The 57,671-nt window shown below is 68.0% G+C and carries 26 protein-coding genes (2 of these 26 running past the window's edge); 15 read left to right on the top strand and 11 right to left on the bottom strand.

What is annotated here, in order from left to right:
* The 7 genes from P7L68_RS21280 to P7L68_RS21310 form a co-directional block, all read left to right on the top strand.
* Positions 1–253, top strand: partial view of a helix-turn-helix domain-containing protein gene (locus tag P7L68_RS21280; RefSeq protein WP_372001461.1) — the final stretch only. 383 nt of this gene lie to the left of the window's left edge; only the last 253 of its 636 coding nucleotides appear in the window; the start codon falls outside the window, past its left edge; its stop codon occupies positions 251–253.
* Between the two features lie 619 nt (positions 254–872).
* The gene (locus tag P7L68_RS21285) at positions 873–1,646 is read left to right on the top strand and encodes an ABC transporter ATP-binding protein (RefSeq protein WP_372001462.1); all 774 of its coding nucleotides are present in this window, start codon (positions 873–875) and stop codon (positions 1,644–1,646) included.
* Entirely contained in the window at positions 1,639–2,577 is a 939-nt protein-coding gene (locus P7L68_RS21290) for an ABC transporter permease (protein WP_372001463.1), read from the top strand. Before P7L68_RS21285 ends, P7L68_RS21290 begins: the two co-directional genes overlap by 8 nt.
* Positions 2,578–2,645: 68 nt before the next feature.
* Positions 2,646–3,725, top strand: a complete 1,080-nt coding sequence (locus P7L68_RS21295; protein ID WP_372006908.1) for an ABC transporter permease — start codon at positions 2,646–2,648, stop codon at positions 3,723–3,725.
* A gap of 170 nt (positions 3,726–3,895) precedes the next feature.
* Positions 3,896–4,909, top strand: a complete 1,014-nt coding sequence (locus P7L68_RS21300) for an ABC transporter substrate-binding protein (RefSeq protein WP_372001465.1) — start codon at positions 3,896–3,898, stop codon at positions 4,907–4,909.
* A gap of 133 nt (positions 4,910–5,042) precedes the next feature.
* On the top strand, positions 5,043–6,626 hold the full coding sequence (locus tag P7L68_RS21305; protein ID WP_372001467.1) for a putative bifunctional diguanylate cyclase/phosphodiesterase: 1,584 nt from the start codon (positions 5,043–5,045) through the stop codon (positions 6,624–6,626).
* 18 nt (positions 6,627–6,644) lie between these two features.
* Positions 6,645–7,145 carry a GAF domain-containing protein gene (locus tag P7L68_RS21310; RefSeq protein WP_372001469.1) on the top strand — a complete coding sequence of 167 codons (501 nt, stop codon included), beginning with the start codon at positions 6,645–6,647 and terminating at the stop codon, positions 7,143–7,145.
* 53 nt (positions 7,146–7,198) lie between these two features.
* Here the strand turns inward: P7L68_RS21310 and P7L68_RS21315 are convergent, their stop codons facing one another.
* The 5 genes from P7L68_RS21315 to P7L68_RS21335 form a co-directional block, all read right to left on the bottom strand.
* On the bottom strand, positions 7,199–8,851 hold the full coding sequence (locus tag P7L68_RS21315) for an OFA family MFS transporter (protein WP_372001471.1): 1,653 nt from the start codon (positions 8,849–8,851) through the stop codon (positions 7,199–7,201).
* A 258-nt stretch (positions 8,852–9,109) separates the two neighbouring features.
* Positions 9,110–10,030 carry a LysR family transcriptional regulator gene (locus P7L68_RS21320; RefSeq protein ID WP_372001473.1) on the bottom strand — a complete coding sequence of 307 codons (921 nt, stop codon included), beginning with the start codon at positions 10,028–10,030 and terminating at the stop codon, positions 9,110–9,112.
* A 104-nt stretch (positions 10,031–10,134) separates the two neighbouring features.
* Entirely contained in the window at positions 10,135–11,568 is a 1,434-nt protein-coding gene (locus tag P7L68_RS21325; RefSeq protein WP_372001476.1) for a DHA2 family efflux MFS transporter permease subunit, read from the bottom strand.
* Positions 11,565–12,107: a MarR family transcriptional regulator gene (locus P7L68_RS21330; RefSeq protein ID WP_372001478.1), complete on the bottom strand. Its 543-nt coding sequence runs from the start codon at positions 12,105–12,107 to the stop codon at positions 11,565–11,567. The genes P7L68_RS21325 and P7L68_RS21330 overlap by 4 nt, the downstream gene beginning before the upstream one ends.
* Positions 12,108–12,225: 118 nt before the next feature.
* Positions 12,226–13,131 (bottom strand): IclR family transcriptional regulator, encoded by a 906-nt coding sequence (locus P7L68_RS21335; RefSeq protein ID WP_372001480.1) that lies wholly within the window; start codon positions 13,129–13,131, stop codon positions 12,226–12,228.
* A gap of 465 nt (positions 13,132–13,596) precedes the next feature.
* On the opposite strand from P7L68_RS21335, the gene P7L68_RS21340 reads away from it, so the two are divergent.
* Both P7L68_RS21340 and P7L68_RS21345 read left to right on the top strand, forming a co-directional pair.
* Positions 13,597–14,580, top strand: a complete 984-nt coding sequence (locus P7L68_RS21340; RefSeq protein ID WP_372006909.1) for a thiamine pyrophosphate-dependent dehydrogenase E1 component subunit alpha — start codon at positions 13,597–13,599, stop codon at positions 14,578–14,580.
* A complete protein-coding gene (locus P7L68_RS21345; protein WP_372001482.1) occupies positions 14,577–15,548 on the top strand; it encodes an alpha-ketoacid dehydrogenase subunit beta in 972 nt (323 codons plus the stop codon). Before P7L68_RS21340 ends, P7L68_RS21345 begins: the two co-directional genes overlap by 4 nt.
* 267 nt (positions 15,549–15,815) lie before the next feature.
* On the opposite strand, the gene P7L68_RS21350 is transcribed toward P7L68_RS21345, so the two are convergent.
* Both P7L68_RS21350 and P7L68_RS21355 read right to left on the bottom strand, forming a co-directional pair.
* Positions 15,816–17,366 (bottom strand): TolC family protein, encoded by a 1,551-nt coding sequence (locus P7L68_RS21350; RefSeq protein ID WP_372001484.1) that lies wholly within the window; start codon positions 17,364–17,366, stop codon positions 15,816–15,818.
* A gap of 124 nt (positions 17,367–17,490) precedes the next feature.
* The gene (locus P7L68_RS21355; protein WP_372001486.1) at positions 17,491–47,226 is read right to left on the bottom strand and encodes a cadherin-like domain-containing protein; all 29,736 of its coding nucleotides are present in this window, start codon (positions 47,224–47,226) and stop codon (positions 17,491–17,493) included.
* Between the two features lie 477 nt (positions 47,227–47,703).
* Here P7L68_RS21355 and P7L68_RS21360 point away from each other — a divergent pair, with 477 nt between their 5' ends.
* From P7L68_RS21360 to P7L68_RS21380, 5 genes are all read left to right on the top strand, one after another.
* Positions 47,704–48,027: a hypothetical protein gene (locus tag P7L68_RS21360; protein WP_372001488.1), complete on the top strand. Its 324-nt coding sequence runs from the start codon at positions 47,704–47,706 to the stop codon at positions 48,025–48,027.
* A gap of 175 nt (positions 48,028–48,202) precedes the next feature.
* Positions 48,203–48,796 (top strand): phage tail protein, encoded by a 594-nt coding sequence (locus P7L68_RS21365; RefSeq protein ID WP_372001490.1) that lies wholly within the window; start codon positions 48,203–48,205, stop codon positions 48,794–48,796.
* 100 nt (positions 48,797–48,896) lie between these two features.
* The gene (locus P7L68_RS21370; RefSeq protein ID WP_372001492.1) at positions 48,897–49,490 is read left to right on the top strand and encodes a phage tail protein; all 594 of its coding nucleotides are present in this window, start codon (positions 48,897–48,899) and stop codon (positions 49,488–49,490) included.
* A gap of 32 nt (positions 49,491–49,522) precedes the next feature.
* Positions 49,523–50,122 carry a phage tail protein gene (locus tag P7L68_RS21375; RefSeq protein WP_372001493.1) on the top strand — a complete coding sequence of 200 codons (600 nt, stop codon included), beginning with the start codon at positions 49,523–49,525 and terminating at the stop codon, positions 50,120–50,122.
* 138 nt (positions 50,123–50,260) lie between these two features.
* Positions 50,261–50,899, top strand: a complete 639-nt coding sequence (locus tag P7L68_RS21380) for a phage tail protein (protein ID WP_372006911.1) — start codon at positions 50,261–50,263, stop codon at positions 50,897–50,899.
* Positions 50,900–51,624: 725 nt separating this feature from the next.
* On the opposite strand, the gene P7L68_RS21385 is transcribed toward P7L68_RS21380, so the two are convergent.
* The 4 genes from P7L68_RS21385 to P7L68_RS21400 all read right to left on the bottom strand — a co-directional run bounded on the left by P7L68_RS21385 (position 51,625) and on the right by P7L68_RS21400 (position 57,334).
* The gene (locus tag P7L68_RS21385) at positions 51,625–53,823 is read right to left on the bottom strand and encodes a site-2 protease family protein (RefSeq protein WP_372001495.1); all 2,199 of its coding nucleotides are present in this window, start codon (positions 53,821–53,823) and stop codon (positions 51,625–51,627) included.
* Positions 53,824–53,826: 3 nt separating this feature from the next.
* The gene (locus P7L68_RS21390) at positions 53,827–55,374 is read right to left on the bottom strand and encodes an efflux RND transporter periplasmic adaptor subunit (RefSeq protein ID WP_372001497.1); all 1,548 of its coding nucleotides are present in this window, start codon (positions 55,372–55,374) and stop codon (positions 53,827–53,829) included.
* Positions 55,371–56,297 (bottom strand): efflux RND transporter periplasmic adaptor subunit, encoded by a 927-nt coding sequence (locus P7L68_RS21395; RefSeq protein WP_372001498.1) that lies wholly within the window; start codon positions 56,295–56,297, stop codon positions 55,371–55,373. The genes P7L68_RS21390 and P7L68_RS21395 overlap by 4 nt, the downstream gene beginning before the upstream one ends.
* A 143-nt stretch (positions 56,298–56,440) precedes the next feature.
* Entirely contained in the window at positions 56,441–57,334 is an 894-nt protein-coding gene (locus P7L68_RS21400; RefSeq protein WP_372006912.1) for a cytochrome c, read from the bottom strand.
* A gap of 263 nt (positions 57,335–57,597) precedes the next feature.
* Between P7L68_RS21400 and P7L68_RS21405 the strand changes: the two genes are divergently transcribed.
* A protein-coding gene (locus P7L68_RS21405) for a DMT family transporter (RefSeq protein ID WP_372001500.1) crosses the window boundary here: on the top strand, positions 57,598–57,671 show its 5' portion. 862 nt of this gene lie beyond the right edge of the window; 74 of the gene's 936 nt are visible here — the first part of the coding sequence; its start codon is at positions 57,598–57,600; the stop codon falls past the right edge of the window.

The raw sequence follows: 57,671 nt of genomic DNA on the forward strand, positions 1-57,671 counted from the left end.
TCGCCTGGCCGAAATCCTGGATGTCCCGCCCTCGGCGCTGCTCGACCGGCTGGATGACGGGCCCAAGGTGCTTCGCCGCAACCGGATCAGCCGCGGCATGATCGAGGCCAGCACCCGGCTTGCCTCGATTTCGGATGCCACCGCGCGTCGGGCGATCACCGATCTGATTGCCGCGCTGAGCAGCGCCGCCGCCGAAAGCGTCGAGCCTGCCGATGACGATGTGGACCTCGACCAGGCAGGTGCCATGCACTGATCCCGCCCGCCCGCATATCCCGGCCAGGGGCCGCACCGGTGACCGTCGGTGCGGCCCCGGTCGTTTTGGGCCGGCGTTTTGGGCCCCGGTGTTTCAGATCCAGGCGTTACGGCACACATATCCGGCTTCCCCCTCGCCTCCCCGCGATGTGCGGGTTACGATCCGAAACGGGAGGAGCGGCAAGCCGGTCGCGATACATGCACAACAATTATGCATGATCGGCTTCTTGTCCAAAATTTGCGCAAAACTGTCATGACCGTGCCGGCACGGCCGTGGCCGTCGCCTTGGGGAAAGCACCCTGAAACCTATCCGATCGGTCAGGTAAAAACCTCTTGCGGACAATGGGTTGAACCCCGATCGTAAAATAAGGTGCGCCCTTGGCCCGGGGATTGCACCGGCAGAGACAAAGAGTGGCGGGCGGCAGCGGAGGGAGACCGCTGCCGACATCGCCGCGGGCCAGCTCGTGAGGCCGAGACGCATGGCAGGACCGATGACCATCGACAGGACGCGCGATGACAGGCGCGCGCACCGGCCGGCCCCGGACGGGGCCGGACCGGCGGGGGAACGACCGATCGGGAAGACGGGGGGACGGGGTGCCGGGATGACGGGGGAGACGGGTATGGCGGCAGTGTCCGCACGCGGATTGTCGCTGGTCTACCAGACCGCCGATCAGCCGGTTCATGCACTCAGCGACGTCGATATCGACATCCGCCCGGGGGATTTCGTCTCGCTGATCGGCCCGTCGGGCTGCGGCAAGACCACGCTGCTCAGGGTGATCGCCGATCTGGAACAGCCGACCGGCGGCAGCATCACCGTCACCGGCCGCACGCCCGACGAGGCGCGCCGCGCCCATGCCTATGGCTATGTCTTTCAGGCGCCGGCGCTGATGCCCTGGCGCACGGTGGAACGCAACGTCATGCTGCCGCTGGAGCTTTCGGGCCGACCAAAGGCCGAGCGCCAGGCGGTCGCGCGCGAAAAGCTGGCCCTGGTGGGGCTGGACGGTTTCGCCCGCAAATACCCCTGGCAGCTGTCGGGTGGCATGCAGCAGCGGGCCTCCATCGCCCGCGCACTGTCGTTTGCGCCCGAACTGCTGCTGATGGACGAACCCTTCGGTGCGCTCGACGAGATCACCCGCGACCATCTGAACCTGGCGCTGAACGCGCTCTGGCGGAAGACCGGCCTGACCTGCGTCTTCGTGACCCATTCGATTTCCGAGGCGGTGTTCCTGTCGAACCGGATCATCGTGATGAGCCCGCGCCCGGGTCGCATCCTGGAAGAGATCGTCTGCGACCTGCCGGCGGAGCGTACGCTGGAGATGCGGGAAAGCGCCGAATTCCAGCGGGTCGCGGCCCTGGTCAGGGCTGGCCTCGCCCAGGGTCACTCCTATGACTGAGCTTGCAGCCGGACCCGTCCCGGGCCCGCGCACCGGCCGCATCGGCCGCGCGCTGGCCGAACGGGGCGCCGACATCCTGCCGGTGACGACGGTCGCCCTGCTGGTGATCGTGATCTGGTATGCGGCGGCCCTTCTGCTCAACGCCCCGCAGGCGATCGAACAGCTGGCCCGCAAGGGGGTGACCGACCCTGCCATCGCGGAGCTGATGGCCGAGGCCTTCGCCCAGCGCCGGCCGGTTCTGCCGACCCCCGATCAGGTGGTGGTGGAAATCGTCACCTCCTCGACCGAACGGCCGGTCGGCAATGTCCGCAACCTGATCACCCATGTGATCGCCACCGCGCAATCCACCCTCGCCGGCTTCGTGCTCGGCTCGATCCTGGGCCTCGGCCTCGCCATCGGCATGGCTGCGCTCCGGCCGCTGGAGCGCGGCGTACTGCCCTGGATCGTCGCCTCACAGACCGTGCCGATCCTGGCGATCGCACCGATGGTGGTGGTTGTACTGGGCAATCTGGGCTTCACCGGCCTTCTGCCCAAGGCGGTGATCTCGATGTATCTGTGCTTCTTCCCCGTGGCGATCGGCATGACCAAGGGGCTGCGCTCGGCCGATCCGCTGCATATGGACCTGATGCATTCCTATAACGCCACGCCGTTCCAGGTCTTTCTGAAGCTGCGCCTGCCGGCCGCCCTGCCCTATCTCTTCGCCAGTCTGAAGGTTGCGATCGCCGCCGCCCTGGTCGGCGCAATTGTGGGCGAACTGCCGACCGGCGGCCAGGCGGGGCTCGGCACCCGGCTGCTCGCCGGCTCCTATTACGGCCAGACCACCCAGATCTGGGCGGCGCTGATCGCGGCCTCGCTGCTCTCGGCCCTGCTGGTCCAGGCGGTGGCGCTGGCGGAACGCATCGTCGTGCGCCAGAGCGGAGGTGCGCGATGACCGCAGCCTCTGCACGGACAGCGCCGCTCCAGCCCGTCTCCCGCGGCCTGGATGCCGTCTGGGGCCTGATGGGACTTGTTGCCCTGCTGCTGCCGCTCTCAACCGCAGGCGGTGTCTGGATCGCCAATGCCGATCTGACCGTGCTTATGATGATCGCCGGCATCCTGCTCTTCGCACAGGCCGGGATCCGGCCACGGCAGAGCCGGATGCGGGGACCGCTGGTGCTGGCGGGGGCAGCCCTCGTCGCCATCGCCACGATCGCCGCCCTGCGCAGCGGCACCGTCGGTTTCGGCGAGGGGGCGGCCGGCTATACCCTGGCGGGGCTCGCCGCCATGGCGGCGGCCTTCCGCGGCATCGCCCTGGTCGCGCGCCTGCCCGAAACCTCGCTGCCGGTCCGTCTGCTGCCGCCGGCAGCCCTGGGCCTGACGCTGCTTTATGCCTGGGAGGGCGGCTGCCTGGGCTTTGGCGTGCCGGCGGTGCTGCTGCCGCCGCCCTCGGCGATCGGGGCCGCCTTTGCCGCCAATCTGCCGGTGCTGTGGCAGGATTTCGTCCAGACCGTGTGGAAGGGGGCGCTGCGGGGCTATCTGATCGGCTGCACGGCCGGCATCCTGCTGGGCGTGGCGGCCGATCGCGTCGCCTTCCTCCGCCGCGGCCTGCTCCCGGTCGCCAATCTGATGAGCGCCGCACCGATCGTCGGTGTCGCACCGATCATGGTGATGTGGTTCGGCTTCGACTGGCCGTCCAAGGCGGCGGTGGTGGTGGTGACGACACTGTTCCCGATGCTGGTGAACACGCTGGCCGGGCTTTCCGCCACATCCAGGCAGGAGCTGGACCTGATGCGCTCCTATGCCGCATCCCATACCACCACGCTTCTGGTCGCCCGGCTGCCGAACGCATTGCCCTTCCTGTTCAACGGGCTGAAGATCAGTGCGACGCTGGCCCTGATCGCGGCCATCGTGGCGGAATTCTTCGGCACGCCCGTGGTCGGCATGGGCTTCAGGATCAGCACCGAGGTCGCGCGGATGAATGTGGACGTGGTCTGGGCGACGATCCTGGTGGCGGCCATTGCCGGCTCCGGCACCTATGCCGCGCTGTCGTTCATCGAACGGCGCGTGACCTTCTGGCATCCCGCGATGCGCGGGCGCTGACGGCGCCCGGCCTGCACATGCGGAGACGGCGTCCCGGGCGGGACCATCGGAGGCTTCGGCCCGCCCGCGGATGATTTTGAGGGGAGACCCCGCAACCCGCCGCCGCCCCACAACGGGGACAAACCCCGCCGGCGGCCGGTTCGGGGCAGATGATGACGAGGGAGACGAGAATGAGGACGCTCAAGACCCTCCTGACCGGTTCGGTCGCCGGGCTTGCCCTGGCACTGGCCGCGACGGGCCCCGGCCTTGCCGCCGATGCGCTGACCCTGCAGCTGAAATGGGTCACCCAGGCGCAGTTCGCCGGCTATTACGTGGCGAAGGAAAAGGGCTTCTACGACGAAGCCGGGCTCGACGTGACCATCAAGGCCGGCGGTCCCGACATCAACCCGTCGCAGGTGATCGCCGGCGGCGGTGCCGATGTCGTGGTCGACTGGATGCCCTCGGCGCTGGCGACGCGTGAGAAGGGCGTGCCGCTGGTCAACATCGCCCAGATCTTCCAGCAGTCGGGCATGATGCTGACCTGCCGCAAGGACAGCGGCATCAAGACCCCGGCCGATTTCAAGGGCCATACCCTGGGCGTCTGGTTCGGCGGCAACGAGTATCCCTTCCTGTCGTGGATGTCGACGCTGGGCTACAAGACCGAAGGTCCGGATGCCGACATCACCGTGCTGAAGCAGGGCTTCAACGTCGACCCGATCCTGCAGAAGCAGGCCTCCTGCGTGTCGACCATGACCTATAACGAATACTGGCAGATCCTGGATGCCGGCGTGCCGGCCGACGAGCTGATCACCTTCAAGTATCAGGATCAGGGCGTCGCCACGCTGGAAGACGGCCTCTATACCCTGGAGAAGAGCCTTCAGGATCCGGCCATGGTCGACAAGCTCGGCCGCTTCGTGAAGGCCAGCGTCAAGGGCTGGGAGTATGCCGCAGCTCACCAGGACGAGGCGGTGGAGATCGTGCTCGACAACGACACCACCGGCGCCCAGACCGAAGAACACCAGACCCGGATGATGCAGGAAGTCGCCAAGCTGCTCGACGGCTCGAAGAAGGGCATGGGCTATCTGGCGCCGGATGACTTCCAGCGCACGGTGAAGGTGCTGCTGGGGGCGAAGTCGGCCCCGGTCATCACCAAGGATCCGGGCCAGGCCGCCTGGACCCATGCGGTCTACGACAAGGCCATGTGACGTGATCTGAGCGATCACCTGGAAACACTTGCGTCCTCTCACGCCGCCGCCCAGGATCGCAGGATCCGGGCGGCGGTTGCATTCCGGGCCATGCAAACCCGCCTGCCCCGGCGATCGCAAGGAGGACAATTGTATGTCGACGTCGCGGCCGCGCCGCTTCCTGCGCCGCCTGTCCCGCCGCCTCCGCCTCAGGGAGGCCGGCATCATCGCCGTGGTCATGATCGTCGCCGGCTACATCGCCGTGGCCTTCGACCTGTTCGAGGCGAGCCTGCACGCGGCCGACACCGCCACCGCGATGCTGGAACTCGACGAGGCGCTGGCGCTGGGGGTGTTGCTTGCCCTGATCATGCTGGGCGTGGCGCTGCGCCAGTACCGCGACCAGAGCCGCGAGATCGCGCGCCGGCGCGAGGCCGAAACCGAGGCCCGCCGCCTGGCCTATCAGGATCCGCTGACCGGCCTTGCCAATCGCCGGCGGTTCGAGGAGCGGCTTGCGGCCGCAATCGCCGCCCCGCCGGCGGCAGGGGCGGCCCATGGCCTGTTCCTGCTCGACCTGAACGGCTTCAAGCAGGTCAACGACGTCTACGGCCACGGCACCGGCGACGAGGTGCTGATGGTGGTCGCCAACCGGCTGATGGGGGCGGTGCGCGACAGCGATCTGGTGGCCAGGCTCGGCGGCGACGAATTCGCGGTTCTCGCCCCGCATCTGATGGGGCCGGAAGGGGCGACCAGTGTGGCGCTGCGCCTGACCCGCGCCTTCGCCGACCCGATCACCAGCGGCCGCGGCCGTCATGATGTCGGCACCGGCATCGGCATTGCGCTGCTGCCCCAGGATGCGGGCGATCCGGTCGAGGCGCTGAGGCGGGCCGATGTGGCGCTCTACCGGGCAAAGACCGAGCGTCGCACCGCCTTCCGCTTCTTCGAGACCCAGATGGACGATGCGGTCCGGCTGCGCGAGGCGCTGGAGATCGACCTCAGGGCGGCCGTGGCCAGGGGCGGGTTCGACCTGCTCTACCAGCCCTCGATCGAACTCGACACCGGCCGGGTGAGCGGGTTCGAGGCGGTGATCAGCTGGCAGCACCCCGTCCATGGCGACATTCCGCCGGAACGTTTCCTGCCGATCGCCGAAGATACCGGGCTGATCCACGGCCTCGGCCGCTGGATGCTGGAACAGGCCGCCCGCACCGCAGCCGGCTGGCCGGCGGATGTGACGCTGTCGGTCGACCTGCTGCCCGGCCAGGTAAAGGATCCGGCCTTTGCCGCCGATGCCATCCGCATCCTGGCCGAAGCCGGCCTTGAGGCCGGTCGGGTGGAGTTCGACATCGCCGAGAGCACGCTGGTGGGCGATCCCGATACCGTGCGCGCCCTGGTCGGCGATCTCAGATCCGCCGGCGCCCGGGTGGCGCTGGCCAATTTCGGCACCGGCTATTCCAGCCTCTATCATCTGCGCGATCTGGAACTCGACCGGGTCAAGATCGACCGCAGCTTCATTCAGCGGATCGACGAGGCGGAAACCGCCCGGCTGGTCCAGGCGCTCGCCGGGCTGGGCGAAGGGCTCGGCCTCGATGTCGGTGCCGAAGGGCTGGGTGCGGGAACCGGCATTGCCGCCGACCGGCTGATGGCGAGCGGCATCCGCAACGCCTCCACCCGGGGGCGAAGCGTGACGGCAGCCGAAAGCCTGGGCATGATCGGCGTCCCAGCCATTCCGCCCATGCCCTGACAGCCGGAGTCCGCGCCCATGTTCGACGCCGCCCCCATCGACACCGACACAACGCCCAAGCCCGAGCTGTACCGCCTGCTCGCCCGCCAGCTTGAAGCCCTGATCGCGGGAGAGCGCGACCCGGTGGCCAATGCCGCCAACATGTCGGCGCTGATCTGGATGTCGCTGCCCGGGCTCAACTGGGCCGGCTTCTACTTTCTGAAAAGCCCGGACGAGCTGGTGCTGGGCCCCTTCCAGGGCCGGCCCGCCTGCGTGCGCATCGCCCGCGGCCGCGGCGTCTGCGGCACGGCGGTCGCGGAGGCCCGCACCCAGCTGGTCGAAGACGTCCACGCCTTCCCCGGCCACATCGCCTGCGATGCCGCCTCGGCCTCGGAAATCGTGGTCCCGCTGATCCGCGACGGCCGGATCCTGGGCGTGCTCGACCTGGACAGCCCCCACCCCGCCCGCTTCGACACCGAGGACCAGGCCGGCCTGGAACGCCTGGCCGCGATCTGGGTGGCGGGGAGCGATTGCGCCTGATCGGATGATCACCGCCGGGGGAGACGGCTGTGACCATCTCCCCCGGCAATGCGTCACCGGAACAGCACCAGCGCCTTGTCGAGGGTGATCCACACCCCCCAGAGGATCGGCAGGCCGACGGCGGCCCAGGCGAGGGCGGCGCGGGTGTCGATGCCGCCACGGCCGATGCCGAACGAGCCTTCATGCGCCGCATCCACCGGGCGGAGCTTCGCCTGGATCTCGGCCAGTTCCGCCTTGCCGATGAACCAGCGCTCGGCCAGCGGCCGGATGGCCAGATTGCACAGGAAGCCTGCAGCCAGCATCACCGCCAGCACGATCATGATCGTATCGTAGATCTGGGGCCGCGGTACGCCGGCGGCGATCTGCGCATCGCGCATATAGGCCACCACCAGCGGCCCCAGAATGCCGGCGGTCGACCAGGCGGTGAGCAGGCGGCCGTGGATGGCGCCGACGAACTGGGTGCCGAAGATGTCGGCCAGATAGGCCGGAATGGTCGCGAAGCCGCCGCCATACATCGAGGCGATGACGCAGAAGGCAAGCACGAACAACGCCAGCGCATGGCCGCCCGCCAGCACCGGCGCCGCCAGATAGAGGCCGGCCCCCAGCACGAAAAACACCGCATAGGTGGCCTTGCGGCCCAGATGGTCCGACAGCGAGGCCCAGAAGAAGCGGCCGCCGATGTTGAACAGCGAGATCAACCCCACGAAACCGGCGGCGATCGCCGCGGCCGAAAGCTTCTGCTGCTCGTCGAAGTCCAGGAAACCGACCTCCGGCGCACCGACCAGCGCGCCGCCGAAGATTTCCTGCAGCATGGGTGCGGCCACGCCGATGATGCCGATGCTGGCCGAGACGTTCAGGCACAGAACCGCCCAGATCAGCCAGAATTGCGGCGTCTTATGGGCGTCGCGCAGATGGACATGGCCATGGGTGATCATGGCCTTCGACGCCGGTTTCGGCGTCCAGCCGTCGGGCCGCCAGCCGGCCGGCGGCACGCGGTACCCGAAGGCGCCGGCCAGCATGAACACCAGATAGATCGCGCCCAGCGCCAGGAACGTCTCCCACACCCCCACCGATTCGGGCGTGCGGAAGTGGTTCATCATCATGTTGGCGAGCGGGCTGCCGATCATCGCGCCGCCGCCGAACCCCATGATCGCCATGCCGGTGGCCATGCCGCGCCGGTCGGGGAACCATTTGATCAGGGTCGAGACCGGCGAAATATAGCCGAGCCCCAGACCGACGCCGCCGATCACGCCCGAGCCCAGCCACATCAGCCAGAGCTGATGGCTGGCGACGCCCAGCGCCGACACCGCCATGCCGCCGCACCAGCAGATTGCGGAAACGACACCGGCCTTGCGCGGTCCCGCCCGTTCCAGCCAGCCACCGAAGGCCGCGGCCGAGGTGCCGAGCACCACGAAGAACAGGGTATAGATCCAGACCAGATCGCTGATCCGCCAGTCGCAGCTGGTGGTGGTCAGCGCCGACAGCAAGGTGAGATCGGCGCAGGCAACCGGCTGGGTCACGCCGATCGCGCGCGACAGCGGCAGCCAGAAGACGCTGAACCCATAGGCCATGCCGATGCAGAGATGGATGGCAAGCGCCGCCGGCGGCACCAGCCAGCGATTGAAGCCCGGGCGGGCGATGATGCGTTCGCGATCGAGCAGCCCGGGTCGGGCACCCGGACCATCGGTGACGGCGATCTGAACCATGGCGTCCTTGTTCCTCCCCAGCGACGCGGATCTGTGGGGCGCCCGACGACTGCGACCGCGCAAAGGGAGGGTATCCGGACGGGGGCGCGGTATCGCGCGCCGCGCCCGTCGCACGGGTCCCGTTACGCCGGCCGATCTGCCTGAAAGCTGCCCCGACCGGTGGTGGTGGCCCTTCCGGCCTCTCTCACCTCCGGTCGAACAACGCTGGGTCATCCCGCGCCCGGGATCAAATCGAAACAACTGAACGTTTGATCGGTACTATCTATCAACCATAACGTTTTCCCGGGCAAAGTCCCGCTCGAAATCCGCGCCGCGCAGACAGTCGAGCAGCGCCGCAGCCATGGGCGATGGCGGGTCACGATCAGACAGCACCAGCCCCACGGACTGGGTGTGGACCGGATCGACCAGATCGATCGACACCAGATCGGGGGTCGCCCCCAGCACATGGAGGAAAGTATGGGGCACGATGCTCGACCAGCCGCCCTGGCGGATATGGGCGCAGACCCCCAGAAAGGAATTGCTCACCACCGGTGCGTCGACGGTGACCCCCAGCCCGGCCGCAACCTTGTTCAGGATCCGCCGGTTCTGCATGTCCTCGCTGAGCAGGCAGAGGGTCTGGGTGAACGCCTCGGCCCAGCCGAGCCGGGCGCGGCCGGCGAAGCGGTGATCGGGACCGGTCACGAAGACATAGCGCTCGCGATAGAGCGGCAGCAGCCGGACATGGTCCGGCGGCTCGTTCTCCAGATAGGTCAGGCCGCCATCCAGTTCGAAGGCATCCAGCCCGCGCTGGATGGCACGCGAGGTGAGCGACTGGATGGCGATGCGGGCGGCGGGATGGGCGGCCATGAACCGGGCGCTCAGAAACGCGACCGACGGCATGGCCGCCGGGATGACCCCCAGCCTGAGGGTACCGGTCAAGCCGCTGCCGCCGCCCAGATCCTCGCGCAGGCTGTCGTAATCGCGCAGGATCTGGCGGGCCCAGACCAGCAGTTTCTCGCCTTCGGCGGTCAGCCCGGTGAAGCGGTGGCCGCGCACCACCAGCCGCACTTCCAGATCCTGCTCCAGCTTGCGGATCGCGGCCGACAGAGTCGGCTGGGTGATGTTGCAGCGCGCCGCCGCCCGGGCGAAATGCTTCTCGCCGGCGAGGGTCACGAAATAAGACAGATGACGGACGAGCATGGCGGATGGCCTCCGGCGGGGGCGCCCGGGTCGGCCATTCAAAGCTATCACATCAAGGTTGATGCGCCCATCTTCCGCACACCCGACAGATGAACCACCCCCGCCTATACACGACCAGGCAGACGCAGGGCCACGAACATGGCGGTCAGCCCGAAGCCCGCCATCACCATCAGCGTGATTGCGAAAGCCTCCATGGTCTGGCCGGGCAGCGCCGCTTCGGCGGTTTCCAGAACCACCGCCAGGATGGCGACACCGACCGCGCCGCCGAACTGGCGCCCGACATTCAGGGCAGCCGCCCCCTGCGCCACCTGGCTTTCGCCGAGCAGCCGGAGTCCGCCGGCCGAGAGGGCCGGCATCACCAGGGCCAGCGACATCCGCCCGAAGGCCATGATGCCGGCGATCACCCAGAAACCGGCCGAGAACTCGGCCCAGGTGATCAGCACCGCATGGAGCGCGAAGCAGCCGAGGCCGATCATCACCTGCGGCCGGGCCGGCATGCGATCGGCCAGCCGCCCGGCGATCGGGAACATCATCGCCATGGCGAAACCGCCGGGGGCCATCGCCAGCCCCACTTCGGCCGGGCTCATCCCCCGCGCGGTTTCCAGCAGCAGCGGCAGCAGATAGGTGGAGCCGAACAATCCGAGGCCGAGCGTCATGGAGCAGAGCGCCGCCGCGGCGAAGCCTGGCGCGCGATAGATCTTCAGATCCATCAGCGGCCGGGTTACCCGCTTTTCCCAGGCAAGGAAGGCCGTGGCCGCCGCCACGCACAGCACCACCAGCCCCAGAACCGGCAGCGACACCCAGCCCTGCGACTTGCCCAGGCTCAACACCCCGATCAGCGAGATGAGCGCGGTGGCGAGCAGAACGAAACCCAGCCCGTCGAAGCGGCCCCCCGCCCCTGCCGGCCGGGCATCGGGCAGGGCCTTCATCGCCAGCCCCATGCCGACGAGACAGACCGGGATCGCCACGAAGAACACCGATCGCCAGCCGGCGAATTCGACCAGCGCGCCGCCCAGGCTGGGCGCCAGCGCCGGCGCCAGCACAACGCCCAGACCGTAGAGGCCCATGGCCGCGCCGCGCTTGTCGGGCGGATACATGCGGAAGATGACCACCATGGCCAGCGGCTGGATCATGCCCGCCGCCGCCCCCTGGATCACCCGGGCGGCGATGGCGGTATGGGCGCCAGGGGCGAAGCCGCCCAGCAGCGCCGCGGCCACGAAGACCGCGATCGCCAGGATGTAGAGCTTGCGGAAGCCCAGCCGCCCCATCATCCACGGGGCCACGGGCATGGCGATGGTATTGGCGGCCAGAAAGCCGGTGGAGAGGCCCTGGGCGACCGTATGGCCGACGCCCATATCGGCCATGAAGGTGGCGAGCGCCACATTGATCAGCGTGGCCGAGAGCACGGTGGCGATGGTGCCGCACATCAGGGCCGCGATGGCGAGGCGGCGCTCCATCGGTGTGATCGCAGGTCCGGCAGTCACCGCCGGCTCCGGCAGTCTGGCCTCGTCGTCGGATCCGTCACGGGGCGCAGTCACCGGTCGCCTCCATGATCGGCATCGGTTATGGCAACCGCCGGTGCCCCCGCCAGCAGACGGTCGGTACGGGCCTGGATCATGTCGAGCAGGGCCAGCGCCTCGACGATGCGCTCTTCGGGCACGTCGCCCAGCAGGTCGTTACGCACCTCGGTGATCGCCTGGCTGATCGTCCGGGTGGCCGGGGCGGCGTTCGGCCCCAGCCGGATCACCTTGCGCCGGCGATCGTCCGGATCGGCGCAGCGTGTCACCAGCCCGTCGGCCTCCAGCCGGTCGAGCAGCCGCACAAGGGTCGGGGCCTCGATCGCCAGACGCTCGGCCAGTTCCCGCTGGGTCAGGGCGCGCGGCTCCGTCGCCACCACATTCATCACCCGCCAACGCGACTGGGTGAGGTTGTGCGGTGCCAGACGCTGGTCGAGCAGCGCCCGCCAGCTGCGCGCCAGACGCGCCACCGTCCAGCCGAGGCGCGCCCTGGGCGGCGCATCCGGGCCGGTGGTGGGAACGGGAACGGTGGAATTGACCGGATCGATGACGGGCAGCATGACCAGCGAGGCCTCACGGAACGGATGAGACCGTTAGCCTAGCAAATCATTCCATTAGGCCACTAACGTTCCTGATGCAGCCCAGGTCCGCGTAGCCGTCAAGGCAATCCGGGCCGCCTCAGGCCCGCATGCGGTTTCGCGCCCGAAGCGCCAGATCCCGCGCGCCCGGTGACTGGGTGCGGCCCAGCTGCTGTTCGATCCGTTCCCGCTCGCGCTGCAGCAGCGCAACCAGCTGGGCGCGGCGCTCGGGCGTCATCCGGCTGTCGATCGCAGCGATGCTCAACGCCGCCTCGGGCTCCCCGCGCCGGTTCAGGATCGGCACCGCCACGGCGCTCATCCCCGCCACGATCAGGCCGTCGTTGAAGGCATAGCCCTGGCTGCGGGTCTGGTCGACCAGGGCCAGCAGGCGCTGAGGCTCGAAGCGCGGCGCATAGGAATTCACCCGCCCGGCATTCACGTCGATGATCGAGCGGATCTCGTTCAGATCGGGCTGGAAGGCGAGCAGCGCCAGGCTGCCGGCGCCCACGCCCAGCGGCCGCCGGTCGCCGACCGCCAGGGTCAGGGTGCGGATCGGGAAGGCGCCTTCCTGCCGCTCCACGCAGATCGCATCGAAGCCGGAGCGGACCGAGAGATAGGCGGTATCGCCCGAGGCTTCCGCGATGCGCAGAACCGCCGGCGCCGCGATCTTGCGGATGCCGAAGCGTTCGGCGGCAACGGATCCCAGGGCAAAAGTCTCCACCCCCAGGTGATAGCGGCGGCTGCCCGGGTCCTGATCGACCAGGCCCTCGCGCATCAGCACCAGCAGCAGGCGGCGCACGGTCGGCTTGTTCAGGCCGCTGTCGGCGACCACGTCGACCAGCCGCGCACCGCCGGCATCGCGCCGGGCCAGGATGCGCAACAGGCTGATCGCACGCTCCACCGACTGGGTTCCGGTCGGGGCGGCAGGTGCCGCAGCGGGGACCGCGGGTCCACGGCGGGCGGGGGCGGCACCACGGGCGGGTGCGCCCGTCAGGGTCTCGGGCATGGTGACACGTTTCCTCCGGTGGTCTCCGGGCTGCCTTCGAACGGGCCGCTCACGGGGAAGGTCGCGAGGGTGCGCCAAGTCGTCCACGATGGTCCACTATGTGGACGTCTTGCCATTCCTCTTGTCGAATGATGTCTCCGTTACGTCAATTTGACAACGGAACAGATGATTTGTAGCTTGGTCTTGAGCGAAAAGCCCAATCCACATGATGGACTGGCCACATGATGGACCGAAGAGTGACGTCCACATGAAGGACCCCGCCGGGAGCAACACCGGCACACGCTCAAAACGCGGGGCGTCCCCCCGCGGCCTGGATAACGAGCAGAACATGCTGCCCGGCCTGCGTCGCCCGAGACGCGGGCCAAGGGCGCTTCCGGGGAGGAAAAACCGGTGACGACCGATCCCGTATCGGCGCCGCCTGCCGCAGACAACGGCAGGCGCCGGCGCCTTGTTGACCATCACGCTATGATGTGGCGCATTCGCGCCTTCGAACGGGCCGCCGAAGCGGGGCTCGCCAACGGTCATGTGGCGGGTGCCGTGCACATGTCCATCGGCCAGGAAGCCGTGGCCGCGGGCGTTTCCGCCCATCTGATCAAGGCGGATGTGATCGCTTCCACCCATCGCGGCCACGGCCACAGCATCGCCAAGGGCGCCGATCTTCACGGCATGATGCTGGAACTCTATGGCCGGGCCGGCGGTTCCTGCGGCGGCAAGGGCGGCTCCATGCACATCGCCGATTTCGATGTCGGCATGCTGGGGGCCAATGGCGTGGTCGGGGCCGGCCTGCCGATCGCCGTGGGTGCCGCGCAGGGGCTGCGCCTGCTGGGCCGCAATGCGATCGCGGTCTGCTATTTCGGCGACGGCGCGGCCAATCGCGGGCCGTTCCTGGAATCGCTCAACTGGGCGGCGGTGTTTCGCCTGCCGGTCCTGTTCGTGTGCGAGGACAACAGCTGGTCGGCCACGACCCGCACCGCGACCATGAGCGCCGGCCCCGGCATCGCCGCCCGTGCCGAGTCTCTGGGCGTGCCGGCGGTCAGCATCGACGGCAATGATGTCGAGGCGGTGGATGAAACCGCCGGCCGGCTGATTGCCGATATCCGCGCCGGCGGCGGGCCGCGGCTGCTGCATGCCCGCACCTACCGGCTGAAGGGCCATACCGTCACCGACCCCGCCCCCTATCGCCCGGCGGAAGAGGTGGCGGCACGGTGGGAAGACGATCCCATCGCCCGCAATGCCGCCGAGTTGAAGGCGCTGGGCCTGGACGAGGACGAGATCGCGGCCATCGAGATCGCCGAAACCCGCCGCATCGCCGAGGCGGTCGCCGCCGCCCTGGCCGCCCCCTTCCCCGAAACCGCTGCCGCCTTCGACGACGTCCAGGATGTCGGCCGCCCCGCCCCCGGGGCCGAGCGCGGCCTTGCCCACCCCCTTCCGGCGGAGCATGCAGCATGAGCGGGTTCACCTATATCGAGGGCGCCCGCCGGGCGCTGGCGGAAGAGCTGGAACGCGATCCCAGGGTCTGGGCATTGGGCGAGGATCTGGGCCGCGGTGGCGTGTTCAAACAGTATGACGGCCTGCAGGCCCGCTTCGGCGAGACCCGCGTCGTCGACACCCCCATCTCCGAGGCGACGATCATGGGCGCCGCGGTCGGGGCCGCCCTGGTCGGCAGCCGGCCGGTGGTCGAGATGCGCTTCTCGGATTTCGCCCTCTGCGCGGTCGACGAGCTGGTCAATCAGGCGGCCAAGAACCGCTTCATGTTCGGCGGCCAGGGCCGGGTGCCGCTGGTTGTCCGCCAGCCGATCGGTGTCTGGCGGTCTTCGGGCGCCCAGCATTCGCAGTCGCTGGAAAGCTGGTGGGTGCATATTCCGGGCCTGGTGGTGACGGCACCCGCCACCCCGGCCGATGCCTATGCCCTGCTCAAGGCCGCGATCCGCTGCGACGACCCGGTGGTGCATCTTGAACACAAGGCGCTCTGGCCGCTGTCGGGGGCGGCGCCCGAAAGCGACGCTCCGGCGGAACTCGGCCGGGCGGCGATCCGGCGCCCCGGCCGCGACGTCACCATCGTCGCCTGGTCCGCGGCAGTGCACGAGGCGCTGGAAGCGGCCCGCCTGGCGGCAATGGAGGGCGTCGAGGCCGAGGTGATCGATCTGCGCAGCCTCTGGCCCTGGGATGCCGATTGCGTGCTGTCGTCGGTTGCCCGCACCCGTCGGCTGATCGTGGCGCAGGAGGCCGTGCGCGATGCCGGCTTCGGGGCCGAGATCGTCGCCACCGTCACCGAGGCGCTGGGCGACCGGCTGGAGGCGAAACCGGTCCGCCTGGGTGCCCCACGCATCCCGGTCGGCTATTCGGCGCCGCTTGAAGCCGCCTACCGGGTCGGCCCCGACAACATCGCCCGGGCGATCACCGGCATGGCTGCCTGATCCCCGACAACGCTCCATCGCCTCACTCAGGCGGTGGCCGGATATCGATCCCCGGTACCTTCCCCCGGGCAGGCCCGACGCTCTCCCCCGAGCCCCTCCCTGCCCGACCGGTGATCCACCCGCCGGTGATCCGGCCACGGCCTGCGGCGTTCCGGCAGACGCCCGCCTCCCGCGTCCTCCCTCCGCGCGGGGCCGGGCGCCGGAACGCAAAACCGCCGGCATCCTTTCCCCCAGGATGCCGGCGGTTCTTTTTTCAGCGAAGTCCGGTTACCCGGCCGAGGCGATCTTCGGCTTGTCCACCGCTGCGGGCACGGGCGCGAAGGTCGGACGGCCGTTGCGCCACGCGGCCTCGGTGCGGTTGATCGCCTGGGTGAGCGTCGCGACCGTCGGGGCCTCCAGCGCCTCGGGCAGCGGATCGGCGCCGATCGACAGGAACAGGCGGCCGAAGGCATTGTTGGCGTCGGCGAAGGCCAGATCGCGACGCAGCTGGCTCTGCACCGACGCGAGTTCGGTCTGGATCACCTGCAATTCGCCCAGGCTGGTGCCGGCCGCCGCCTTGGCCTGCTCCAGGATGCGGGCATCCAGATCGGCCAGTTCGCGGGCGGTCTGATACTGGATCCGCGCCTCGTCGTAATTGGTCTGGGCGACATGCACCTGGGCCAGCACCGCCATGCTGATCGCCATGCGCCGGGCGTCGACCACGTCCTCATTCGCCTCGGCAACCGCCATGGCACCGGGGATGCGCAGGATGTTGAGCAGGTTCCAGGTGACCTTCACGCCGTAATCGGCCCAGTCGTTGTTCACCAGATACTTATTGCTGTCGTAATGGGCGCCGAGATCAAGCTCGATGCCCGGCAGCAGCCGCAGCAGCGCCTTGCGGGTTTCCTGTTGCGAGATGCGGGTCTGATAGTCCAGCTCCCGCACCTCGGGCCGGTTGGCCAGTGCCAGCACTTCCAGCTGTTCGCCGGTCGACGTCACCGGCGGCAGGCTGGCCTGGGTTTCGGGCGCCTCCAGGGTAAAGTCGTCACCCGGGCGCAGATTGATCAGCGCGGCCAGCTCGGTCTTCGCCAGGCGCAGTTCACGCTTCTGCGCCTGAAGCTGGCGCAGGGCATCCAGCAGGCCGCGGCGATAGGTCAGCGCCTCGGTGGGCGCCCTCAACTGCTGGCGCTCGATCTGGGCGGACGAGGCGAGCGCCGTCTCGATCCGGGTCATCAGCGGGTCGATGCGCGAGAGCACCCGCTCTGCCGCCACCGCCCGCCAATAGGCCGAGCGGACGTCCTGGATGATGGTATGGACCACCCGGCGACGCTGTTCGGCGGCGATCAGCGACCGGTCGGCATTCTGCTGGGCGGTGACGTAAGAGACGCCGAAATCGAGGATGTTCCACGACATGTTGAGATCGGCGACCCGGCGGTTGCGCTCGGTCGAGGTCGACGGCACCAGCGATTCGGTACCGGTCGCAACGTTCTCGCTGCTGGATGCCGAAACATTGTCACGCCCGACGAAGCCCGCCGAAGCGGCAAGCGACGGCAGCATGTCCCAGCGCGACAGATCCAGCTGCCGCTGGCTCAGCGCCTGCTCCATGGTACGGAGCCGGCCGTCGAGATTGTAGAGGATGGCCCGCGCCATGGCCTCGTGCAGGCTCAACCGGCCGGTCACGGGCTCCTGGTTCGAGAACATCCGTGCGAGATCGGCCGAAATCCGCGCCTGGGTCATCTCCGGCGCGATCGGCTCTGGCGTCGCGGTGCACCCCGCCAGCAGCGCTGCGGCGAGCATGCCCGCCACCGCCTTGCGGCCGTGCCGCCCGATCCCGTTCATTGCTGCCTGCCCCCGCATATGCTCACCCCGTCTGTCCGCGGTCGATCTGCCGCGCGTCATGATCGTCGATACCGTCCCGAAATGGCCGGCGGGCCGGTCACGGCCCGCCGTCACAGTCGTCCTGTCAGCCACGCGCGACCCTCACCGCAGGCCCCTGTCCCAGTGCCCCGGCCAGGGCCTCGACCTCTCGGTCGAAGCTGGCTGCCGCCTGCCGGAGGCTGGCAGAGAAGCCGGCCTCCGCCAAGACCGCATCGGTCGCGGCCGCGTCACCATCGATCAGCCGGGCCAGCAGCACCAGATCGGGCTCGATCCAGGCCAGCGTATCATCCGCGGTCTGGCCACGAAGCTCCGCGCCCTGCTGCCCCTCACCCGCCTGCTCGCCTTCGACGTCTTCCGCATCCGGCGTGGCCGGCTGCGGCAGCGCTTCGGCCGGGAAGACGACCGGCGGACCGGCCTCTGCCGGCACCGGCTCACCCTCGCGCACCACATTGACCACCACCTTGTCGACCGACACGCCGGTCGCCGCGATGGCGTCCACCTGACGCAGCAGGTCGCCGAAGAAGGTGGTGACCAGTTCGCTGTTGAAGGTGGTGTCGATGGCAAGATCCGAGATCAGGCTGCGGGCCATCAGCGCGGTGTAGTCACCCAGGATCCGGTCCCGCTCGAAGCCCGAGGCGGCCCGATGGGCCTCGCGGGCATATTCGACGATCGCGGTTTCGTAGAAGCGATCGCGCAGCACCAGCTCGATGCGGCCGAAGGTGGACTCGGCAAGCGTGACATCCGGCGGGATGGGGATGACCACCGCAACCGGCACCTCGTTCTCTTCCGGCACGACGTCGATCGGGATCGGCTCGATCGCGATGGTCAGCGTGACCGGCGTGCTCTCCAGCGCACCGTCGCCTGCCGTCACGGTCACGGTCTCGACGAAGTCCGGCCGGCCCGGGGCGCCGGCAGCGGCGGTATCGTCATTCGGCCGATAGACCAGCCGGCCCGCGGCGATGTCGGCGGCCGACACCGTGAAGCCCGCGCTCTGCGCCACGCCGTTCAGATAGAAGGTGCCGTAGCTGGTCTCGCCGTCGAAGCGGAAGACCAGCGCATCACCATCCGGATCCGTCGCCTCCAGCACCGAGCCGTCGATCACCACCTGGCCGGTGGCCAGGATCCGGACGGTATCGGGGTCGGCCAGAACCGGCGCCTCGTTGACATCGGTAACCGCCAGGTCGACCACGCTGCGGGCGGTGATGCCGCCGGCATTGGTGACGCTGATCACCAGCCGGACCGAGCCTTCGGTTTCGTGGTCGAGCGACACGCCGTCCTTCAGCTTCAGCATCTGGACGCCATCCACCTCGACAATCTCGAAGCGATCGTCGTCGACCGTCCAGGTGACATCGCCGGGCACGCCGGTATCGTCGACCGAGACCTGGCCGATGATGCCCCCGGCCGCGTTCTCGGCCACGCTGCCGCCATCCAGCACCGGTGCGCTCGGGCTCTCATCCACATCGCCGACCGTGATGGTCACGCTGCGGCTGGCGGTCAGCCCGCCCGCATCGGTGGCGGTGAGGACAAGATCGATGGTGCCGTCCGTCTCGTGGTCCAGCGCCACGCCGTCCTTCAGCTTCAGGACCAGCGCGCCGTCGACCTCGATCACCTCGAAGCGGGCATCGTCGACCGTGACGGTGACGGTGTCGCCCAGATCGGGATCGTCGACAGTGACGCCGCCGACCACGCCGCCGGGCTCGTTCTCACCGACCCGATCGTCGAGCAGCACCGGCGCCGAGGGGGCCTCGTTCACGTCGCCGACCGTGATCACCACGGTCGTGCTGGTGGCAAGGCCCGTGGCGTCGGTTGCGGTCAGCACCAGCGTCACGGTCGGCTCACCCTCGTGATCGAGCGAGAGGCCGTCCTTCAGCTTCAGCTGGCCGTCGACGATTTCGAAGCGGGTATCGTCGACGGTGACGACCGGCGCCTCGCCCACATCCGGATCCCCGGCCGTGACCGTGCCGATCACCGCACCGGCGGCATTCTCGGCCACCGTCGCGCCATCCAGAACCGGCGCCGTCGGGGCCTCGGCCACGTCGGTCACCAGCACCTCGATCGTCCGGCTGGTCGAGAGACCGCCACCATCGGTGACGGTAAGCGTCAGCGTCACCCCAAGCTCTGCCTCGTGGTCGAGCGACACGCCGTCCTTCAGCTTCAGGACCAGCGCGCCGTCGCGTTCCACCACCTCGAAGCGGGCATCGTCGACCGAGACATCCAGGCTGCCGAAATCGCTCGCTGCCGTATCCGGGTCGCTGACGGTGATGGTGCCGACCACCGCACCCGGCGCGTTCTCGGCGACGGTGCGGTTGTCGATCACCGGCACCGCCGGCGCCTCGTTCACGTCCCCGACCGCGATCACCACCGCGGCACTGCGGCTGCCCTCGATGGTGGTCGCCGTGATCACCAGCGTGATCCGGTCGGCCGCCTCGTGGTCGAGGGAGACGCCGTCCTTCAGCTTCAGCACCGCCTGGCCGTCGATCTCGACGATCTCGAACCGGGCGTCGTTCACCGACAGCGTGACCTCGACCCCCGGATCGACGTCTTCCAGGAAGCCCACCGCACCGACGATGCCGCCCGGGGCATTCTCGTCGACCCGGCCATCGGCCAGGACCGGCAGCGGCGGGGTGGTATCGGCGCGCACGGTGACGGTGATCGCGGTGCTGGCCTGCAGCCCGCCCCGGTCGGTGACCGTCACCACCAGATCGACGCTCGCCGTATCGCCGGCATCCAGGGTGACGCCGTCCTTCAGCTTCAGCACGCCGTCGACGACCTCGAAGCGGGCGTCGTCCACCGTATAGGTCAGCGCGTCGCCCTGGTCCGGATCGCCGGCCGTCACCCGGCCGACCACCGCACCGGCCTCACCGCCCTGCACCGCATCCCCCGCCACCACGGGCGCGGTCGGCACCTCGTTGACGTTGGTCACGGTGAGCGTGATCAGGCTGGTGGTGGCAAGCCCGTCGCCGTCGGTCGCGGTCAGCACCAGCGTCACCGAGGGTTCGGCCTCGTGATCGAGCGCGATACCGTCCTTCAGCTTCAGCTGGCCATCGACGATCTCAAACCGGGCATCGTCGACCGCATAGCTCAGCGCATCGCCGTCGGGGTCGGTCGCCGTAACCGTACCGATCACCGTACCCGCGTCGTTCTCGGCAACCGTGCTGCCCGAGACCACCGGCGCCGCCGGGGCCTCGTTCACATCGGTGACGGTGATCGTCACGCTGCGGGTGGCGACAAGCCCGCCCGCATCGGTGACGGTGATCACCAGATCAACCGCAGGCTCCGCCTCGTGATCGAGGGTGACGCCGTCCTTCAGCTTCAGCACGCCGCCCACGATTTCGAACCGGGCGTCATCCACGGCATAGCTCGCCGTATCGCCCGCATCCGGATCCGTGGTCGTCAGCCGGCCGATCACGCCACCGGCGGCGTTTTCGGCAACCGTATCGCCCGTCAGAACCGGCGCCGCCGGGGCCTCGTTCACATTCGTCACCCGAATGGTCACCGGCGCAGTCAGAACATGGCCTTCGATATCGGTCGAGGTGATGATCAGGCCGATGGTGGCCGCCGCCTCGTGGTCGAGCGCGATGCCGTCCTTCAGCTTCAGCACGAAACGGCCATCGGCCTCGACGATCTCGAACCGCGCATCGTCGACGGTGAAGCTGCCGTCCTCGGGGTCGGGCAGGGTTCCGATCACCGCACCGGCCGTGTTCTCCGCCACCGTGCTGCCGATCAGCACCGGCACCACCGGCTGCATGCCGTCATCGACCACGGTGATGGTCACGGTCAGGCTGCCGGTCAGGCCGCCGGCATCCCGCGCGGTGATGACCAGATCGACCGTGGGCTCGCTCTCGAAATCGAGGGCGACGCCATCCTTCAGCTTCAGCTGACCGTCCACGATTTCGAAACGGGCATCGTCCACCGTGAAGGTCAGCGCATCGCCGTCCGGATCGCCCGCCGAGACCTCGCCGATGACCGCACCCGGCTGGTTCTCACTCACCAGGCTGGCCGAGAGCACCGGCTGCGCCGGGGCCTCGTTGACATCCGTCACGGTCACCACGACCACCCGGGTGGCCGACAGCCCCCCGGCATCGGTTGCGGTCAGCACCAGCGCGACCGAGGGTTCGGCCTCGTGGTCGAGCGCAATGCCGTCCTTCAGCTTCAGCTGGCCATCGACGATCTCGAACCGCGCATCGTCGACCGTGAAGGTCAGCGCATCGCCGTCGGGATCGCCGGCGGTCACGCTGCCGATCACGGCCCCGGCCGCATTCTCGGCCACCGTACCGCCCGAGACCACCGGCGCCGCCGGTGCCTCGTTCACATCGGTGACGGTGACGGTCACGCTGCGGGTGGCGGTAAGCCCGCCACCGTCGGTGACCGTGATCACCAGATCGACCGTCGGCTCCGCCTCGTGATCGAGCGCCACACCGTCCTTCAGCTTCAGCACGCCGCCGACGATCTCGAACCGGGCATCGTCGACGCCATAGGTGAGACGGCCATTGCCGGTGTCGGCCCCATCCGGATCGGTGGCGGTCACCCGACCGATCACGCCGCCTGCGGCATTCTCGGCCACCGTGCCGCCATCCAGCACCGGTGCCGCCGGCGCCTCGTCGACATCCAGCACCCGCACCAGCACCAGGGCAGATGCCGTGTCGCCATCGGCACCAGTCGCGGTGATGCGGAGCGTGATGTCCGCCGCCGCTTCATGGTCGAGGGCGATGCCGTCCTTCAGCTTCAGCGTCCAGCTGCCGTCCAGCTCGACGACCTCGAAGCGGGCATCGTCGACCGTGTAGATGGCCCCCGCCACATCCGGCAGGGTCCCGACCACCGCGCCTGCCGCATTCTCGGGCACGGTGGTGCCGTCGAGCACGGGCGTCGGCGGCACGATACCGTCGTCGATCACCCCGATGGTGACGGTGGTGGAGGCCGAAATCGCCTCGCGGTCGGTGACCGTCAGCACCAGCGTCACCGAAGGCTCGGTCTCGTAGTCGAGCGAGACGCCGTCCTTCAGCTTCAGCTGGCCGTCGACGATCTCAAACCGGTCGTCGTCGACCGTGAAGGTCAGTTCGTCATCGGCATCCTGATCGCTGGCGGTGACCGTGCCGATCACGGCGCCGGCCTGGTTCTCGGGCACCGTGCTGCCGCTCAGCACCGGCGCCCCGGGTGCGTCGTTGCCGTCCAGCACCTGCAGGACATAGGTCTCGGAGGCCGAGAAGCCGTTGGCCGCGGTCGCCATGATCACGACGCTCACCGAACCTTCGGTCTCGTAATCGAGCGACACCCCGTCCTTCAGCTTCAGCACGCCGCCCACGACCTCGAAGCGGTCGTCATCGACGGTGAAGGTCAGCCCCTTGCCGTCCGGATCCTCGGCCGTCACCGTGCCGATCGCCACACCCGGCTCGTTCTCGGGGATGTCGCCACCCTCCAGAACCGGTGTCGTCGGCGCTTCCGGCGCATCGGTCACCGTCAGCCGCACCGCGGTCGAGGCGGTGAGCCCGCCCTTGTCGGTGACGGTGATGATCAGGTCGACGAAGGGCTCGCCCTCATGGTCGAGGAACTCGCCCGCCACCAGCCGCAACTCGCCACCCGCGATCTCGAAGCGCGGATCATCGACCGTGAAGGTGAGCTCCTCGCCCGCATCCGGATCGCTCGCCGTCACCTGACCGATCACGGTCGAGGCTTCCGAGACCACCGTCGTCGACAGCACCGGCGCCCCGGGTGCGTCGTTGCCGTCCAGCACCTGCAGGACATAGGTCTCGGAGGCCGAGAAGCCGTTGGCCGCGGTCGCCGTGATCACGACGCTCACCGAACCTTCGGTCTCGTAATCGAGCGACACCCCGTCCTTCAGCTTCAGCACGCCGCCCACGACCTCGAAGCGGTCGTCATCGACGGTGAAGGTCAGCCCCTTGCCGTCCGGATCCTCGGCCGTCACCGTGCCGATCGCCACACCCGGCTCGTTCTCGGGGATGTCGCCACCCTCCAGAACCGGCGTGGTCGGCGCTTCCGGCGCATCGGTCACCGTCAGCCGCACCGCGGTCGAGGCGGTGAGCCCGCCCTTGTCGGTGACGGTGATGATCAGGTCGACGAAGGGCTCGCCCTCATGGTCGAGGAACTCGCCCGCCACCAGCCGCAGCTCACCGCCGACGATCTCGAAGCGCGGATCGTTGACCGAGAAGGTCAAGGTCTCGGCCGCATCCGGATCGCTCGCGGTCACCCGGCCGATCACCTGGGCATCCTCGGGCACCACGGTGTCGGAGAGCACCGGGGCCGAGGGCGCCTCGTTCATGTCGCTGACCGCGATGGTCACAACCGACGAGCGGGTGCCTTCGATGGTGGTGGTGGTCAGCAGCAGGGTGACCCGGTCGGCAGCCTCGTGATCGAGAGCCACGCCGTCCTTCAGCTTCAGCACAAAGCTGCCATCCTGCGTGATGACCTCGAAGCGGGCATCGTCAACCGACACGGTGACGTCCACCCCCGGATCGACATCCTCAAGGAAGCCGATCACGCCGACCACCGCACCCGGCGCATTCTCGGGCACCCGGCCATCGGCGATCACCGGCACCGGCGGGGTGGTGTCGGGGCGCACGGTCAGATCGACGGTGGTCGAGGCAGAAAGCCCGCCGCCGTCGGTAACCGTGATCACCAGACTGACCGAAGCCTCGTCGGCCGCCGAGATGACCACGCCATCCTTCAGCTTCAGCACGCCGCCGACGATCTCGAACCGCGCATCGTCGACCGTGTAGGTCAGCCGGCCATTGGCGGAGAGCGGATCATCCGGGTCGCTCGCCGACACCCGGCCGACGATCGCACCTTCGGAACCGCCCTGCACCGCATCGCCGGTCACCACCGGCACCGTCGGCGCCTCGTTCACATCGCCGACCGCCAGCGTCACGATCATCGCCGTCGCCAGGCCGCCCGGATCGCGGGCGGTGACCACCAGGGTCACGGTCGGGTCGCTCTCATGGTCGAGCGCGATGCCGTCCTTCAGCTTCAGGGTCTGGACACCGTCGATATCGACGATCTCGAAGCGGCTGTCGTCGACCGTATAGGTCAGCGCATCGCCATCCGGATCGGTGCAGGTCACCGCACCAACCACGGCGCCGGGCGCATTCTCGGCCACCTCCGTGCCCGAAACCGACGGCGCCGCCGGAGCCTCGTTCACATCCGAGACCGTGATGGTGACGGTGCGGCTGGCCGAGAGCCCGCCGCCATCGGTGACGGTCAGCACCAGATCGACCGTCGCCGCAGCCTCGTGATCGAGGGACACACCATCCTTCAGCTTCAGCACGCCGCCGACGATCTCGAACCGGGCATCGTCGACGGTATAGGTCAGCCGGCCATTGGCGGTGCTGCCGCTGTCGGGATCGCTTGCCGTCACCCGGCCGATCACCGCGCCAGCGGCATTCTCAGCGACCGTGCCGGCATCGAGCGCAGGCGCGCCCGGCACCTCGTTCACATCGCCGACGGTGATCGTCACCGTGCTCGACAGCGTGGTGTCGTCGACCGCGGTCGAAGTGATGACCAGCCGGATCGAGGCCGCAGCCTCGCGGTCGAGCGCCACGCCGTCCTTCAGCTTCAGCGTCCAGGTGCCGTCCAGGTCGACGATCTCGAACCGGGCATCATCGACCGAGAAGCTGCCGCCATTCGGGTCCGGCAGGGTGCCGATCACGCCGCCGGCCAGATTCTCGGCCACCGTCCGCCCGGTCAGCACCGGCACGGTGGGCGTGACGCCGTCGTCGAGCACGGTGATCGTCACCGTGGCCGATGCCGACAGCCCGTCGGGATCGGTCGCGGTGATCACCAGATCGATCGATGCCTCGGTCTCGGCATCCAGGCTGATGCCGTCCTTCAGCTTCAGCACCCCATCGACAATTTCGAACCGGGCATCGTCGACCGAGTAGGTCAGCACGTCGTCATCGGGGTCGGTCGCCGCGACCGTGCCGATGCCGGCGCCGGCCACGCCTTCCGGCACCACCGACCCGTCGAGGGTGGGGGCCGCCGGGGCCTCGTTCACATCGGCCACCGTCACCGTCACCAGCCGCGAGGCGGCAAGGCCGCCCGCATCGGTGGCGGTGATGACCAGCGTCAGCTCGGCGGCCGTCTCGTGGTCGAGCGACACGCCGTCCTTCAGCTTCAGCACGCCCGAGACGATCTCGAACCGGGCGTCGTCGACCGTGAAGGTCAGCGTGTCGCCGGCATCCGGATCGGTGCCGCTGACGGTGCCGACCACCGCGCCCGCCACATTCTCGGTGACGGTCGCGCCCGACACCACCGGCTGGGCCGGGGCTTCGTTCACATCGGTCACCGTGATCGTGACCGTGCGGCTGGCGGTAAGTCCGCCACCATCGGTGACGGTCAGCACCAGATCGACCGAGGGCTCAGCCTCGTGGTCGAGAGTGACGCCGTCCTTCAGCTTCAGCACGCCCGAGACGATCTCGAAGCGGGCATCATCGACCGTGTAGGTCAGCTGCCCGGCAGCGGTTGCCGCATCATCGGGATCAACCGCACTCACCCGGCCGACCACCGCACCGGCGGTGTTCTCGGGCAGGCTGGAGCCACCGACCGTCGGCGTCGCCGGCGCCTCGTTGACGTCGGTGACCCGGATCAACACTTCCGCGGTCGCGGTGTCGCCCTCGCTGACCTGCGAGGTGATGCGGAGCGTGATGCTCGCCTCGGCCTCGTGGTCGACCGAGACCCCGTCCTTCAGCTTCAGCGTCGGCACGCCGTCGCGGTCGATGATCTCGAACCGGGTATCGTCGACGGTGTAGGAAACCCCGGCCCCGCCCGGCAGCGTGCCGATCAGGGCGCCGGCCGCATTCTCGGCCACCACGCCGCCGCTCAGCACCGGCAGCGGTGCGGTCACGCCGTCGTCGATCACCGTCACCTGCACCGTGGTGCTGGTGGCGAGGCCGCCCGCATCGGTGGCGGTGATCACCAGATCGACCGAGGGCTCGGTCTCGAAGTCGAGGGAGATACCATCCTTCAGCTTCAGCACGTCGCCCACGATCTCGAAGCGGGCATCGTCGACCGTGTAGGTCAGGGTGTCGCCGGCATCCGGGTCGCCGGCCGACACCACGCCGATCACCGCGCCGGACAGGTTCTCGACCACCGAGCGGCCATCGAGTGCTGGCGCCGTCGGCGCCTCGTTCACGTTACCGACCGTGATCGTCACGCTGCGGCTGGCGGCGAGCCCGGCCGCATCGGTCGCGATGATGGTCAGCTGCACCGATGCCTCGACCTCATGATCGAGCGCGATGCCGTCCTTCAGCTTGAGCGTGCCGTCGACGATCTCGAAGCGGGCATCGTCGACCGTGAAGGTCAGCGTGTCACCCGCATCCGGATCGCTGCCGGTCACCGTGCCGATCACGGCGCCGGCCGCATTCTCGGCCACGGTCGAGCCCGAGAGCACCGGCTGGGCCGGGGCCTCGTTCACATCGGTCACGGTGATGGTGACCGTACGGCTGGCGGTGAGCCCGCCACCATCGGTGACGGTCAGCACCAGGTCGATGCTCGCCCCGGCCTCGTGGTCGAGGGACACACCATCCTTCAGCTTCAGCACGCCGCCCACGATTTCGAAGCGGGCATCGTCGACGCTGAAGGTCTTCTGGCCGAAGCTCACCGACGGATCATCCGGATCGGTTGCGGTCACCCGGCCGATCGTGGCCCCCGCCGCATTCTCGGCCACGGTCGCGGCGTCGAGCACCGGCTGGGCCGGCGCCTCGTTGACGTCGCCGACCGTGATCACGACCGTGGAGGTGAGCGTGCCGCCGTCGGAGCCGGTGGAGGTGAGGGTCAGGGTGACGCTGGCCGCGGCCTCGTGGTCGAGCGCCACGCCATCCTTCAGCTTCAGCGTCCAGGTGCCGTCCAGATCGACGATCTCGAAACGGGCATCGTCCACCGAGAAGCTGCCGCCTGCCGGATCCGGCAGGGTGCCGGCAACCGCACCGGCCGCATTCTCGGCCAGGCTGCCACCGGTCAGCACCGGCCGCACCGGGGTGACGGCATCGTCGACCACGGTGATGGTCACCGCCCGGGTCGCCGTCAGCCCGTCGCCATCGGTGGCGGTGATGACCAGATCAATGCTGGCCTCGGTCTCGAAATCGACCGAGATGCCGTCCTTCAGCTTCAACTGGCCATCGACGATCTCGAAGCGCGCGTCATCCACCGTGAAGGTAACGCTGTCACCGGCATCCGGATCGCTGCCCGTGACGCTACCGACCACCGCACCGGCCGTGTTCTCGGGCAGCACCGTGCCGGACAGCACCGGTGCCGCCGGCGCCTCGTTCACGTCGCCGACCGTCAGGGTCACGATCATCGGGGTCGAAAGGCCGCCCGGATCACGGGCGGTGATGACCACCGTCACCTCGGGTTCACCCTCGTGGTCGAGGGCGATGCCGTCCTTCAGCTTCAGGGTCTGCGCGCCGTCGATATCGACGATTTCGAAGCGGGCATCATCCACCGCATAGGTCAGCGCGTCACCGTCCGGATCGGTGCAGGTAACCACACCGACCGCGGCACCTGCCGCGTTCTCGGCAACCGTCGTGCCCGAAAGCGACGGGGCTGCCGGCGCCTCGTTCACATCCGACACCGTGATGGTGACGGTGCGGCTGGCGGTGAGCCCGCCGCCATCGGTGACGGTCAGCACCAGATCGACCGTCGCCGCGGCCTCGTGGTCGAGGGACACGCCGTCCTTCAGCTTCAGCACGCCGCCCACGATTTCGAAGCGGGCATCATCGACGGTGAAGGTCTTCTGGCCGAAGCTCACCGCCGGATCGTCCGGATCGGTCGCGGTCACCCGGCCGATCGTGGCACCGGCCGCATTCTCGGCGACGGTCGTGGCATCGAGCACCGGCTGGGCCGGGGCCTCGTTGACATCGGTGACACGGATGGTGACGTCACCCTCGGCCGTGCCGCCATCGCCACCGGTGGCGGTCAGGCGCACCACGACCTCGGCCGCCGCTTCGTGATCGAGCGAGATGCCGTCCTTAAGCTTCAGAAGCTGGACGCCGTCGCGCTCGACGATCTCGAAGCGGGCATCATCCACGGCATAGCTGCCGTCGCCGATATCGGGCAGCGAGCCGATGATCGCACCGGCCGCATTCTCGGCCACGATACCGCCATCCAGCACCGGGGTCGGCGCGACGATGCCGTCATCGACGACGGTGATGGTCACGGCACGGGTGGCGGTGAGCCCATCCGCGTCGGTGGCGGTGATCACCAGATCGACACTCGGTTCGGTCTCGTAGTCGAGCGCGATGCCGTCCTTCAGCTTCAGGCTGCCGTCGACGATTTCGAACCGGTCGTCGTCGACCGTGAAGGTGACGCTGTCGCCATCATCCGGATCGCTGCCGGTCACGGTGCCGATCACCGCACCCGCCGCATTCTCGGCCACGGTCGAGCCGGTCAGAACCGGCTGCGCCGGCGCCTCGTTCACATCGGTGACGGTGATCGTCACGCTGCGGGTGGCGGTCAGGCCGTCCGCATCCGTCGCCGTGATCACCAGATCGACCGTCGCATCGGCCTCATGGTCGAGGCTGACGCCGTCCTTCAGCTTAAGCGTGCCGTCGACGATTTCGAACCGGTCGTCATCGACGGTGAAGCTCAGCGTGTCGCCGGCATCCGGGTCGGCCCCGGTCACGGTCCCGATCACGGCACCGGCCGCATTCTCAGCCACGGTCGAGCCGGTCAGAACCGGCTGGGTCGGGGCCTCGTTCACATCGGTGACGGTGATCGTCACGCTGCGGGTGGCCGTCAGGCCATCCGCATCCGTCGCGGTGATCACGAGATCGACCGAGGCTTCCGTCTCGTGGTCGAGGCTGATGCCGTCCTTCAGCTTAAGCGTGCCGTCGACGATTTCGAACCGGTCGTCATCGACGGTGAAGCTCAGCGTGTCGCCGGCATCCGGATCGGACCCGGTCACGGTCCCGATCACGGCACCGGCCGCATTCTCAGCCACGGTCGAGCCGGTCAGAACCGGCTGCGCCGGCGCCTCGTTCACATCGGTGACGGTGATCGTCACGCTGCGGGTGGCGGTCAGGCCATCCGCATCCGTCGCGGTGATCACAAGATCGACCGAGGCTTCCGTCTCGTGGTCGAGACTGACGCCGTCCTTCAGCTTAAGCGTGCCGTCGACGATCTCGAACCGGTCGTCATCGACGGTGAAGCTCAGCGTGTCGCCGGCATCCGGATCGGACCCGGTCACGGTCCCGATCACGGCACCGGCCGCATTCTCGGCCACGGTCGAGCCGGTCAGAATCGGCTGCGCTGGGGCCTCGTTCACATCGGTGACGGTGATCGTCACGCTGCGGGTGGCCGTCAGGCCATCCGCATCCGTCGCGGTGATCACGAGGTCGACCGAGGCTTCCGTCTCGTGGTCGAGACTGACGCCGTCCTTCAGCTTAAGCGTGCCGTCGACGATCTCGAACCGGTCGTCATCGACGGTGAAGCTCAGCGTGTCGCCGGCATCCGGATCGGACCCGGTCACGGTCCCGATCACGGCACCGGCCGCATTCTCGGCCACGGTCGAGCCGGTCAGAATCGGCTGCGCTGGGGCCTCGTTCACATCGGTGACGGTGATCGTCACGCTGCGGGTGGCCGTCAGGCCATCCGCATCCGTCGCGGTGATCACAAGATCGACCGAGGCTTCCGTCTCGTGGTCGAGGCTGATGCCGTCCTTCAGCTTAAGCGTGCCGTCGACGATTTCGAACCGGTCGTCATCGACGGTGAAGCTCAGCGTGTCGCCGGCATCCGGGTCGGACCCGGTCACGGTCCCGATCACGGCACCGGCCGCATTCTCAGCCACGGTCGAGCCGGTCAGAACCGGCTGCGCCGGGGCCTCGTTCACATCGGTGACGGTGATCGTCACGCTGCGGGTGGCCGTCAGGCCATCCGCATCCGTCGCGGTGATCACAAGATCGACCGAGGCTTCCGTCTCGTGGTCGAGGCTGATGCCGTCCTTCAGCTTCAGGCTGCCGTCGACGATTTCGAACCGGTCGTCATCGACGGTGAAGCTCAGCGTGTCGCCGGCATCCGGATCGGCCCCGGTCACGGTCCCGATCACGGCACCGGCCGCATTCTCGGCCACGGTCGAGCCGGTCAGAACCGGCTGGGTCGGGGTCTCGTTCACATTGTCGACGGCGATCACCACGACATTGGAGCGGCTGCCCTCGATGGTGGTGGCGGTGATCACCAGCGTGACCGCGGCCTCCGCCTCGCGGTCGAGGCTGATACCGTCCTTCAGCTTCAGGGTCGGCACACCATCGAGGTCGACGATCTCGAAGCGGGCATCATCGACCGTCAGAGACACATCCACACCCGGATCGACCGGATCGGTGAACCGCACCGGCCCGATCACCCCGCCGGGGGTGTTTTCAGAGACGATGCCATCGGGCAGGGCCGGCACCGGCGGCGTGGCATCGGGTAGCACGGTCAGCACGACCGTCTGCGTCGAGGCGAGGCCAAGCCCGTCGGTTGCGGTGATGACCAGGCTGACGGTCGGCTCGTCACCCACCGACAGGCTTTCGCCCGCCTTCAGCTTCAGCATGTCGCCGACGATCTCGAACCGGCGGTCGTCGACGCTGAAGGTCAGACGGCCTTCCTGCGTGGTCGCATCATCCGGATCGGTCGCGGTCACCCGGCCGACGATCGCGCCGGCATCACCGCCCTGGACGGTGTCGGAGGACAGCACCGGCGTGGTCGGGGCCTCGTTGACATCAGTCACCGTGACCAGCATCACGCGCTCGGCCGAAAGCCCGCCGGTATCGGTGGCGGTGATCACCAGCGCCACGGAGCCCGCGGCCTCGTGATCCAGCGATACCCCGTCCTTCAGCTTCAGCACCATGTCGCCCGCGACATCGACGATCTCGAAGCGATCGTCGTTCACGGTGTAGGTGAGGTCGTCGCCGGCATCCGGGTCGGTGGAGGTGACGGTGCCGATCACGGCCCCCGCCGCGTTCTCCGCCACCGTCGCACCCGACACCACCGGGGTGGAGGGGGCTTCGTTCAGGTCGGTGACATTGATCGTGGCAACCAGGCTGTCGCTCAGACCGCCGCCATCGGTGACCTGGATGTTGAGGGTCACCGTCGCCTCGGTCTCGTGATCGAGGCTGATGCCGTCCTTCAGTTTCAGAAGGCCGTCCACGATCTCGAAGCGGGCATCGTCGACCGTGAAGGTCTTCTGGCCGAAGCTGGTCGAGGCATCATCCGGATCGGTCGCGCTCACCCGGCCGATCACCGCACCTTCGGCATTCTCGGCCACGCTGTCGTCGTCGAGCACCGGTGCGCCGACCTGCTCATTGGCATCGGCGACCCTGATCACGAAGGTGCCGGTCTTGGCATCGTCGTTGACGTAGATCGAGGTGATCTGCAGCGTCACCGTCGGCTCGGCCTCGTGGTCGAGCGAAATGCCGTCCTTGAGCTTCAGGGTCGGCGTGATGCCGATGAAGACCACCTCGAAGCGGGCATCATCGACGATATAGCCGTTGAGCGTCGCCACCGGCAGGGTGCCGATCACGGCCCCGGCCTCGTTCTCGGTGACGGTGGTGTTGCTGAGAACAGGCGTGGCCGCGCTGTTGGTGTCGTCGAACACCTTGACCGAAACCGTGCTCTGGGTCTGGAGCCCCGCCACATCGGTGGCGGTGATCACCAGATCGACCGAGGTTGCGGCCTCGTAATCGAGATACTCGCCATCCTTCAGCTTGAGCTGTCCGCCGACGATCTCGAAACGGGCGTCGTCGACGGTGTAGGTGACGCTGTCCCCGTCATCCGGATCGCCGCCGGTGACGTTGCCGATCACCGCACCAATGTCGTTCTCGACCACAAGACTGGCATCGAGCACCGGAGCAGTCGGCGCCTCGTTCACATCGGTGACGGTGAGGGTCAGCAGCCGGGTCGCCGTCAGCCCGCCACCATCGGTCGCGGTGAGCACCAGGGTAATGGTCGGCTCGGCCTCGTGATCAAGCGAGGCGCCGTCCTTCAGCTTCAGCTGGCCATCGACGATTTCGAACCGGGCATCGTCGACCGACAGGCCGACCAGGTCGTCGACATCCGGATCGGAGGTCGTGACCGTGCCGATCACCGCGCCGGCATCATTCTCGGCAACCGTCCCGTCGCCGGTGAAGACCGGCACCGAAGGCGCCTCGTTCACGTTGGAAACCGTTACGGTCACCGTCCGCTCTGCGGTCAGGCCGTCGCCGTCGGTCGCCGTCACCACGAGGTCGATGGTCGCCGCCGCCTCGCGATCCAGACTGACACCGTCCTTCAGCTTCAGGACATTGCCCACCACCTCGAACCGGCTGTCGTCGACGGTATAGGTAAGGGTGTCGCCGGCATCGGGATCGGTAGAGGACAGGGTGCCGACCGAAACGCCCGCGGCATTCTCGGCCACGGCGCCGCCGGTCAGCACCGGCTGCGACGGCGCCTCGTTCACATTGGCGACCCGGATCAGCACATCGGCGGTGCGGGTCTCGTTATCCGCATCGGTCGCGGTGATCGTGACCGTCACCTCGGCGGCGGCCTCGCGGTCGAGCGAGGTGCCATCCTTCAGCTTCAGCACGGTCACACCGTCGCTCTCGACGATCTCGAAGCGCGTGTCGTCGACGGTATAGCCGATACCGTCGAGCGTCGGCAGGGTACCGACCACCGCGCCCGCATCGTTTTCGGTGACATTGCCGCCGGTCAGCACCGGCAGCGGCGTGATCACGCCGTCATCCCGGATGGTGATCGTCACATTGGTGGTGTTGGAGGCATTATCCGGGTCGGTGACGGTCAGCACCAGATCGACGGTCGGCTCGGTTTCGTGGTCGAGGCTGACACCGTCCTTGAGCCGCAGCAGCTGGACGCCGTCGACGCTGACGATCTCGAAGCGCGCATCATCGACCGTATAGGTCAGCGTATCGCCATCGGCATCGGTCGCGGTCACGCGGCCGATGACCGCGCCGGCGTCGTTCTCGTCCACTTCGTCATTGTCGAGAGCGGGTGCCGTCGGCTGATCGTTCACGGCAGAGACCGCGAGCGTCACGGTGGCCGTATCGGTCAGAACACCGCCAGAGCCGGTGTTGCCGTTGTCGGTCACATCCACGGTCAGCGTCACATCGCCATTGGCATTCGCCACCGGCGTGAAGGTCAGCGCACCGCCCGAGAGGAAGGTGTTGATGTCGGCAACCGTGCCGGTCAGCGTCAGCGCCGTGGCCGTGCCGCCGACAGTCACGCCGCTGCCACTGGTCGCGGCGAGTTCGCCCTCGCCCACGGTGAAGGTCACCGTCACCTCGCCGGTGCCGGCGTCGACATCACTGATCGAGATGCCGGTCAACGCGGTCTCGGTGTCTTCGGTGACGTCGATGGAACCAGGCGCCGTGATTTCCGGCGCATCGTTCACCGCCGACACATCCAGCGTCACCGTCGCCGTATCGGTCTGCGACCCGCCCGAGCCGGTGTTGCCGCCGTCATCGACGGTCACCGTCAGGGTCACATCCGCCGTCGCATTCTCAGCCGTGGTGTAGCCGACGCCGCTGGCGGCGATGAAGGCGTTGATCGCGGTCACCGTGCCGGTCAGCGTCAGGCTGGTCGCCGTGCCGCCCACGGTCACGCCGCTGCCGCTGGTCGCGGACAGCGATCCGGTGGCGACATCCAGCGTGACGGTCACGTCGCCGGTACCGGCATCGACATCACTGATCGAGATGCCGGTCAGCGCGGTTGCGACATCCTCGGTCACGCTGATCGACGGCGGCGCCGTGATCTCCGGCGCGTCGTTCACCGCGGACACCGCCAGCGTCACCGTGGCCGTGTCGGTCAGGGTCCCGCCCGCACCGCTATTGCCGTCGTCATCGACATCGATGGTCAGGGTCACGTCGCCGCTGGCATTCGCCACCGGCGTGAAGGTCAGCGAATTGCCCGAGAGGAAGGCGTTGATGTCGGCCACCGTACCGGTCAGCGTCAGCGCGGTTGCCGTGCCGCCCACGGTCACATCAGCCGTACCGGTCGCGGCCAGTTCACCCTCGCCCACGGTGAAGGTCACCGTCACCTCGCCCGTGCCGGCATCGGCATCCGAAATCGAAATGCCGGTCAGCGCGGTCCCGGTGTCTTCGGTGACGTCGATCGACGCAGGCGCCGTGATCTCCGGCGCGTCGTTCACCGCCGTCAACGTGATCGCGAAGCTCTGATCACTGACCGTGTGGCTGGTGGCGTCGGTGATCGAGAAGCCGAAGCTGTCCGAGGCAGCCTCCGAGCCGTCATGCTCGTAGGTCACCAGCCCGTCGTCGATGTCCTTCTGCGTGAAGGTGTCGCCCAGTTCGAGGGCGGTGCCGTCGAGCTTGAGCGTGCCCCCCGCCGGCAGCGTGGTAAGCGTGTAGGCGATGTCGGCCGGATCGGTGTCTTCGGTATCCGACGAGGACAGCATCGCCGAGGTGATGGTGGTCGATCCGCCCTCGTCGAGCGTCAGGCCGGTATTGGTGTCGACCGTCGGCGGGGCATCGACCTCGATCGTGCGCTCGAAAGCGACACTGGTCTGCGTGTCCGTATCGCCGCTGTCGTCCGTCGCGGTGATCGAAACCACACGGTCGCCGCCGGGCATGGAGGATGCCGAACCGGTGTAGAGGAAGGCCGCGCCCTGCAGCACCGTCTGATAATCGGCAACCGAGGCCGCGCCCGACAGGGTCAGCGTGCCGGTGGCCGAGTTGAAATTGTAGCTGATGCCATGGTTGTTGGCGTAATTCGCCGCCGGCACGAACAGGCCCATATAGTCAGACGCACCACCAGGACGGGTGGTGAAGGTCACCACTACACTGGTGAGCTGTGTCGAATCGACGTCGCCGAGCACCGCGGAGCCGACGATCGCAACGGCAGCGCCGCCGGCACTGTAGACCGGCGAGGCCGACAGGTCGGTCACCGTCGGCGCGTCGTTCACCGGCGTGACATCCAGCGACACCATCGCCGTATCGGTCTGCGGCCCGCCCGAACCGTTATTGCCGCCGTCATCGACGGTCACCGTCAGGGTGACATCCGCCGTCGCATTCTCGGCCGTGGTGTAGCCGACGCCGCTGGCGGCGATGAAGGCGTTGATCGCGGTCACCGTGCCGGTCAGCGTCAGGCTGGTCGCCGTGCCGCCCACGGTCACGCCGCTGCCGCTGGTCGCGGACAGCGATCCGGTGGCGACATCCAGCGTGACGGTCACATCGCCGGTACCGGCATCGACATCACTGATCGAGATGCCGGTCAGCGCGGTTGCAACATCCTCGGTCACGCTGATCGACGGCGGCGCCGTGATCTCCGGCGCGTCGTTCACCGCGGACACCGCCAGCGTCACCGTGGCCGTGTCGGTCAGGGTCCCGCCCGCACCGCTATTGCCGTCGTCATCGACATCGATGGTCAGGGTCACGTCGCCGCTGGCATTCGCCACCGGCGTGAAGGTCAGCGAATTGCCCGAGAGGAAGGCGTTGATGTCGGCCACCGTGCCGGTCAGCGTCAGCGCCGTTGCCGTGCCGCCGACAGTCACGCCCGAGCCACTGGTCGCGGCCAGTTCGCCCTCGCCCACGGTGAAGGTCACCGTCACCTCGCCGGTGCCGGCGTCGACATCACTGATCGAAATGCCGGTCAGCGCGGTCTCGGTGTCTTCGATGACGTCGATCGAGGCCGGTACGGTCAACTCCGGCGCGTCGTTCACCGCGCTCACGCCCAGCGTCACGGTGGCGGTATCGGTCTGCGGCCCGCCCGAACCGTTATTGCCGCCGTCATCGACGGTCACCGTCAGGGTGACATCCGCCGTCGCATTCTCGGCCGTGGTGTAGCCGACGCCGCTGGCGGCGATGAAGGCGTTGATCGCGGTCACCGTGCCGGTCAGCGTCAGGCTGGTCGCCGTGCCGCCCACGGTCACGCCGCTGCCGCTGGTCGCGGACAGCGATCCGGTGGCGACATCCAGCGTGACGGTCACGTCGCCGGTACCGGCATCGACATCACTGATCGAGATGCCGGTCAGCGCGGTTGCGACATCCTCGGTCACGCTGATCGACGGCGGCGCCGTGATCTCCGGCGCGTCGTTCACCGCGGACACCGCCAGCGTCACCGTGGCCGTGTCGGTCAGGGTCCCGCCCGCACCGCTATTGCCGTCGTCATCGACATCGATGGTCAGGGTCACGTCGCCGCTGGCATTCGCCACCGGCGTGAAGGTCAGCGAATTGCCTGAGAGGAAGGCGTTGATGTCGGCCACCGTGCCGGTCAGCGTCAGCGCCGTTGCCGTGCCGCCGACAGTCACGCCCGAGCCACTGGTCGCGGCCAGTTCGCCCTCACCCACGGTGAAGGTCACCGTCACCTCGCCGGTGCCGGCATCGGCATCCGAAATCGAAATGCCGGTCAGCGCGGTCCCGGTGTCTTCGGTGACGTCGATCGACGCAGGCGCCGTGATCTCCGGCGCGTCGTTCACGGCCGTGACCGTGATCGCAAAACTCTGCCCGCTGACGGTGAGGTTGGTCGCGTCCGTCACCGAGAAGCCGAAGCTGTCCGACGCCCCTTCCGAGCCGTCATGCTCGTAGGTCACCAGCCCGTCGTCGATATCCTTCTGCGTGAAGGTATCGCCCACGCCGAGGACGGTGCCGTCGAGCTTGAGCGTACCGGCAGCCGGCGCCGTGGTCAGCGTGTAGGTGACATCGGCCGGATCGGTGTCTTCCATATCCGACGACGACAGCATCGCCGAGGTGATGGTGGTGGAATCGCCCTCGTCCAGCGTCGTGCCGGCGTTGGTATCGACCTTCGGCGGCGCATTGACCTCGATGGTGCGCTCGAAAGCGACACTGGTCTGCGTGTCCGTATCGCCGCTGTCGTCCGTCGCGGTGATCGAAACCACCCGGTCGCCGCCGGGCATGGAGGATGCCGAACCGGTGTAGAGGAAGGCCGCGCCCTGCAGCACCGTCTGATAATCGGCAACCGAGGCCGTGCCCGACAGGGTCAGCGTGCCGGTGGCCGAGTTGAAATTGTAGCTGATGCCATGGTTGTTGGCGTAATTCGCCGCCGGCACGAGCAGGCCCATATAGTCAGACGTACCACCAGGACGGGTGGTGAAGGTCACCACTACACTGGTGAGCTGTGTCGAATCGACGTCGCCGAGCACCGCGGAGCCGACGATCGCAACGGCAGCACCGCCGGCCGTGTAGACCGGCGAGGCCGACAGATCGGTCACCGTCGGCGCGTCATTGGTGGGCTGGATGTTCACGGTGGTCACCAGCGTGCCGGTGAGCGCGCCGCCCGAGCCCTGGACACCGGCATTGCCGTCATCGACCGACCAGAGCAGATCGACCGAGGCCGGCGGCGCGTCGCTCGCCGTGGCATAGCCGATCTGCCGCGCGGCTTCGGTCAGAAGATCGTAGGTCGCATTGGCATTGAGCGTGAGGACGAGCGTGCCGCCCGCATTGGTGGTGACGGTACCGATGACGATGCCACCGACGGTCAGATCTCCGCCCTCGGTCAGGTCGCCGAGCGTGCCGCCGCTGATCGCCCCGAACAGGTCGTCGGCATCGGCCCCGCCATCACGGGTGATGGTGATGACCATGCCGTCATGATTGTCGGCCAGCCACAGCTCGGGATCATAGATGTCGATCTCGGAATCGATCGCGGTGAAGCCGCCATCCTCGACATGGGTCGGATCCATGTTGAAGCCGGCGACGGGCGTACCGTCGGGGGCGAAGCGCGCTGCGAAGATCTCGTCGCCGCCGCAGCCGCAACCAAGATAGCTGCCACCGAGCAGCAGGTCGCCATTGTCGTCGACGGTGAGCGCCGAGATGGTGAAGCTGCGCAGATCGTCACCGAAGGTGACTTCGCCATTGGTCCCGAAGCTGGTGTCCAGCTGCCCGTCGGCGCCGATCTTGATGATCGAGGCGGTGGCGGTGGGCATGCCTCCGGTGATCGTTATACGGGTGCCGACCAGGACGACACTGCCATCGGCGAGCAGGGTTGCGTCGGTGGTCAGGCTGCCCGTGAAGGCCAGGCTGCCGCCGCTGCCGAAGCCACCATCGACGGAACCGCCATCCGTCAGACGCCAGAGCGTGGTGACGGGCAGGCCGGTATCCGCATCGGTATGGATGTTCAGGACGACCATGCCGCCGCCGGGCTGGGGCAGAACCGACACGCCGGTTTCGGCAATATCGGGATCGTCGATCGTGGCGGTGCCGCTGCTGCCGAAACCGGTATCCAGCGTGCCATCGGCGTTGTAGCGCTGAATGATCGCGCCGGTATCCGCCGCACCGGTAACGAGGATCTTGCCGTCGGCCTGGACGGCGACGCTCAGCAATGCCTCGCTGCCGCCGAAATCGATCGCCACCGCAGCACCGCCGTTGAACGCGGAGTCGAAGCTGCCATCGGCAAGCAGCCGGTACAGCCGGCCATCGGCGGTGCCACCATCGCCGGTGGTGTTCACGCCGGCCACCAGGATGCGGCCGGTATCGTCCACCGCCACCTTGTACAGCGAGAATGCCACCCCGGCGTCGTTGAGGACGACGACGCCATCCGTGCCGAAGCCGCTATCCCGCGTGCCGTTGTCGTTCAGGCTGACCAGCAGGGCCACGGTAGCACCGCCGGACACGTCGACCGTGCCTGTGATCAGCAGCTTGCCGTTGCTCTGCAGCAGGGCGTTCGCGGGCGTGAACTCGCCGCCGCTGTCCAGGGTGACGACGCCATTGGTGCCAAAGCTGGTGTCGAGCTTGCCGTCGGCGTCATAACGCGCGACCACGATCATGTTCGGCTGAACGCTGGTGTCGACGCCGAACTGATAGTAGCCGCCGTCAGGCAGGGCGACGATCCCGCCGATGCTGTCCATATCCCCCGGGGCATCGTCGACGACGGTACCATCGGGCATGGTGGTCACGTCGGGCGCATCGTTCACGGCCGTGACCGTGATGGTCACCGTCTCGCTGGCGGTTTCAGAGGCGCCGCCGCTATTGCCCAGATCGTCGATATCGACGGTCAGGGTGACATCGCCGGTATCGTCGGCATCGGTCTGGAAGGTGACGCCCTGGGCGGCGATGAAGGCGTTGATGTCGGCGATGGTGCCGGACAGCATGATCGCCTTCGACCCGTCGGTGACCGTCACCCCCGACCCGCTGGTGGCGGTGATCGTGCCGTGGTCGACGCTCAGCGTCACCTCGACCGTGCCACTGCCGGCATCGGCATCGGCAAAGGAAATGCCGGTGATCGCCGTGGCCGTGTCTTCGGTGACCGTGATCGTGCCGCCACCCGGCACGGTGATCACCGGTGCGTCGTTGACCGCGGTGATGGCAACCGTGCTGGTCAGCGTGCCCTCGGCCGCACCGCCGGCCCCTTGCGTGCCGCTATTGCCGTCATTCACCGTCCAGACCAGATCGACCGAGGCCGGCGGCGCGTCGCTGGAATTGGCATAGGCGATCTGGCGCAGCGCCTCGTTCACCAGCGCGCGGGTCGCCGCGGCATTGAGCGACAGCACCAGGGCGCCGGCCGAGTTGGTCACGACCGTGCCGATGGTGGTGCCCGAGACGACCAGGGCCTGGCCTTCGGTCAGGACACCGAGCGTGCCGCCATCGGCCGCCGAGAACTGATCCTGGCTGTCGGCACCGCCGTCGCGCGTCAGGCTGACGGTGAAACCGTCGAGCGTGTCGGCATCGCCCAGATCGACATCGTCGACCGCAATCGTCGGCGCGATCACCACCGGCGCGCCGTTTTCGGTATAAGCCACCGGATCGGCATCGAATACCGGCTGACCGGTCGCGTCATAGCGGGCGAAGTAGATATCGGCCGGCTGCAATGCCGAGTCGTAATGGATGCCGCCCAGCAGGATTTCGCCGGTGTCGGCGTCGATCCGGACCGAGGTGTGATTGAGCGGGAATTCGGTGCCGCCGATCGTGAACCCGCCATCCCGGCCGAAACCGGCATCGAGCACGCCATCGGCGGTAAAGCGCTGAACCGTCGTCGAAATATCCGCGGCGAAGGAGATGGTGCCGACAACGATGATGCCGCCATCCGGGGCGAAGGCGAAGGAGACGGTGTGCGCCGCCTCCCCCGTCACGGCACCGTTCAAACCGAAGCCGGTATCCAGCGCACCATCGGCGGTCAACCGCCAGATCACCGGCACCTGCTGGCCGGGGAAGCCGGAATCCTCGGTGGCCGACGCCACCAGAATGCTGCCATCGGCCTGCAGGCTGACCCCCTGAGCGCCAGCGCCGCCGAGGAGATCGGTATCGATGATCAGATAACCGCCGGTTCCGAAGCTGGTATCCAGCGTGCGATCGGCATTGTGGCGATAGACGATCAGATCGCGGCCCTGGACCGCCAGCGTCACGACCTTGCCGTCGGGCTGGATGACCGAATCGAGCGCCTGCTCGCTGCCCGGAATGCTGGCGCCGACATTGAACACGCCGTCCGCGGTGCCGTCGGCGGTGAAGCGGAACACGACGGTGCTGGTATCGCCCGAGGTGGGCGTCAGCGTCGCCGTGACATAGATCCGGTCGCTGCCGTCGATTTCGATATCGACCGGGCCGAAGCTCGACGGGGCCTGGGAGACGGTGATCGGGAAGCCCGACACCACGCTGCCATCGGTCGCAAGACGCGTCACCACCAGCGAGCTGTCGGAAGCCGCACGGCCGGCAATGATCAGTTCACCCGAGGCCAGCACCTTCACCGCGTTCGGAACCGTGCCGGCGAAATAGGCCGCACCATCCGTGCCATAGCTGGTATCGATGCTGCCATCGGCGTTGTAGCGATAGACCAGCACATTCTGGTACGCATCCCCACCGGTGGTGCGGCTGCTGACCACATAATGGCCGCCGCCGGGCGCATCCAGCATCCAGGTCGGGGTGGAAAGCGGCTCGGGCGCGGCAACCACATCGACGCCGTCATTGATGGTGTAGACATCCGGCGCGTCGTTGACCGGATCGACGGTCACGGTCACCGTGTCGGCATCGGTGCCCGGCAGGGCCGCGTCCTGGTCGCTGACGCTGACCGAGAGATCGACCGTACCGGTGACGTTCACCCCCGGCCGGTAGGTCACATTGCCGCCGGAAATGAAGGCGTTGATGTCGGCCCGGCTGCCGGTGAGGATCAGGGTCTGGCCGCCGGCGGCAACGGTGACGTCGGCGGTGCCGGTGGCGGTGAACGAACCGCCCGGGGCGGTGATCGTCAGCACGTAATCCTGGCCGAGATCGTCGGTGTCGGCGATCGAAATGCCGGTGATCTGAAGATCGGTGTCCTCGTTCACGGTCAGCGAGCCCGGCACGGTCAGCACCGGTGCCTCGTTCACGACCGTCACCTCCATGCTGCCGGTGGCGAGCGCCGAGGAATAGGCGCTGGAGCTGCCGGTGATGGTGGTGTCGGCGGTGCCGCGGGTGGAACCGCTGGTGGCGGTGCCGATGGTCTGGTCCCAGGCGCGGAACGAGATGGTCGCGGTCTCGGCCGTGTTGCCGGCCGGGTCGTAGCGGAGCTGGGCATCCGCCGCCAGCAGAAGCGAGGCATTCACCGACACGGTGCCGACCGCATACCAGTTGGTGCCGTCGGTCGAATACTCCCAGCTGCCGGTGCCGGTCAGCGCGGTGATCGCGATACCCGATTCGGGGTTGGCATCGACATCGCCATAGCCGGCATCGGTGAGCAGGTCGCTGACGGTGATGGCGGTCGACACGTCATTGCGATCCACCGGATCCAGCGTGATGTCGGTGGTCGACAGCGTCGGCGCGTCGTTGATCTGGGTGACGACCATCGCCGCGCGGGAATCTTCCACGGAATAGGCCGTGCTGCCGCCCGTGCTGGACGCATCCCCCGTCTGGAGCGTGGACCCGCTGGTGGCCGTGCCCGAGGTCTGGTCCCAGCCCCGGAAGGTCAGCGATGCCGGGCCGCCGCGGTTGTTGTCGGGCACGAAACGGAACTGGGTGGTCGCTGCGAACAGCAGGGCCGCACTGTCGGATGCCGTCGTGCCCAGCCCGTACCAGTTGGTGCCGTCGGTCGTGTACTGCCAGGCGCCGTTGCCGAGGATACCGGTGATCGCGATGCCCGAAACCGCGCCGCTGTCGGGGTCGGCATAATTCACATCGGTCAGCCAGTCGCTGACCGAATAGGTCGTCGACATGGTGTTTTCATTGGTGGTCGTCAGCGCGACCTGCGATCCGTCGATGGTCGGCGCGTCGTTCACCGCAGAGACCGCCAGCGTCACCGTGGCCGTGTCGGTCTTCACCCCGCCGGAGCCGGTATTGCCGCCGTCATCGACATCGACGGTCAGGGTCACATTGCCGCTGGCATCGGCGGCGGGCGTGAAGGTCAACGCACTGGCCGCGATGAAGGCGTTGATGTCGGCCACCGTGCCGGTCAGCGTCAGCGCGGTCGCCGTGCCGCCCACGGTCACGCCGCTGCCGCTGGTCGCGGCAAGCTCACCCTCGCCCACCGTGAAGGTCACCGTCACATCGCTGGTACCGGCATCGGCATCCGAAATCGAAATGCCGGTGAGCGCGGTCTCGGTGTCTTCGGTGACGTCGATCGACCCGGGCGCCGTGATCTCGGGCGCGTCGTTCACGGCCGTTACGGTGATCGCGAAGGTCTGACTGCTGACGGTGTGGTTGGTCGTATCCTTCACCGAGAAGCCGAAGCTGCCCGAGGTGGTTTCCGAGCCGTCATGCTCGTAGGTCAGCAGCCCGTCGTCGATATCCTTCTGGGTGAAGGTGTCATTCACCGACAGCGCGGTGCCGTTGCGCTTCAGCGTGCCCGCGGCCGGCGCCGTGGTCAGGGTATAGGTGACGTCGGCCGGATCGGTGTCTTCGGTATCCGACGACGACAGCATCGCCGAGGTGATGGTGGTGGAGCCGCCCTCGTCCAGCGTCGTGCCGGTATTGGTGTCGACCTTCGGCGGGGCATCGACCTCGATCGTGCGCTCGAAGGCGGCACTGGCCTGGGTCGCACTGTCGCCGCTGTCATCCGTCGCGACGATCGAGACCACACGGTCGCCGCCGGGCATGGAGGCAGTGCTGCCGGTATAGGCATAGACCACGCCCCGCAGCACGGTCTGATATTGGGCGACCGAGGCCGTGCCCGAAAGGGTCAGCGTGCCCGTGGCGTTGTTGTAGTTGACGTCGATCCCGTAGTTACTTGCATTGTCCGCCCCCGTGGTCGACATGGCGATACGATCCGACGTCCCGCCCGGGCGGGTGGTCAGGGTCAGCACCACGCTGGTCAGATTGCCGGAGTCGACGTCGACGATCGTTGCGGATTCGGCCACCGCCACCGGCGAGCCGCCGGCACTGAAGAGCGGCGACGCCGAGGTGTCGTTCACCACCGGCGCATCGTTCACCGGCGTCGTGTTGACGGTGAAGGTATGCTGCACCGCGTCCGAATAGTTTGCGGACGACTGCTTCAGCGTGAAGGTCAGGGTGCCGGCAGTTTCCCCGCCGTCATGCTGGAAGGTGACGAGCCCGTCGTCGATATCCTGCTGGGTAAAGGTCCCGCCGGTCGACAGCGTGCTGCCGTTGAGCGACACGGTCAGATGACTGAGCGCCGCCACCGTATAGATCAGATCCGCCCCGGTGGCGTAATCGTCGGAGGCTTCCAGCATCGCGGTGGTGATGCTGCCCGATCCGCCCTCGGCAACCGTGGTGCCGGTATTGGTGGCGACCGTCGGGGTCTTGTCGATCTCGATCGTCAGATCGAAGGTGCCGACCTGATCATTGGCATCGGTGACCGTATAGCGGATGATGCGGTCGGTCGTGTCGAGAGCGGCCACCGACGACTGGTTCTTGTACTCGATATTGCGGAGAATATTCTGGTAGGTATTGAGTGACGCGGTGCCGGTGAAGGTCAACGTGTAGTTATTATACGAGATGCTGACACCAGCATAGGTTCCCATAATGCGCGGGCGCTCCTGGAACGTGTCCGGAGGACTGACCAGCTGCACCGTCGCCGATTTTATCATCGTCGTGTCGTCGATGAGGAACAGGTCCGGCGCGAAGTACGCATAATCCTGACTACCTGAATAGGCACCCGGGGTATAGACGAAGGTGTCGGCCGAAATCGCCGGCGGATCATCGTCCAGGCTGGTGACGGCGACGCCGCTGCCGATCAGCTCGTCGGAGGTGGCGCCGTCGGCATCGGTGACGGTGGCGCGGATGACGCGCGACCCGGCGGCGGTGGGCGTGAAGCCAACTTGGCTGTCGCCGCCATAGCCCCAGGTGGGGGCGTCCGCGGTGGAGCTGTAGGTCACGGTGCGCAGCGCCGCCTGCATCTGCGCCGCTGTGCCGCTGCCGGTCAGCGTCAGGACAAGAAAGCCGTCCTCCATCGCCAGGCTGGCACTGTAGGGGCCGGGCGAGGTGACCGCGAGCACATCGCCATCATGCGAGTTGGCGATCCAGACCTTGGCCGAGGTGATCAGGTCGCCATCGTCATCGGCGACCGTGATATCGGGCAGCAGGATGACCGGCGCGTCGCCTTCCTGCCAGCTTACGGTCCGCGGGCCACCCAGCACCGGGGTGGTGTCGCCCACCAGCTCGACCGCACCGATATCGATGGCGCTGCCGAAAACGCGGGTGGCGCCGGTCTGGTCGGTGGCGGGCTGGCCGGTGATCGAGGCATTGCCGGCATCGATCGCCGAGCTGCCGGTGCCCGGCTTCATCGTCTGGGTATAGCCGCCATTATCCGCCAGCGCCCCCAGATTGGGATCGGTGGTCTTGTCGGTGCCGGCGCTGGTCCAGCCGTTATTGGCAAGGCTGTTGCCGAAATAGATGTTCCAGCCGACATTGGTCGCACTGCCGCCGGTGACGTTCACGCCCCGGCCGGTGTTGTTGGCCAGAATCGTATGGCTGACACTGACCGAGCCGCCATAGGAATCGATCGTGCCGTTATAGGTGGCATCGCTCGCGCTGTTGCCCGAAAAGGTGCTGTGCGCCACGGTGAGCGCCGAGGTGCTTTCGATCGCGCTGCCGAAGGTCGCTGTGTTCCCGGAAAAGGTAGAATTGACCACAGAAACGGTGCTGCTGGTGCCGAGTAGTGCGACGGCGCCACCACTACCGCTGCTGGTCGCAACATTGCGATCGAAGGTAGACCGAACAACATCGAGATCAACCAAGGCATTAGCCGCAATGAGGACAGCACCGCCACTCCCCCCAGTGCCGCTGGCCGTGTTCTGTGTGAAGGTACTGTCGGTGATGAAGGCCTCGGAGGTTGTCGCTGTGTCCGTAAGCGCGACAGCACCACCCCCGGCACCGCCATTGGTCGCGTCATTCCCGGTGAATGTCGAGCGCTCGATCGTCGTCGACCCACCGCCCGTCCGCGTCGAGATCGCACCGCCCACACCGCTGCTATTGTTGGTAAAGGTACCGCCCGTGGCAGAAAAAGTGATGTTGCCGGAAGCATTGCCCTCCACCCGGATCGCACCACCTGAATTGGTCGCACTATTCTGATCGAAACTGCTGTCGGTGACGTTCAGCGTGGCGCCGGCCGCACTGGTCTGATAGATCGCGCCACCTTCGGTGGTCGCGGTGTTGGTGGTGAACTGGCCGGTGACCGTGTGGATGAAATTGCCGCCGGAAATATAGATCGCGCCACCGGCGCCGCTGGTTGCCTGGTTGTCGACGAAGCTGTTGGTGCCGGTCATCGCCAGCTGGCCGCCGCTGATAAAAATCGCGCCGCCCTGGGTGGCATGCAGACCGGTCATGGTCATGTCGGTCAGCGTCAGCGTGTCCGAGCCGGTGGACGAGAAATTGATGCCGGCGCCGCCGCCCGAGGTCTTCGACGCACCATCGATCGCCAGCCGCGCAAAGGTGACCGTGGCATCGCTGACCGTGAACACGCTGCCATTGGTGATGTTGGCGGCCAGAATGTTGCGGGTCGCCGCGGTGCTGGACTGGATCACGACATTGTCGGTGATCGTTGTAAAACCGGTGGCGCCGCTGCCCAGCGTGATATCGGCCGTGATGTCGATCTGGTCGGTGCCGGCCGCCGCATTGGCATTGACGATCGCGGTTTCCAGCTGGGCCTCGGTGCCGGCGGTGAAGGTCGCCATCAGGCCGTCATAGCCGGCGCGGGTGTCTTCCGTCACCGCGATCGTGGTGTCGACCTGGCCGATCGACACTTCCAGATCCCAGTCGCCGAAACGGCCACCGCCATTGGCGGCGACGCTGCCGGTGGCATCGTCCGAGGCGGCGACATCGGCGCCGGTCAGCTCTGCCAGCCGGCCCAGAAAAGCCAGGCCGTCGCTACCGCCGGCCACGTCGCAGCCATAAAGCAGGATGTCGCCATCCTCGGCCAGACCGGCGCCGATCACCGCCAGGTCGCCGGCCCGGTCGTCGATATTCCTGTCCGAGAGGGTGGAAGATCCCAGCCAGATTTCGCCGACGCTGCCTTCCGAAATGATGTGGATGGCATCCACTGACCCCGACTGTTCGGCCATCCAGTCGGCGATCTGTTCCAGCCCGTCGCGGCCGGCATCCAGCACCACGATTTCAACATCCTGGGCCAGGCCGGCGGCCAGGGTCTGCCAGTCGGTGACGCGGGTGTCGATGAAGGCGACCTCGCGCCGGTCGCCCGCCGCGGCGGGGGCCGTCGCCACATCCGATCCGTCATCGCCGCCCTGGGCGGCGGTTTCCACCAGGGCGGCGGCGTCATGGGCATCGGCCTGATGGCCGGTATCGGCCGCACTGCCGTCGCCGGCGGTATCGGGGTGCAGTTCCTGCGCGGCATCCTGGGCCGCCTGATCCTGCAGCGCCTCTGCCGCGGTGGCGACACCGGCAGCATCGAACATCATCCGTGGCTCAAGCGCCTGGGCCAGCGCCCCCCGCCGGCCCGGGCGGCGCGGCCCGGTGATGTGACGGCTGGCATGATCTCCCCGACGACGAAAGCGGCGCATGATACCCGTCCCCCGAAACCCCGTGACGACCGGGCGACGTGATCTCCACACCCGGTCTGACTGTCGTTCCCGCGGCGCCGGCGATTCTTCTTCACGAAGTGCCGCATATCGCAACGATACACCCGTCCGGCCGGACGCAGCGTACCTTCGTCGGGTTTTCGTTAACCTAGCTGAACCTTCCTGACCCGGAAAGCGGCTTTCCGGGCGCGCGCGCGGCGGGCCGGCGCTCCAGAAGCTTGATTCGGCGCGTTTTTCAACGATCCCAAGCATTTGAGGCATATCAACGGCCATTAACCTCGTCCTCACATGACGGGCAAGACTCCTGTCGCAAACCGTGCGACATTAATCACGCACGGCAACCGCCAAGCGAAACGGCGGGAATGCGCCGCAGATGCATGCAATCCAGGCTGGTGTGGCCAGGCTGGTGCGGGGCTGCATCCCGCCGGGTCTGCCGCCGGTCAACCATCGGGATGTGGGATGTTCGAGAACTTCACCTTTGAAACCTTCGCGCCGCATGTCGGCACCGAATTCCATGTGCGCCTGCCCCAGGGCAATCTGCCGCTGACCCTGGTCTCTGCCCGGCCCGGTATCCAGGCCATGTTGACCGGCCAGCGCCGCCTGGGCTTCAGCCTGATCTTCCGCGGCCCCCCCCAGATCTATCTGCCGGCCAACAGCTACGACATCGCCCATCCCCGGCTGGGGCTGCTGAAGATGATGTTCATCTGCCCGGTGATCGCGCCGGTCGATCCGTCGACCGGGCGGCCGATGCCGGGCAATCACTACGAAGCGATCTTCAATTGACGCCCCCCACTGATGCCAAGGCCCACTGATACCAAGACCCACTGACACCAACGCCCACTGACACCAACGCCTGCCGAAACCACCGGCTGCGGCCCGGCCGGGCGACCGCATCGCCACGTCGCGACGACAGCCATGTCGACCACAAGACGGAACAGGACGAGGACGGAGACCGGATATGGATTCACCCTTCATCGCCAGCATCGTGACCTGGATGCCGGATTTCGCACCCAAGGGCTGGGCCTTCTGCCAGGGCCAGATCCTCTCGATCGCCCAGAATCAGGCGGTGTTCGCGCTGATCGGCACCACCTATGGCGGCAACGGCAGCACCACCTTCGCCCTGCCCGACCTGCGCAGCCGCATACCCGTCGGTACCGGCAACGGCCCGGGCCTGTCACCGGTCTATCTGGGCCAGGCGGCCGGCAGCGAAACCCAGACCATGACCGATCAGACCCTGCCGGCCCATACCCATTTCGCCCTGCCCGAGCTGCGCCCGGCCCTGCCGCTGTCGACCGCCCCGGCCACGGCGCCCGATCCGACCACCGGCGTGCTCGCCACCGGATCGGTCCGCATCGGCAGCGGCCCGGCCGCCCAGACCTTTCCGGTGTCGAATTTCACCACCGCTCAGGCCAGTGCCGTGCTGCCGGTCACCATGCCGGGGGATCTGACCGCGACCCCCACCGGCAACTCCCAGCCCTTTTCGATCATGCAGCCCTATACGGCGCTCAACTTCATCTTTGCGATGCAGGGCATCTATCCGCCGCGCAGCTGACCGGTTTCCGCTGCGCAGCCGGGCCGGCACTGCTCCGGTCGCCATCCACGGGCCCGGTCGCCATCCACATGGTCTCCACCATCCATAAGGTTTCGGAAAGATGAACCCCTATATCGGACTCTGCATGCATTGGGCGCCGAATTTCGCCCCCCGCAACTGGGCCTATTGCGCCAATCAGCTGATGGCAATCAGCCAGAACACCGCACTGTTTTCGCTGATCGGCACCACCTATGGCGGTAACGGCATCCAGACCTTCGCCCTGCCCGATCTGCGCGGCCGCGCCGGCCTGGCCGCCGGCCGCTCGACCACCGGCACCCAATATGTCGAAGGCGAAGTCGCCGGCACCGACCAGACCACCCTGCTGATGACCAATATGCCGGCCCATACCCATGCGGTCAGCCCGGTCACCGGCACCCTGCCGGCCACCGCCACCCAGGCCGATACCAACGGGCCGGCCACGGGGCTCGCCTTCGGCATGGCGCACACGACTTTCGACAACGGCGGCATTGAGGTGTCCGTCCCGGTCAACGCCTATGCAGCCGGCCCGGCCGATGTTACCTCGGCGGTGGGGGCGTCCGGCGGCACGGTCACCTTCGGGGTGACCGGCCACAACGCCCAGACCCCGATCACCCAGCCCTATCTGGGCCTGAACATCATCATCGCCATGTACGGCATTTTCCCGCCGCGCAGCTGACCGGCCCCCGACGCGAAAACAGGAGAGAACCGATGGACGGAGTTTATCTGGGGGCCGTGTTCCTCTGGGCGCCGAGCTTTGCACCGCGCGGCTATACCTTCTGCAACGGCCAGTTGCTGTCGATCGCGCAGAACGACGCCCTGTTCAGCCTGATCGGTACGACCTTCGGCGGTGATGGCCAGACCACCTTTGCCCTGCCCAACCTGATCGGCCGCACGCCCCTGGGCGCGGGCCAGGGGCCCGGCCTGTCGAACTATGCCCTGGGCCAGACCGGTGGCACCGAGACCATCACGCTGACCGGCAACAATCTGGCCCATCACACCCATACCGTTACGGCAGAACTGCAGGCCACGATTCCGATCGCCACCACCGACGCGACCGAGTCCGAGCCGGCCAATGACGTCGTCCTGGGCAATGGCAATTTCGTGCAGACCAATGCGCCCGGCTCCCCCACCCGGCCCGCCAATCTGTTCGTCGCCGTGCAGAACCCGGAAGCGACCCTGCCGGTGCAGATGAACGGCCAGGTCGCCGTCGGCTCGTCGGGCATGAACGTCCCGGTCCAGATCATGCAGCCTTACGCGGTGCTGCAATACATCACCCCGCTCTACGGCATTTATCCGCCGCAGGGCTGATCGGGCGCCACACCGTCAACGACGCATCAGGGGGCACGCGGCGACGATCCGCGTGCCCCTTTTATTCGGGTCGATCCGTGGCCGCATGTGGCCGTATAGATTCTGGCCATCACCGATCATCCCGATCTGTTCGCGGCGATCGACACAACCTATGGCGGTGACGGCATCACCGGCTTCCGCCTGCCGGATCTTCGCGGCCGACGCTGGGTCGGCGCCGGCCAGGGGCCGGACACGGCGGCCTTCACCCCCGCCGACAGCGGCGGCGCCGAGACCCTGGTGCTGACCGCCGACCAGCTGCCGGCCGCCGGCGCGCAGGCGACGTTCACCACCCCCGCCGCCGGCCTGATCCCCGGCAATGGCCACACGATTTTCGACGATGGTGGTGGAGACGTCTCGACCACGGTCCAGGCCTATGCCGATGCCAGCCGCGCCGATGGCCGTTTCCTGGCCCCGGCGATCGAGGGCGGGCTGGCGGTTGTGCCCGGCCGGCGGCGGGGTGCCGGTGCCGCTGGGCGCGCCCTGGCTGGCGGCCACCGCGATCATCCGCGCCACCCTCTGACCCGCTGCCCGACCGTCACCCCCGGCCCCCGCGGGCGCGCGATTCCTGGTCGCGCGCCCGCCTGCCCTGCTCTGCCCGACGAGAACATAACGGTTTCGTCTTGCGCCGCAAAACCATCGGAACAAGGCGCGTACAGGCACAGAATCATACACGTTTCCGATGAAATTCCGCGGCAAACGGCATCGGAGAGAGGGGCAAGCGCTGAACATTTTATTTAAATTTCCTTAAAGCGCCGGATATCCCGTGTGCCACACCTCACATGAAGATACACAATTCACAGGAACAAGAAACATGTCTGCAAGCCATGCTGCAATGCAGTATTTCCAAAAGGTAAACAGCCATGCCGAACGCGACCAGATCCTGAGTGACATATCATCGCACTGTGATTGCCCACCACAATCCCGCCGTGGACATCAGTGAAGATATTCTCTGCTTGTTTGAATTTTGTTCCGATTTTTCGCTAAAACTTCTCGCTCAGGTTGTAATAAACCTGCACATAACAAGAACATTTCAGAAACATATTCCCACGACAACATGGTTAACGCCACCTGGGGCGGGTCCCCCGCCCGGGTGCTGCATTCCGGTATCGGCGGCATCAGCCCGGCCCGGCGCTCTGGTTGCGCCGCAATATGGCCCTGGCCCCGCAGCGGATGGCGGCGCTGATCCTCCCGCGGCGGTTACACCCTCCCACCCTGGGCGCGAACAGCGAACCCCACACCATCGAAACGCGATGGACATCTTCGGGCAGGCACCCTATAGTCGGGGTCGCAGCCCGGTCGTGCGATGGCGCGGGGGGGTGTATGGGACGGATGGCATGACGCGATGCCGCCCGGCCCCGCCGTACAGGTTTACCCGAACTTGTGTGGTGTAGATGCGACACCGACTTGAGCGCGGCGGACAGGTGTCCTGCCGCGCTTTTTTCGTCGCCCGCCAGATGTGCGGATCAGAAGCCGCTTTCGCGGATGGCGACGGCGATCACCCGGCGCCACAGGCTGGCGGCGAAGCTTTCCGCCGGTGCGTCGATCCGCACCATGCCCCGCAGGGCCAGGGTCTGGCCGGCGGGCGCTGCGGCTGCATCGCCGGCATCGGGTTCCAGCCACACCCGATAGACCGCGCCGCGCGGCACGGGGCGGCGCTCGTGGTCCAGCTCGGTTGCGATCGGCCCGCCATTCTGGCTGGCCAGGGCTGGCTGATCCAGGGCATCGACCGCCGTCTCGGACACGGCCGTCACCACCACCGGCAGCGGGTCGCGCGCGGGGTCGTCGGTCACGAAGCGGCCGCGGGCGCCGACATGCAGCCGCGGCAGATCCTCGCCCCGGACATAGGCCTCGATCCGCCCGCCCTCTGCCGCCACCACCAGCCCCAGCACCCGGGCGGGGGATACCCACAATCCCGGCATCAGATCGGCCGGCGGGTCGCGGAAGATGCCGTCCTGCGGCGCGCGCACCACCAGCCGGGCGCGCTCTGCCACCAGCCCGTCCAGCTCCGCCAGCCGGGCGGCCAGCCGCCCTTCCAGCACGCCCACCTCGGCGGCGGTGGCGGCGCTGGCGGCCTGGCGCTGGATCAGTCTCTGGGTCACGTCCAGCTCCAGGCGGATCATCTCGATCTTCCGGTCCAGATCGGGGTTGTCGAGCACCACCACCGGCTGGCCGGCGGTCACGCGCGCCCCCGCCGCCACGGGCACCTCCACCACCCGCGCCGGCGCCGGCGGATGCAGCCGCGGGCTGGCCGATGCCTCCAGCATCGCCGGCAGGCCGATATCGCCCTGCCAGGGCACGAAGGCGAGCCCGATCAGCAGCGCCAGCACCGCCAGGCTGCGGGCCATGGCCCGATTCATCCGCATCTCGTCCCTCGCCTTCCACCATTCGCCGATTTCACGCAGCGCCGGCATCGCCAGGAACCAGCACACCTCCACCGCCGCCAGCAGGATGCCCAGCACCTTGAAGAAGGCGTGATAGACCAGCACGGCGATGCCCAGGAACAGGAAGAACCGCCAGATCCAGGCACCATAGGCATAAATCAGCACCGCCCGCCGGGTGCGCGGCGGCAGCACTTCCGGCGGCTCGCGCCCCAGGCCGAACAGGGTTTCGCGCAGATGCCAGCGGGCCAGCGCAAAGCCGCGGCCCTGCAGGTTGCGCACGCCGATCAGATCCGACAGCAGGTAATAGCCGTCGAAGCGCATCAGCGGGTTCAGATTGACCAGCAGGGTCATGAACCACGACACCGCCGCCAGGAAGAACACGGCAGAGCGCGCCGGCCCGTCGGGCATCAGCGTCCACAGAATGGTGGCGATCGCGGCGATGCCCAGCTCCACCGCCATGCCGGCGGCGCCGATGATCAGCCGCCGGTGGCGTTCCGGCAGCCGCCAGGCGTCGCTCACATCGGTATAGAGCACCGGCATCATCACCAGCAGGGCGACGCCCATGGAATGCACCCGGCAGCCGAAGCGTTTGGCGGCCAGGGCATGGCCCATCTCGTGCAGCACCTTGGCCACGACCATCGCCAGGCCGAACCACACCGCCCCTTCAAGCGTCAGGAAGCTGGTGAAGGTGTGCAGGAACACATCCCATTGCCGCCCGACCAGATAGAGCGCCACGCCGACCAGGGCGAGCAGGGTGAGCCCCGCCCCCCTGGAAAACATCATCCGGCCCAGCGGCGTCAGCCCGTCCAGCCACATATCGGGGCGGACCAGCGGCACGCGCACGAACAGATAATTGTGCAGCAGCCAGGAAAAGGCGCTGCGCTTTGCCGCCTTGCGCTGGCGGGCATAGCTGCCGGTCATCCCCGGCTCGTCGCCCGCCACCAGATTGTTGGCGATCAGGAAACGGGCCAGTTCGTCGACATCCGCCAGCTCCAGCGGCAGGCGAGAGGCGGCCATGGCCCGGGCCAGAACCTTGTCGGGCATCCCCTGATCCCAGGCGCCCAGCAGCGCCACCGCCTGGGGCGACAGGCTGTAATAGCGCCCGCGCGCCGGATCCAGAATCGTCCAGCTGGGGCCACCGTCCAGATCGGTGGGGCCCGGCAGCAGTTTCAGATCCTCGCGCAGCCGCGGCACCGGCTTGGCCTGCTGCTGGCCGCCCGCGCCGCCCCCGAACGAGATGGTCGGCCCCCCCGGCGCGCTGCCCTGCACGGATGTGACCATGACCTAGAACCCGGTATGCTGGCGCAGCGCCGCCAGCGGCCTGCGGAACAGATAGAAGGCGAGCGGCACATCCGCGCCATAGACCTTGGCGGTGCCGCGCAGGCCCACCCTGGGCAGGGCCTCGCCCGCCGGCTGGTCCAGCCGGGCCTTCAGCTCATAGGCCAGAATGCCGCCCGGGGTCTGTTCTGCGGTATAGCTCAGGCTGGTCATGCGCCCGGCCACCGGCTCCAGCGGCCGGGCATCCAGAAACAGCTGCACCGGCGCGCCCGGCTCCAGCCGGATCGCCTCGCCCACCGGCAGTTCCACGCGGATCTCGGCCCGGGCCGGGTCGGCGATGGTCATGATCCGCTGGCCGGTCTGCACCGGCCGGCCGATCCAGTCGTCGGCGCGGGTGAACAGCACGATGCCCGGGCGTTCGGCGCGCACCTCCACCCGGGCCAGGCGCTGTTCGGCATAGTCCAGCTCCGCCTGGCGCAGCCGGGCGCGGGCTTCCAGCAGGGCGATCTGGGCGCCGGCATCACGGTCGTCGAAGGCGCCCTGGCGCGCGCGGCGCAGTTCGGCCTCGGCGATTTCCAGCGTGCGCCGGGCCACCGCCACCTCGGCCTGAAGATTGGTCGGGTCCAGCGTCAGCAGCAGCTCGCCGGCCTCGACCCGCTGATTGGGCTGCACCGCGATCGCCTGCACCACCCCATCCAGCGGCGAGGCGACGGTTGCCGGGGTGCTGGCCGATACCTCGGCCGGGGCCAGTACGCTTTGCGGTACGGGAATGAAACCGGCGGCAACCGCGGCCGCCATCAGCCCCAGCACCAGCCAGCGCGGCCGCGGCAGCCGCCGCCGGCCGGCACCGCGGCCGGCCAGCGCCAGCCAGGCATGGGCATAGGCATCGGCCAGCTGGGCGGCCAGCACCTGATCAGCGGGTGCAAAAACGGTGTCGCGGGCCAGCCACAGCCAGCCGCGCACCTGGCCCTCGCGATCGGGAAGCGGGCAGAGCAGCGCATGGGGGGCCGCCAGCTCGGGCCAGGCTTCGGCCAGTTCCGGCGGCAGATCGGCGGGCGTCACCAGCCGCGGCTTCAGCAGCTCGGCCTCGGGCGCCGGGGCCGGTGCGGCGCCGGCCGGCATCTGTGCCGCAGGCGCCGGTGCCGGCGCCGCCTTCAGCGCCTTCACCTGGTCGCGATGGGCGGCGGCCAGATGGCCCAGCACCCGTTCCAGCCAGGTGACATAGGGTGCCGTGCGCTCCACCCCCGGCACATCCGACAGGGCGACGGGCTTCGGGCGGTTCGCCCCCTCGGCCAGTGCCGCCTGGCGATAGGGCAGCAGGCGGCGGGTCTCGTTGACGATCACATAGCGCAGGCTCTGCACATCCGGTGCGCGCCGGGCGGCGCGTTCCAGCGACAGCATGATCGAGAACAGGATCGCCGACCGGCCGCGCGCCGGATCCGCCGCCGGCCCGGCTGCGCCGGCCCCGGTCGTGGGCGCTGCCGGCTTCGCCGCCGCGGCTGCCAGCTTCTGCAGATCGATCTTGGGCGGCTGCGGCCGGGGATCGGCGTTCATTGCGGTTTGGACCCTTGCGGTTTGGCCTGCGGCACGGGTTCGCCGGCGGCAGGATCGGCAGGCCGTGCGGCAGGGTCGAAACGGGCGGTCCCGCTCATGCCCGGCAGCAGATCGGTGGGCCGGCCCTGGATCGCCGCCAGCACCGGCACGGTCTGCGACACCTGATCGACCCGGGCGCCGATCGCGGTGACCCGCGCCTTGACGGTGCCGCCGGTCTCGTCGACCGCAAAATCGAACGGCATGTCGGGCATAAGCCAGGCCAGCCAGGTGGAGGGCACGATCAGCCGGATGCGCGGCAGCCCGTCGGAGACGATCGCCAGCAGATCGTCGCCGGCGGCGACGCCTTCGGCCGGCTGTGCCAGGCGGCGCACCACCCGGCCGGCATAGGGCGCCTCGATCCGGCAGCGTTCCACCGTGGCCGAACTCAGCCGGATGGCGGCCGAGGCCTCGGCCAGCTTCGCCTCGGCCAGCTGCACGTCCAGCACGCCGATCGACTGAAGCTTCGCCAGGCTGCGGGCATTGTCCAGCGCCGCCTTCGCCCCCGCCGCCTGGGCGCGAGCCTGGGCCAGCTGGGCCTCGTAGAGCGTGCAGTCGAACCGCGCCAGCAGGGCGCCTTTGGCAAAATCCGCGCCCTCGGTCACCGGCAGATCGACGATCCGTCCGGCGATCTCGGCCGAAATCACCGCCTCTGCCGCCGGCTCCAGCACACCCCGCGCGGCTTCGGTCGACGCGGCATCCGGCCCGGTCTTCACCGGCCCCGGCACGGGTGCGGCCGACAGGATCGGCGGCAGCTGGCGGGGGGCGGCCGTGCTCTCCCCCCCACCAGAGGTGCCCCCACCAGAGGACAGGGGCGGCAGCCCGGTCTGTGCCGCCGCAACGGTTGCCATCGTCACCAGAACCGCCGCCACCGCGGATCCGGCCATCACCCGACGGGTCCGCATCGCGTTCCGAAGCTGCATTCGCTCAACCGCCCCTGACTGTTATTCCCGCGCCCTGTCTGTCGCGCGGCGCGCCGGGCCAGCCTACGCCTGTTGGCACAGGCACGCCAAGCCCGCGGCCCTGATGGTCACTTCGCGGCCGCGGCCCTGCGGCCGGCCATATGGGTCAGATAGGCGACGATATGGTCGATGTCGGCATCGCTCAACTCGTCGGGAGAGAAGGCCGGCATCACCGATCCGGGCCAGCTGCGCACCGATTTCGTGTTGCGGATCAGCTGTTTCAGCGCCGCCGGCTGGAAGTATTCGGTCGGGTTCATCGGCAGGTTCAGATCGGGCCCGAGTTCAGCCGGCCCGGCGCCGTTCATCTTGTGGCAGGCCGCACACTGCACCGCGAAGACCTGCTCGCCCTTCCGTTCGGGCGCATCGGCCGGCAGCGTGGCCGCTACCTGCATCGCCGGGAACCGGTCCAGCAGCGGCACGGTGGCGGTGAAGCTCGCCACCTGATAGGGCCATTGTTCCTGGGTCACCCCGCTTGCCGCGGCATTGGTCCACACCACATAGAACGGCCCCGGATCGGCATCCTTGTCGGGAAGCGTCGGCCAATCGCCATCAGCCGTGGCGCCCTCGGCCGGGGCCAGCGCCAGCCAGGCCCGGGCGCGGTCGGGTCGGGTCTCCAGCACCAGCGCCGCCGGCAGCTGGGCCACGAAACCGTCCAGCGCCGCCACCTCCAGATGATCATCGGGCGCCAGACCGTGATCCGCCAGGATCGGCGCCAGCGGCACCGCCTTGTAGCGCATCGGCCGGTGATAGGAGACATCGTCCGGCACATCGATCACGGCCAGATCCGGCCGCTTCAGCAGGGCCTCACGATCCAGCGAAAACGCGCGCCCCTCGATCGTGAAGCTCACCGCCGGCACATCGGCGGCACTCAGCCTGGCCGCCACCGGCGGCAGGGTCACCAGAGCCAGCGCCAGCGCCATCGCCGCGACACCCGCCCGCACGCGTCTCGTCACATGTGCCATCACATCACCCATCACATCCCCCACCCATCACATCCCATTTCCGGCCGTCGTCATCCCTTGCGACCGGTTGGGATGCAGTATGCACCAGTCCGGCATCGTCGGCGCGTGGATTGAAGATCCTGCGTAAACACCGGTGGATGCCGGTCCGGTGCCGGATCATGGACCCTTGCGGACGAAGCGCTGTACCTGGCCGCCGATCCCCGGCAAGCTTGGCGGACCATCTTTCTCCGCACTGCGGACCCTGCGCCAGATCGGTTCCGACAATGACCACGACCCCCACCCCGCCCGCCGGCCCGGAGCCGGTCGGAACGCAGTCGCTCGCGGCCTCCAACCCGTC

It is taken from the genome of Tistrella mobilis (genome assembly GCF_041468085.1).
GTDB lineage: Bacteria > Pseudomonadota > Alphaproteobacteria > Tistrellales > Tistrellaceae > Tistrella > Tistrella mobilis_A.

Bases quoted from the DNA above. Each gene is read 5' to 3' on its own strand.
- P7L68_RS21355 (WP_372001486.1), bottom strand. From the start codon at position 47,226: ATGCGCCGCTTTCGTCGTCGGGGAGATCATGCCAGCCGTCACATCACC.
- P7L68_RS21295 (WP_372006908.1), top strand. From the start codon at position 2,646: ATGGGACTTGTTGCCCTGCTGCTGCCGCTCTCAACCGCAGGCGGTGTC.
- P7L68_RS21395 (WP_372001498.1), bottom strand. From the start codon at position 56,297: ATGGCCGGATCCGCGGTGGCGGCGGTTCTGGTGACGATGGCAACCGTT.
- P7L68_RS21300 (WP_372001465.1), top strand. From the start codon at position 3,896: ATGAGGACGCTCAAGACCCTCCTGACCGGTTCGGTCGCCGGGCTTGCC.
- P7L68_RS21390 (WP_372001497.1), bottom strand. From the start codon at position 55,374: ATGAACGCCGATCCCCGGCCGCAGCCGCCCAAGATCGATCTGCAGAAG.
- P7L68_RS21330 (WP_372001478.1), bottom strand. From the start codon at position 12,107: ATGCTGCCCGTCATCGATCCGGTCAATTCCACCGTTCCCGTTCCCACC.
- P7L68_RS21335 (WP_372001480.1), bottom strand. From the start codon at position 13,131: ATGCCCGAGACCCTGACGGGCGCACCCGCCCGTGGTGCCGCCCCCGCC.
- P7L68_RS21285 (WP_372001462.1), top strand. From the start codon at position 873: ATGGCGGCAGTGTCCGCACGCGGATTGTCGCTGGTCTACCAGACCGCC.
- P7L68_RS21320 (WP_372001473.1), bottom strand. From the start codon at position 10,030: ATGCTCGTCCGTCATCTGTCTTATTTCGTGACCCTCGCCGGCGAGAAG.
- P7L68_RS21350 (WP_372001484.1), bottom strand. From the start codon at position 17,366: ATGAACGGGATCGGGCGGCACGGCCGCAAGGCGGTGGCGGGCATGCTC.
- P7L68_RS21375 (WP_372001493.1), top strand. From the start codon at position 49,523: ATGGACGGAGTTTATCTGGGGGCCGTGTTCCTCTGGGCGCCGAGCTTT.
- P7L68_RS21385 (WP_372001495.1), bottom strand. From the start codon at position 53,823: ATGGTCACATCCGTGCAGGGCAGCGCGCCGGGGGGGCCGACCATCTCG.
- P7L68_RS21290 (WP_372001463.1), top strand. From the start codon at position 1,639: ATGACTGAGCTTGCAGCCGGACCCGTCCCGGGCCCGCGCACCGGCCGC.
- P7L68_RS21365 (WP_372001490.1), top strand. From the start codon at position 48,203: ATGGATTCACCCTTCATCGCCAGCATCGTGACCTGGATGCCGGATTTC.
- P7L68_RS21305 (WP_372001467.1), top strand. From the start codon at position 5,043: ATGTCGACGTCGCGGCCGCGCCGCTTCCTGCGCCGCCTGTCCCGCCGC.
- P7L68_RS21310 (WP_372001469.1), top strand. From the start codon at position 6,645: ATGTTCGACGCCGCCCCCATCGACACCGACACAACGCCCAAGCCCGAG.
- P7L68_RS21370 (WP_372001492.1), top strand. From the start codon at position 48,897: ATGAACCCCTATATCGGACTCTGCATGCATTGGGCGCCGAATTTCGCC.
- P7L68_RS21315 (WP_372001471.1), bottom strand. From the start codon at position 8,851: ATGGTTCAGATCGCCGTCACCGATGGTCCGGGTGCCCGACCCGGGCTG.
- P7L68_RS21400 (WP_372006912.1), bottom strand. From the start codon at position 57,334: ATGGCACATGTGACGAGACGCGTGCGGGCGGGTGTCGCGGCGATGGCG.
- P7L68_RS21345 (WP_372001482.1), top strand. From the start codon at position 14,577: ATGAGCGGGTTCACCTATATCGAGGGCGCCCGCCGGGCGCTGGCGGAA.
- P7L68_RS21340 (WP_372006909.1), top strand. From the start codon at position 13,597: ATGATGTGGCGCATTCGCGCCTTCGAACGGGCCGCCGAAGCGGGGCTC.
- P7L68_RS21360 (WP_372001488.1), top strand. From the start codon at position 47,704: ATGTTCGAGAACTTCACCTTTGAAACCTTCGCGCCGCATGTCGGCACC.